The following is a 57671-nucleotide window of genomic DNA, read 5'->3' on the forward strand; positions in this document are numbered from 1 at the left end:
TCGCGGCGCCGGATCGGCTCGACATCGCCGTCTCGCTGAACCGCGCCGAACCGTTCACGGCAAGCACCGCAACCTCGGTGCGCAACGTCGCGCAATTGCTCGCCGACGTCACCGATTTCATGACGCTGAACGCGGGCGACGTGCTCACGCTCGGCGTCCGGCACGGCTCGCCGGTCGCACATGTCGGCGATACGGCCACGCTGTCGATCGGCACGCTGCCGCCCTTGACCATATCGTTCATCGGCATGGATCAACACAACGGAGAACCATCATGATGCGCGGCCGCGTCGCCTATGCGGGAGCGATTCACGAAGCGTATCCGCACGAGCAGGGTGTCCGCCTCGCCGACGGCCGCGTGCGTCGCGAGGACGAAGTGGTCTGGCTTGCGCCGATCGAAGTCGGCACGATCTTCGCGCTCGGCCTGAACTACGCCGAGCACGCGAAGGAATTGCAGTTCAGCAAACAGGAAGAACCGCTGGTGTTTCTGAAGGGGCCCGGCACGGTGCTCGGCCATCGCGGCGTCACGCGTCGCCCCGCCGACGTCACGTTCATGCACTACGAGTGCGAGCTCGCGGTCGTGATCGGGCGAACCGCGCAAAACGTCGCGCGTGAAGACGCCATGCAGCACGTGGCGGGCTACATGATCGCGAACGACTACGCGATTCGCGACTACCTCGAAAACTACTATCGCCCGAATCTGCGCGTGAAGAATCGCGACGGCGGCACGGTGCTCGGCCCCTGGTTCGTCGACGCCGCCGACATCGCCGACGTCACGCAGCTCGAGCTGCGCACGTTCGTCAACGGCACGCGTCAGCAATGCGGCAATACGCGCGATCTCGTCACGGACATCCGCGCACTGATCGAATACTTGAGCGGCTTCATGACGCTCGCGCCCGGCGACGTGATCCTGACCGGCACGCCCGAAGGCATCGTCAACGTCAACACGGGCGACGAAGTCGTCTGCGAAATCGACGGCCTCGGCCGTCTCGTCAACACGATCGCCTCGGACGCGGACTTCGGCCGCACCTGATCGACAGCAAAAACCCACCGAACAGCGAAAGGACAAGGCAATGCCGATCGACCATCTGATCAACGGCGAGGCGTGCACCTCGAGCGACTATTTCGAAACCGTCAATCCGGCCACCCAGGAAGTGCTCGCCGAGGTCGCACGCGGCGGCGCGAAGGAGATCGATGCGGCCGTGCAAGCGGCCAAAGGCGCCTTCCCCGCCTGGGCCGCGAAACCCGCCGCGGAACGCGCGAAGCTGATTCGCAAACTCGGCGAGCTGATCACGAAGCACGTGCCGGAAATCTCGGAGACCGAAACGAAGGACACCGGCCAGACGATCTCGCAGACGCGCAAGCAACTGGTGCCGCGCGCGGCCGACAACTTCAGCTATTTCGCCGAGATGTGCACGCGCGTAGACGGCCACACGTACCCGACCGACTCGCATCTGAACTACACGCTGTTTCATCCGGTCGGCGTGTGCGCGCTAATCTCGCCGTGGAACGTGCCGTTCATGACGGCCACCTGGAAGGTGGCGCCCTGCCTCGCGTTCGGCAACACCGCTGTGCTGAAGATGAGCGAGCTGTCGCCGCTGAGCGCCTCGATGCTCGGCAAGCTCGCGCTCGAAGCGGGCATCCCGGCGGGCGTGCTGAACGTCGTGCACGGCTATGGCAAGGAAGCGGGCGAGCCACTCGTTGCGCATCGCGACGTGCGCGCGGTGTCGTTCACCGGGTCGACCGCGACCGGCAATCGCATCGTGCAGACCGCGGGCCTGAAGAAGTTCTCGATGGAGCTTGGCGGCAAGTCGCCGTTCGTGATCTTCGACGACGCCGACTTCGAACGCGCGCTCGATGCCGCTGTGTTCATGATCTTCTCGAACAATGGCGAGCGCTGCACCGCGGGCTCGCGCATTCTCGTGCAGCGCTCCATTTACGCGCGGTTTGCCGAGCGCTTCGTCGAGCGCGCGAAGCGTCTGACGGTTGGCGATCCGCTCGCGGACAGTACGATCGTCGGCCCGATGATCAGCCAGGGGCATCTCGCCAAAGTGCGCAGCTATATCGAGCTCGGCCCGAAGGAAGGTGCCACGCTTGCGTGCGGCGGGCTCGATACGCCCGAGTTGCCCGACGCCTTGCGTCACGGCAATTTCGTCGCGCCGACCGTGTTCCTCGACGTCGACAACCGTATGCGCATCGCGCAGGAAGAGATCTTCGGACCGGTCGCGTGCCTGATTCCGTTCGACGATGAAGCCGAGGCGATCCGTCTCGCCAACGATATTTCGTATGGTCTGTCGAGCTATATCTGGACCGAGAACACGGGCCGCGCGCTGCGCGTGGCGGCCGCCGTCGAAGCCGGCATGTGCTTCGTGAACAGCCAGAACGTGCGCGATCTGCGCCAGCCGTTCGGCGGCACGAAGGCGTCGGGTGTGGGCCGTGAAGGCGGGACGTGGAGTTATGAAGTGTTCCTCGAACCGAAGAACGTCTGCGTGTCGCTCGGCTCGCATCATATTCCGCGCTGGGGCATTTGATCGCGACGTCAAACGAAATTGCTAAAGCATGGGACCGGAGTAAGAGCTGACGCTCTAACTCCGCTCGACACTGGAGACCGCGATGGGCAAACTCGCGTTGGCAGCAAAAGTTACACATGTGCCGTCGTTGTATTTATCCGAGCTCGACGGTCCGCACAAGGGTTGCCGTCAGGCCGCGATCGACGGACACCATGAAATCGGCCGACGCTGCCGCGAACTTGGCGTCGATACGATCGTCGTGTTCGACGTGCACTGGCTAGTGAATAGCGAATACCACATCAATTGCGCGCCGAAGTTCGAAGGCGTGTACACGAGCAACGAGCTGCCGCATTTCATCAGGAACATGCCGTACGCGTATCCGGGCAATGTCGGGCTTGGTCAGCTGATCGCGGACATCGCCAACGAAATGGGCGTGAAAAGCCGCGCGCACAGCGAGACCACGCTCGAGCTCGAATACGGCACGCTGGTGCCGATGCGCTATATGAACGGCGATCAGCACTTCAAGGCGGTGTCGGTGGCGGGCTGGTGCATGTGGCACGACCTCGCGACCAGCGCGCGTTTCGGCCTCGCGGTACGCAAGGCCATCGAAGAACGCTACGACGGTACGGTGGCCATTCTCGCGAGCGGCTCGCTGTCGCATCACTTCGCGAACAACGGCACCGCCGAGCAGTTCATGCACAAAGTCTGGAGCCCGTTCCTCGAACAGATGGATTGCAGCGTGGTGCGCATGTGGGAAGCCGGCGACTGGAAGACCTTCTGCGACATGCTGCCGCTCTACAACGAGAAATGTTGGGGCGAAGGCGGCATGCACGATACCGCGATGCTGCTCGGTGCGCTCGGCTGGGATCGTTACGACGGCAAGGTCGAAGTCGTCACGCCTTATTTCGGCAGTTCGGGCACCGGCCAGATCAACGCGATCTTCCCGGTCACGCCGCTACCCGTCTGACACTCGCGAAGGAATCGCCATGCCTCACTTGACACTCGAATACAGCGCCAACCTCGCGGACGCGCAACGCCTCGGCGAACTATGCAAAGACCTCGCGCAGTGCCTCGACGCGCAGCGCGATAACGGCGAGCGCGTCTATCCGCTCGGCGGCATCCGCGTGCGCGCGCTGCGCTGCGACCAGTACTGCATCGCCGATGGGCGGCCCGACGCCGCGTTCCTGCACGCGAATCTGAAGATCGGCGCGGGCCGCCCGGAGGCCGTCAAGAAGGCGACCGGCGAGGCGCTGTTCGCGCTGATCAAGCAGCGCTTCGCCACTGAGTTCGAACGGCAGGGGCTCGCGTTGTCGCTCGAAATCAACGAGTTCAGCGAAGCGGGCACCTGGAAGCACAACAATCTGCACGCGCGGTTCAAGGGCTGACATCAACATGCTAGACGAACAAACCATTCGCGACCTCGCCGCGCAACTCGATCACGCGGAAAAGACCCGCACGCAGCTGCGCCATTTTTCCGCGCAGTATCCAGAGATGACCGTACAGGACGGCTACGCGATACAACGCGAGTGGGTCAAGCTGAAACTCGCCGAAGGCCACGTAATCAAGGGCAGGAAGATCGGCCTGACGTCGCGCGCGATGCAGCGCTCGTCGCAGATCGACGAACCGGACTATGCGCCCCTGCTCGACAGCATGTTCATCGAAAGTGGCCAGGACATTCGCGTGGATCGCTTCATCGCGCCGCGCGTCGAAGTGGAACTCGCGTTCGTGCTGAACAAACCGCTGAAGGGCCCCGGCGTCACACTGTTCGCTGTGCTCGACGCGACCGCGTACGTGAGCCCGGCCGTCGAAATCATCGACGCGCGCATCGAGCAGTTCGATCGCGAAACACGCGCGCCGCGCAGGGTCCATGACACGATCTCCGACTTCGCCGCGAACGCGGGCGTCGTGCTCGGCGGCCGGCCGGTGCGTCCGCTCGACGTCGACCTGCGCTGGGTCGGCGCGCTGCTGTACAAGAACGGCGCGGTCGAGGAAAGCGGGCTCGCGGCGGCGGTGCTCAACCATCCGGCCACCGGCGTCGCGTGGCTCGCCAACAAAATTGCTCCGCATGACGAATCGTTGAATGCGGGCGACGTGATCCTGAGCGGCTCGTTCACGAGCCCGGTTCCCGCCCGCGCGGGCGACACGTTCCACATCGACTATGGCCCGCTCGGCGGCATCGGTTTGAATTTCATCTGAACGCATCAATATGTCCTTGCCGAACAACCCCTTCAAGCGCGCGCTCGCCGAAGGCAGACCGCAGTTCGGCCTGTGGGCCGCGCTCGCCGACGCCTACGTGACCGAGCTGCTCGCCACCGCCGGCTTCGACTGGCTACTGATCGACAACGAGCACGCACCGAACGACGTACGCAGCACGCTGTCGCAATTGCAGGCGGTCGCCGCGTATCCGTCGCATCCGGTCGTGCGGCCGGTACGCAGCGACGCCGCGCTGATCAAGCAGTTGCTCGACATCGGCGCGCAAACGCTGCTGCTGCCAATGATCGACACGGCCGCGCAAGCGCTCGATGCGGTCGCGGCCACGCGTTATCCGCCACAAGGCATTCGCGGCGTCGGCAGCGCGCTCGCGCGTGCGTCGCGCTGGAATCGCGTGCCCGACTATCTGGACACCGCCGCCGACGAACTGTGCGTGATCGTGCAGGCGGAGACCGTGCAGAGCCTCGACAATCTCGTGGAGATCGCGCATGTGGATGGCGTCGATGGCGTGTTTTTCGGGCCGTCGGATCTGAGCGCGTCGATGGGATTGCTCGGCAAGCCGGGCGACGCGCGCGTGCGCGACGCGATTCGCCACGGCATCGACACCGTGCGCACCGCTGGCAAGGCTGCGGGCGTGCTCGCCCCTGATCCCGCGCTGGCGGCCGAATATCTGGCGGCGGGCGCGACCTTCGTCGCGGTCGGCACGGACACCGGCTTGCTGAGCCGCGCGGCCGCGGACCTCGCCGCGTCGTACAAGAACCTGGCGGCGAGCGCGCCGCAGGTCAAAGGCGGGTATTGAAGCGAAAGCCTTTCACTTCCCCTACTCGCCCGCCGGCCAAGGCAAGCCTCGCGCCGACCAATCCAGCTCGACCCCCATCACACAGCGCCCGCTCGCCAGCTGCACGGCAAGTGTCACTGCGATGCACGGCCGCCCGCTCGCGAGCGACAGATAAGGATTACTGGTGACCGCCTCGCCGGGCAGCAGCACCGCATTGCGGAAGTACGGCCGATGATCCCAGCGCGCATCGCGCGGATTCGCGACCGGCTGCAGCGACGCCGCGTCCTCGCACCACGCCGGCCCGCGCACCTCGTGACCGATCTGGCGGCCGGTGTCGTCGAGGATGAAACAGCTGATGCAACGCTTGAAGGTGGCGAGCAGCGCGAACGCGTCGTCCATCATGGCGCCGGCGCGCAAGCCGTCGGCCGCGCGCCGCAGTTCGAGCCGGTACGGCTCCATTTCGGATTCGAACAACGCATGCTGATGCGCACGGCCCTGCGCGATCACGTCGAACGCATCGTCGATCTGGCGATGCACCGAGTCGGGCGGCGCGATCTCTGCCGCGGGCCGCCCTAGCAGATAGCCCTGCGCGAAATCGACATTCGACTCGACCGCGAGAATCAGCTCGTCGGCCGTCTCGACGCCTTCGACGACCACCAGCATCCCCGCCTGGTGCAGCAGCGACACGAGTTTCGGCAGGATCGGCTGCTGCGTGCCGTACGTGGTCGCGCGGATCAGCTCGCCGTCGAGCTTGACGAGGTCCGGCCGGATCCGCAGCAGCCGGTCGAGATTCGACTGGCCCGCGCCGAAGTCGTCGACTGCGATCAGGAAGCCGTGCTGGCGATAGCGCGCCGCCGCGCGCGACATCTCATCGACGCTGCCGCCATGCGATTCGAGAATCTCCAGAATCACGCGCTCGGGTTCGAGCCCTGCGGCGCGCACGATCTTCGTCAACTGGTCGGCGTAGCCTTCGGCGACGAAGGTGGACGGCAGGATGTTCAGGAACAGCCACGCGTCGCCGGGCAGCGCGCGACGCGCGTTGCCGAGATGCACCGCGTGGCTCGCGCGGTCGAGCGCGCCTTCGTCGCTCGACGGCTTCGGCGCGAACATCACGACCGGCGGCACCAGCGTGCCGTCGTCATGCTCTCCGCGCAGCAGCGCCTCGAAGCCGACCTGCTTCTGATGCGATAGGCTGTAGAGCGGCTGAAAGTGCGAGATCAGATAGAAGTCTTCCCAGCGGTAGCGCGCCGGGTCGGCGCTCGGATCGCCGAACGATGACTGCAGCGCGTCGAACGGCAGCGCGCGCTCCGCGCAGACACGGTTGCGCCCCGTCTGCTTCGCGCGCAATAACGCTTCGTCCGCGCGATCGAGCAGCATCATGAAGCTTTCGCCGCGCCGATGCTCGGCGACGCCGAAGCTCGCGGTCAGATGGCCGTCCGGCCGTTCGATCGCGGCGATGTCGAGACGCAGCCGCTCGGCGATCTGCAGCGCGCCGGTGAGATCATCGTCGAGCAGCAGCGCGAATTCCTCGCCGCCGACGCGGCTCACGCTTGGGTAGAGCGCAACCGCGTCCTTCAGCACCTGCGCGACCTGGAACAGCGCATGGTCGCCGACCGCATGACCGAAGCGGTCGTTGAGCGACTTGAAGCTGTCGATGTCGAGAAAGATCGCGCAGATCTGCGCCCCTGGCGCCAGCGTCTCGAGGCGTCCCTCCGCGTGCTTGACGAACGAGCGACGATTTTGCAGGCCGGTCAGCGGATCGGTCGCCGCGAGTTGCGCGAGCTGGCTCTCGAGCAGAAAGTGATTGCGCCGGAAACGGTAGAAGCCGAAATGGAATACCACCGCCGTCGGCGCACCGATCGCGATGACCCACGTCCACACGGCCGCGTCGACCTCGGGCGCATGAGCTTTGCCGCGCAGCAGCGCGATGGCCGCCGCGTAGAAGACCACGCTGCCGGTGACGAAATGCGCGGGCGTAAGCCATAGCGGCGCCGCGCAGATCGGTATCACCACGAATGCGGGCAATAGCCACGGCAACGGATGCGCGAGGCCCTTCGCATTCAGCACGAGCCCGGCGATCAGCACCAGTTCGTACGCGACGCCGATCGCGCCGAACAGCGCCGTCGACTTCGCGCGCGGGATCGCCAGCACCAGCAGCGCGAGCAGGAGCGCGCATAGCAGCCGGTACGCGAGCGGCCCGGCCGGTGCGCCGACCAGTTCGCGCGCCGTTACCATGCACAGGAACGCAACCACCGTGAAGCCCATCGTCACGAGGGAAAGCGGCCGCTGATGGTCGAGCGAGCGCCGGTGAAAGCGCTCACGCATGCTTGGCTCGGGCAGGTGCTGCGTCGGGATGGCAGACATAGATGGTTGATCAGGGTTTCCGGTCACTCCGCCAATAGTTATCGGCAAACGTTCGATAAACATTTATGGCTAACGTAACACGACGTATAAATTCGGCGCCTGCGTGCCGAACGACGCCGCGCCGATCTTTCGCGCGACTCACCATCCGCCGAATGCATGATTAAAAGACTAAAGCTCAAAGCAGGCCGGATTGCCGGCTAATACACCTATGGTTCCGCAAGCCTTTTCGCACGCCAGGCGAAGATTAACCTTTCAATTTCTTTTAAGCAGCAAAAATTACGCAATTCATGTGGCTCGATTGCGCGCTTATTACCGTATAAGCCGAGCAATGGAAAGTGGCTAAAAGCCTGTGTCTTAAGTAGACTGCTTGCAATGTGTGCCGGGCACCCTAGACAACCCGGTAGAAATGACGTAATCGGCGCCCGATTGCCGACGACTCCGATGCTCAATGGCTGTCACGTCCGCAATGTGCAACGGGCCGCGACCACTTCCGGAAAACATGGTCCCAATCCTCAACTATCTGCTCGAACGCCAAATCTCGCCGCAATGGCGCGGCATGCTGAGCGCGCTGGCGAGCGAGTTCGAAGCGCAAATCGGACACGACGAGCTGCGCCAGCTGATGCATCGCGTCGGCAGCCGTTTCGCGCTCGCGTATCCGCTGCCCGCCTGCGCATCGACGGCCGAGCTCGAGCAGGTGTTGAATTCTTACTGGCATCAGATGGATTGGGGTTACGTCGCGCTCGCCGATGAGGCGGAGTCGCTGCGCATCATTCACTATTGCGCGCCGCTGCCCGCCTTCGGCGAATCGGCGCTCGCCTGGACGCCGGCATTTCTCGAAGGCGCCTATCAGACGTGGTTGAGCGCGTTGGGCGCGCAGGGTTTGTCGGTCGTGCAGACGAGCGCGTTCGGCGAGGACAGCTCGCTCGAATTCCGCCTCGGCCGTCACCCCGCCTGAGCACCAGCGGGTGCTGCACGCGTACGTGCGAACGAGCGTGCGACGGCGATACAGCCGCCACGCAGGATCAGGGAAGGCAGTTCAAATAAACAGCACCCCGAGCAGTCGGTTTGGGGCCATGCACGGTATGTAACAGACGACGGCATCATGAGTTCATCGAGCGACATCGAAAAACTGTTCGAGCAATTTGGCGGCGACGCCAACGCGTACCAGGAGATCGGCCGCGAGAACGACGCGCGCACCGCGCGCACTCGTTGGCCGCTGCTCGTGACGCTCGATCTGACGCAACCGGCCATTCCGGCAATCGGCCAGCTGCGCGACGCGAAACCACAGCCGCCGATAACCGTGGCGCCACGGGCCGCCGTCCACGAGGACACGACACCGAAGGACATGGCATCCGTGACGCGCGCGAAGGCACCGCTGTTCACGCGCTCGCACCGGCGTGACATTCCACCGGTACCTGTGGCCGCAGCCCAGCCCGCGGCGCCCAGCGGCGCGTCACGCTTTCGCACGGCCGACGAACTCGACGAGGCGGCCGCGCAAACGATTGCGCCTGTCGCGCGAGGCAGGACAGGCCCCGCCGCGCCCGCTCATGGCAGCGCGAGCACGGCACCGGCATCGTCGATGCCACCGCCACCAGCGCCGCAACCGACCTATACGGCCCAACCCGCGCAACCGGCCCCGCCGCCGTCGATCCTCGGCAAGATGTTTGCAGCGCAAACCCCGAGCGCGCCGCCGCAAGCGACCGCGGCCGCGTCGCTGAACTCGGTGTTCGACCGTCTGCGCGGCACGTCCGCCCAAGGCACGCAAGCACCCGCCGGCACCGCGCGCGGCGGCTTCGCCTCGTGGCTCACCAACGGTCCGCGTCGCTCATGAAAGTCATTGCCGTGGTGTCCGCCAAAGGGGGGGTCGGCAAGACCACCCTCGCCGCCAATCTCGCCTCCGTGCTCGCCAACAGCGGCCGACGTGTGATTGCACTCGATCTCGATCCTCAGAACGCCCTGCGGCTGCACTTCGGCGTGCCGCTCGACAGCATCGACGGCCTGTCGCGCGCGACTCTCTCGGGCAACCCGTGGCAAACGGTGATGTTCGACGGTATCGACGGCGTGACCGTGCTGCCGTACGGCGCGCTGCTGGAGGACGACCGCCGCCGCCTCGAGGCGCAGATCGACCAGCATCCGCAATGGCTCGCGCAGTCGCTGCAGCACCTGCGGCTCGATGCGTCCGACATCGTGATCGTCGATACGCCGCCCGGCTCGTCGACCTACGTGCGAACCGCGCTGAGCGCGGCCACCTTCGCGTTGAACATCGTGCTCGCCGACGCCGCGTCGTACGCGGCGATCCCGCAGATGGAGCGGCTGATCGAAACCTACGCGGCGCCGCGCGCGGACTTCGGCGGCGTCGGCTACGTGATCAACCAGATCGACCAATCCCGCCAGTTGACCAAGGACGTGCTGAAGGTGCTGCGTCAGATGCTCGCCGGCAAGGTGTTCCCCGGCGTGATCCATCTCGACGAAGGCGTCAGCGAAGCGCTCGCCTGCGACACCACGCTGATCCATTACGATCCGCTGAGCCAGGCCGCCGCCGATTTCCGCGCATGCGCCGCCTGGCTCATGGCGGCGCTCGACGCGATCGCCGCCCGGCCAAGGAACGTCGCATGAGCAGTCCGGCCTCCTCGCGCGAGCCCGAGGGCGGCGAGCCGTCGCGCTTCCAACGCTTCATCGACGCAAGCTTCTGGAACAGCCGCATCGTCACCGGGCTCGTCACGATGCTCGCGCTGTACATGCTGTACTTCGTGTTCACGGTGCCGCTCGAGTTCTATCAGCAGCTGACCTTCGCGACCCTGTGCTTCGTGCTCGCGCTGCTGTTTCGCCGTCGTCCCGGCCGCTACGCGACGATGGTGATGATCATGCTGTCGATCGTCGCGTCGGGCCGCTACATGTACTGGCGGCTGACCGAAACGACCTACTGGGAGCATCCGCTCGACGCCGCCTGGGGTCTGCTGCTCGTGTCCGCCGAACTCTACGCGACGATCGTGCTGATGCTCGGCTACTTCCAGACCGCGTGGCCGCTCAAGCGCAAACCAATGCCGCTGCCCGCCAATCGCGACGAATGGCCGACCGTCGACGTGTTCATTCCGACCTACAACGAGCCGCTCGCCGTCGTGAAGCCGACCATCTACGCGGCGCTCGCGCTCGACTACCCGGCCGACAAGATGTCGATCCACGTGCTCGACGACGGCCGCCGCGCCGAGTTCAAGGCGTTCTGCGAGGAAGTCGGCGTGAACTGGACGATCCGCACGCACAATCGCCACGCGAAGGCCGGCAACATCAACGAGGCGCTGAAGATCACGAGCGGCGAGTACCTCGCGATCTTCGACTGCGATCACATCCCGACCCGCTCGTTCCTGCAGATCGGCCTCGGCTGGTTCCTGCGCGACAAGCTGCTGTCGATGCTGCAAACGCCGCACCACTTCTTCTCCGCCGACCCGTTCGAGCGCAACCTCGGCACTTTCCGCAAGGTGCCGAACGAAGGCGAGCTGTTCTACGGCCTCGTGCAGGACGGCAACGATCTGTGGAACGCGACGTTCTTCTGCGGCTCGTGCGCGCTGCTGCGCCGGAGCATGGTCGACGAGATCGGCGGCATCGCGGTGGAGACCGTCACCGAGGACGCGCACACCGCGCTGAAGCTGCACCGCCTCGGCTACACGACCGCGTATCTGGCGATTCCGCAGGCCGCCGGCCTCGCGACCGAAAGCCTGTCGGGCCACATCGGCCAGCGCATCCGCTGGGCGCGCGGCATGACGCAGATCTTCCGCATCGACAATCCGCTCACCGGCAAGGGGCTGAAGATCGGCCAGCGGCTGTGTTACCTGAACGCGATGATGCACTTCTTCTACGGCGTGCCGCGTCTCGTGTTCCTGACCGCGCCGCTGTCGTATCTGTTCTTCGGCGCGCATGTGATCGAGGCGGCGGCCAGCACGATCGCGATCTACGCGCTGCCGCACATGATGCACGCGAGCATCACGAACTCGCGGATGCAGCGCATGTTCCGCCATTCGTTCTGGGCCGAGGTGTACGAGTCGGTGCTGGCGTCGTACATCACCGCGCCGACGCTGCTCGCGCTGATCAACCCGAAGCTCGGCAAGTTCAACGTGACGGCCAAGGGCGGCGTGATCGAGAAGAGCTACTTCGACTGGTCGATCTCGCGACCGTATCTGTTCCTGCTGCTGCTGAACCTGCTCGGTTTCCTCGCGGGTCTGGTGCACATCTACATGAACTGGCACGTGCGCAGCATCGTCGAGACCACACTGCTCAATCTCGCGTGGACCAGCTACAACATGCTGATCCTCGGCGCGAGCGTGGCCGCCGCGAGCGAGCGCCGCCAGATCCGCGCGGTGCCGCGCGTCGCGATGAAGATGCCCGTGATGCTGAAGTTCTCGACCGGCCGCACGCTCGCGTGCGAAACGATCGACTACTCGGAAGGCGGCGTCGGCGTCGCGCTGCCCAGCACCATCGAAGTGCCGACGCAGGAGCGCGTGACCGTGTCGCTGTTCCGCGGCGACGAGGAGTACGCGTTCCCCGCCACCGTCAGTTTTACCGAGCCGGGCCGCGTGGGGCTGCGCTTTTCGTCGATGTCGCGCGAACAGGAGTACGAGTTCGTCAAAACCACCTTCGCCCGCGCGGACGCGTGGACCGGCTGGGCCGAGGGACGCGAGACGGACGCACCGCTGCGCGGTCTGTCGCACGTGCTGAAGGTCGGCGTGCGCGGCATCGCGGGGCTGTTCGAACATCTGTACGACGACTTGCGCAGTTCGATCAAAAGCCGTCCCGCGGACGTCAAGAAGCTAAAAGCGAAAGACTGATCTATGGGCTACCGGATGGCCACGGACAATATCGAACGCCCGGCACACGGGCGCAACAGCATTGGACCCCAATCGCGCCTGTTTGCTTGTCACGGCTTGCGACACTCGCGGCGAATCATGCGCGGCGTCGCCTGCTGGCTCGCGCTGCAGACCGCGCTGGCGTCGTTCATGCCGCTCGCTGAAGCGGCCACTCCTGCCGCCGCCGCGGCCAAACCGGCGTCGGACACGGCGGCACCCGCCGGCGCGCCGCAAACCCCGCAAGTCGCGACCGGTGTCGGCAACGTGCCCGCGCCGAGCGCGGCGGTGCCGTTCGATCCGAACGCGATCGCCCAGGGCCAGCTCGCCACGCCGACGCCCGCGCTCGCGGCGGCGTCGGTGAAGGCGCTCGGCATGCACACGCCGACCACCGCCGAGCCCGGCACGCTGGTGCCCGGAGGCCGCCGCCAGACGCTGACGTTCGCCGACTTCGGCGCGCTCGACCCGCTGCAATTGCGCGGCGTCGACGGACAGAACGGCATCGCGTTCTCGGTGCGCGGCGACGAGGTCGTGACCGGCGCGACGCTGCATCTGATCTACAGTTATTCGCCCGCGCTGTTGGCGAACCTGTCGCAGCTGAAGGTGCTGGTCAACGGCGAAGTCGCGGCGACGCTGCCGCTGCCGCACGAGCAGGCCGGCATGCTGGTCGCGCGCGAGATCACGATCGATCCGCGCTTCATCACCGACTTCAACCACCTGAACCTGCAGCTGATCGGCCACTACACGACGGCCTGCGAAGACCCCGCCAACTCGTCGCTGTGGGCGACGATCAGCAACGCGAGCTCGCTCGACCTGACCTACTCGTCGCTCGCGACGAAGGCGGAGCTGGCCGCGCTGCCGCAGCCGTTCTTCGACCGCCGCGACGTGCGCCGCCTCGAGCTGCCGTTCGTGCTCGCGCAGAAGCCGGGCAACGGCACGCTCGAAGCCGCCGGCATCGTCGCGTCGTGGTTCGGCTCGCTCGCCGGCTACCGCGGCGCGGTGTTTCCCACCCAGCTCGACAACGCGCCGCTGTCGGGCAACGCGGTCGTGTTCGCGACCAGCGACCAGCATCCGGCCGGCGTGACGATTCCCGAGATCACCGGGCCGACCATCGCGGTGGTCGAGCGCGACGCGAACGCGCGCGGCAAGCTGCTGCTCGTGCTCGGCCGCAACGAGGCCGAGCTGAAGACCGCCGCGAAGTCGCTCGGGATCGGCCATAGCGCGCTGTCCGGCGCGAGCGCCACGATCACGTCGCTGAACGAAATTACGCCGCGCGTGCCGTACGACGCGCCGAACTGGCTGCCGACCGACCGCGCGGTGCGCTTCGGCGAGCTCGCCGATCCGAAAGACCTGACCGTGTTCGGCTACGACGCCGACGCGGTGCGCATCAACATGCGGGTGCCGCCCGATCTGTTCATGTGGCACACGCGCGGCGTGCCGATCGATCTGCGCTACCGCTACACGGTGCGGCCGGCGCGCGACCGCTCGTCGCTGAACATCAGCGTGAACAACGGCTTCGTGCAGGCGCTGCCGATTCCGGCGCGCCCTGCGTCGGTGTTCGACATGAGCCGCTACTTCAACCTCATCATGCCCGACGGCACCGCCGACGCGCGCCGCAACATCCGCATCCCGCCGCTGCTGATGACGCCGCGCATACAGCTGCGGCTGCACTTCTACTACGACATCCCGAACACCGGCGAATGCGCGGGCCGCCTGCTGCAGAACGTGGTCGGCGCGATCGATCCGAACTCGACGATCGACCTGTCGTCGTTCCCGCACTACATGGCGCTGCCCGATCTGGCCGCGTTCGCCAACAGCGGCTTTCCGTTCACGCGGATGGCGGACCTCTCCGAGACCGCCGTCGTGCTGCCGGACGACCCGGACGCGAGCGACTACAGCCTGTATCTGCTGACGATGGGCCGGATGGGCGAATCGACCGGCTATCCGGTCTCCGGCGTGACCGTCACCCATGCGGCCGACGTCGAGCGCCTCGCCGACAAGGACCTGCTGGTGTTCGGCGCGCCTGGCAAGCAGCCGCTGTTGCAGCGCTGGTCGAAGTCGATGCCGTTCTCCAGCGACGGCGCCGCGCACACGTTCCAGCTCACCGACCTGGTGTTCAAGCTGCGGGACTGGTGGCACGGCGAGCGCGGCGTCGAGCGCACGCCCGCGCGTGCCGATCTGACGATGGTCAGCTCGAACGGCGCGGCGCTGCTTACCGGCTTCGAGTCGCCGCTGCAGCGAGGCCGCAGCGCGGTTGCGCTGATCAGCGCGGCCGGCCCGTCGGATGCCGATCTGTCCGCCGCGCTGCTCGACGCCGACGTGCTGCCGAAGATTCAAGGCGCGATGGCCGTGATCCATGGCCGCGCCGTCACCATCACGTCGAACGGCACCGCATACTACGTGGGCCGTCTGTCGCCGCAGGAGTATCTGCGCTGGGCACTGTCGTCGCATCCGCTGCTGCTGTTGCTCGGCGGCGTGCTCGCCGCGCTGATCATCGCGGCCTTGTGCTACCGGACGCTTCGCGCGATCGCCGCGCGTCGACTGAAGGACTGATGGATATGACTCGAATGCGGTTTCGGATCAGCAGAAGAACCTCTTTTGCGCTCGCGCTCGGTATCGGCATGACGGCGTCGGCCAGTCTGGCGGGTTTGAGCGGCGCCGCTCAGGCCGCGCAGAACGGCGCTGCATGCGGCGACTGGGGCGCCTGGCAAAGCTTCGTGCAACGCTTCGTCCAGGCCGACGGCCGCGTGATCGATTACTCGACGCCGGCCCAGCAGACCACCTCGGAAGGCCAGTCCTACGCGCTCTTTTTCGCGCTGGTCGCCAACGACCGCGCGACCTTCGACAAGCTGCTCGGCTGGACCCGCGCGAATCTCGCGGGCAACCAGTTCGACGCCCAGAACCTGCGGCTGCCCGCATGGCAATGGGGCAAGAAGCCGGACGGCTCGTACGGCGTGCTCGATCCGAATTCGGCGTCGGATTCCGACCTCTGGATCGCCTACGATCTGCTGCAGGCCGGCCGCCTGTGGCACAACCCCGCCTACACGCAACTGGGCCAGGCACTCGCCGAGCGCATCGCGCACGACGAAGTCGCGAATCTATCTGGCCTCGGGCCGATGCTGCTGCCGGGGGCGCAGGGCTTCAGGAACGGCAACGTCACGCGTCTGAATCCGAGCTATCTGCCGCTGCCGGTGTTGCGCGCGCTCGCGCACGAGGTGCCGGACGGCCCGTGGGCCAAGCTCGCCGACAACGCTTATCAGTTCGTCAAAACCGTGTCGCCGCAAGGCTTCGCGCCTGACTGGGCGGCGTGGCAGAACGGTCGGTTCGTCGTCGATCCGAAGAACGGCGACGTCGGCAGCTACGATGCGATCCGCGTCTATCTGTGGGCCGGCCTCGCTTCGCCCGCCGATCCGCTCGCGAAGCCGTGGCTCGGCGCGCTCGGCGGCATGCGCGCGAAGGTCGCGCAGAACGGCTTCCCGCCGGAGAAGGTGTCGTCGACCACCGGCGCGGCGAGCGGCGAAGGCCCGCTCAGCTATTGGGGCGCGCTCGCGCCATACTTCAAGACACTGGGCGACGAGCACGGACTCGGCCTCGCGCGCACGCGGCTCGCCGCGCTCGACGCGAACGTTCCGGGCCGTGAACCGGTGTACTACGATCGTGTGTTGGGTCTGTTCGGCACGGGGTTCATCGATGGCCGCTATCGCTTCGATGAAGCCGGCGGTCTCGTGCCCGCCTGGAGGACCGCATGCGATTGAACGCCCTCGCCGGGTCGCTGCATATCGCGCTGTCCGTCGGCGCGCTCTTGTGCGCGGCCGCGGCCGCGCCCGATGCGCTCGCGCAGGCGAGCAAGGATCCGCTGACCGTGCTGATCGATCAGGGCAAGTACTGGCAGTCGCATCAGCGCGGCGACCTCGCCGAGCAGGCCTGGCAGAAGGTGCTCAGCATCGATCCGAAGCAGCCCGACGCCCTGTTCGGCATGGGCATGGTGCTGGCCGACCGCAAGGACGGCGCCGGCGCTCAGCAATACCTCGCGCGGCTGAAGGCGGCCGCGCCGAACTATCCGAATCTCGATGAGCTCGGCCGCCGCCTTGGCGAAACGAGCCCGCGCGACCAGACCATCAGCGAGGCGCGCCGGCTCGCGCAAGCCGGTCAGAGCGCGAGCGCGGCGCAGGAGTATCAGCGCGCGCTGGCCGGCAAGCCCGCCACGCCCCAGTTGCAGCTCGAGTATTACCAGGCGCTGTCGGCGACGCCGCAGGGCTGGGACGAAGCACGCCGCGGCCTCGAACAGCTCGCGCACGACAACCCCAACGACCCGCGTTTCGCACTCGCGTACGCGCAGCATCTGACCTATCGCGACGTCACGCGGCGCGACGGTATCGCGCGGCTGCAAAAGCTCGCGGGCGACACCTCGGTCGGCGCGGCGGCGAAAAAGAGCTGGCGCCAGGCGCTGCTGTGGCTCGACGCGCGGCCGTCGGACGCCGCGCTGTACGAATCGTACTTCCAGACCGCCGGTGAAGATGCCGCCGTGAAGGCGCGCTTCGAATCGATGGTGCAGCAGGACAGCGCGGCGCGCGCCCGCGCGCAGGAAAACGCCGCCGCCGACGCGCGCGGCCGCGTGATCGCCGACGGCTTCGCCGCGCTCGACCGCGACGACATCGTGAGCGCGCGCGCCAGGTTCTCGTCGGTACTCGCGAACAGTCCTAACGATACCGACGCGCTCGGCGGCATGGGCATCGCCGCGCTGAAGCAGGAGCGTTTCGCCGAGGCGCGCAACTACCTCGAGCGTGCCTCGCGCGGACCGAATCCGGCGCGCTGGAAAACCGCCCTCGACAGCGCGATCTACTGGACCTACACGAGCGAAGCGATCGGCGCGCGCAGCAATGGCGAGTTCGCGAAGGCGAAGGCACTGTTCGAGCGCGCGATCGCGCTGAATCCGTCCGACGTGACTGCCCAGGTGCAGCTCGGTGAAATGCTGCTCACGACCGGCGACCCGGCCGGCGCCGAGCAGGCATACCGGATGGCACTGCGCCGCCAGGCCGACAACCCGGACGCGATTCGCGGCCTCGTCGGTGCGCTCGCCGCGCAGGGCCGTGCCGACGAGGCGCTGCAGTTCGCCAATCAGCTGAACGCGCAGCAACAGGCGAAGGTCGGCGGCATCGACCGTTTGCGCGGCGACGCGCAGGCAGCGCAGGCGCGCGCGGCCGAAGCGCGCGGCGATCTCGGCAGCGCGCGCAGCCTGTTCGAAGACGCGCTGCTGAACAAGCCCGACGATCCGTGGCTGCGGCTCGACCTCGCGCGCATCTACGTGCGCCAGGGCGCGGTCGCGAATGCGCGCAGCATGATGGACGGTCTGCTCGCCGCGCATCCGGACATGACCGATGCGCTGTACGCGAGCGCGCTGCTGTCGGCGGAAACGCAGGACTGGTCGACCGGTCTCGCGCAGCTCGACCGTATTGCGCCCGCGCAGCGCACCGATGCGATGACGACGTTGCAGCATCGGCTGTGGGTGCATCGGCAGGCCGACCTCGCGACGCGCATGGCGAAGAACGGCCAGACGCAGCAGGCCATCGCGACCTTGCGCGCCGCCGAGCCGGTGGCCGGCAACAACCCCGAGCTGATCGGCGTGATCGCCGGCGCGTACCAGCAGGCCGGCGACCCGACCCGCGCGCTCGCACTCGTGCGCGGCGCGATGAGCGCGGCGCCCGGCAACACCGATCTGCTGCTGCAATACGCGAGCATTCTGTCCACGGCCAACCAGCAGGCCGAGCTCGGCGCCGTGATGCGCCAGTTGCAAGGCATGCAACTGACGCCGCAACAGCGGATTGACTTCAACAACCTGAATCTCGGCATCGTCATCCGACAAGCCGACGCGGTACGCCTGCGCGGCGATCTCGCGAGCGCCTACGAGGTGATCGCGCCGTGGCTCGCCGCGATGCCCGACAACCCCGACCTGCAGGCCGCGCTCGGCCGCATGTATGCGAGCGCGGGCGACGACCGCAACGCGCTCACGAGCTTCCGTGTCGCGCTGCAGCGCCGCCCCGACGATCTGAATCTGCTGCAGGCGGCGATCTCGGCTGCGGCCGGCGCGAAGCAGTTCAGCTACGCCGAAACGCTCGCGAACCAGGCGCTCGCCCTCGCGCCCAACGACCCGGGCGTGCTCGCGACCGTGGGGCGCATGTATCGCGCCCAGGGCAAGCTGTCGCTCGCGTCGACCTATCTGCAACGCTCGCTGGTCGCGGCCAATACGCCGCTGGCGGCGAACGCGCCCCGCAACGCAGGCACCAACGTGCCGCGCGGCTGGGAAGCGGCGATGGGCCAGATCGGCGCGACGCCGCTGCCGGGCACCAATCCATTCGAAGGCAAAACGGCGATCGTCCCTTCGGGCGACGCCGGCAATGCCGCGCGTCCCGCGCTTCCGTTCCTGAATACGCAGTCTTCCTCGCCGACGCAGACCGTGCCGAACTATCCGCCGCCCCTTCAGCCCGCGCCGTATGTCGCGCCCTATACGGCGCCCGCCGCGACGCCTTATAACGCGCCTGCCGCACAGCCCGCGCCGGTCGCCGCACCGTACGGAGCGCCCCGCTCCGCCGCCGAGGTCGGCGGCTACGGACAGGAATCCAACGGATCGAGCCAGTCGGGTGCGCAGTTGCAGCCTTATCCGGGGCAAGGTCAGGCGCCCGGGCAGCCGATGCCGCGGCAGCAGTACGACGCGGGCTATGCGCAGCAGCAAGCGTATCCGCAGCCACAGCCTTACCCGCAGCAGCAAGCGTATCCGCAGCAACCGGCATACGGGCAACCGGCGTACGGGCAACCGGCATACGGGCAACCGGCGTACGGGCAGCAGCCCTACGGCGCGCAGGACGGCTATGCGGCCACACCGTGGCCTATGTCGCCAGCCGCGCGCCAAGCGCAGGCCAACGCCGCGTCGACGACGGCGCTGCCGTACGGATCGACACGCACGAGCACGCAGAAGAGCGCCAAGAAGAGCACGGCGAAAACGAGCCAACCCGCGCCGGTCTACGCGCAGCCGCCGCCGCCGTATCCGCAGCAGCAGGGCTACGCGCAGCCGTATCAGCCGTACCCGCCGCAACAGCCCTCTCAACAGCAGCCTTACCCGAACCAGGGCTACTACGCGCAGCAGCCGTACATTCCGCAACCGCCGGCCGGCTACGCGCAGCCGTACTACCCGCCCGGCAGCAACGCGCAGAATAACCCGCAGTCGAACGTCGCGAACGCGCAGACGCTCGGCGTCGCCGAGGAGCTTGCGCAGGTCAATCGCGAGCAGTCGAGCACCGTGTCGGGCGGCCTGATCTTCCGCAATCGCGTCGGCGAGGACGGACTGTCGTCGCTCACCGACATCGAGGCGCCGATTCAGGGGCGTATCAAAGCGGGCAACGGTCACGTGGTCGTGACCGCGACCCCGGTCACGCTCGACGCAGGCACCGCGTCGAACAGCACGTCGACGCTCGCGCGCTTCGGCGCGGGGCTTTCGAGCGCGTCGTCGAAATCGGCGGCGCAGAACGGCACCAACAACTACGGCAGCCAGACCGCGAGCGGTGTGGGCCTGTCCGTCGGCTATGACAGTCGCAGCATCAGCGGCGATATCGGCGTGACGCCGATCGGCTTGCGCGAGACCAACATCGTCGGTGGCGCGCAATACAACGGCGGCATCACCGACAAGGTCTCGTACTCGATCGCGGTCGCGCGGCGCGCGGTGACGGACAGCCTGCTGTCGTACGCGGGCGCGCGCGATGCGGCCGCCGGCCTCGAATGGGGCGGCGTCACGTCGAACGGCGCGCTTGCCAGCCTCAGCTGGGACGACGGCACGAGCGGCCTGTACGTGAACGCGTCGTATCAGCACTACATGGGCACCAACGTGCCGAGCAACAACGCGATCAAGGGCGGCGGCGGCGTCTATACGCGTCTGCTGAAAGACGCCGACCAGACGCTGACGGTCGGCGTGAACACGACGATCATGGGCTACAACCGCAATCTGTCGTACTTCACTTATGGCCAGGGCGGCTACTTCAGTCCGCAGCAGTACGTGATCCTGAATCTGCCGGTCGAATGGTCGGGCCGCACGGGCCTGTTTACATATGACGTGAAGGGGTCGATCGGCGTGCAGCATTATCGCGAGGATGCGTCGAACTACTTCCCGCTGAACGACGGCTCGACGCGGCAAGGCGACGCGGCGGCCGCCGCGCAATCCCTCGGCAACGGTCTGACCGCCGTCTACCCGGGTCAGAGCAAGACCGGCGTGTCGTATTCGATCAGCGGCGTCGGTGAATATCAGCTCGCGCCGCAGCTCGCGGTCGGGGCGACCGCGTCGCTCGGCAATGCCTATGAATATCGCGAGTGGCTCGCGGCCGTGTACGTGCGCTACAGCTTCAACAAGCAGACCGGCTTGCAGCCGTTCCCGCCGGTGCCGTTGACGTCGCAGTATCTGTCGCTGTCCAACTGACGGACGCACTCGTTGGGTGAGGTCGCGGCTTGCATTCGATGAATCGCAAGCCTCGTCGCCCCCGCCCCTCACTTTCGTTCGCACTCCATTGCATAGCGCCGGCCATGCTCGAGATAGCCGGCCTCGTGGCTGCTCACGAGCTCGACGGCGGGTTTGGGGAGTGGATATCGTGTGATGTTTTCCTTCGCCATCGTACGGTGCGTTCCGTTGAAGTTCGAAGCTCGCGCAGGAATCGGGGACGGCAGCACGATTCGCACCTGACAGCGGGCACGACCACGCCCTACGCGAAGGTATCGAGCCACGCCGGAAATGCGGGCGCTTCTGCCGCTTTCGCCGCGCAGCAAACGGGCCTCGCGGTAAATGTCGCCCGCGCATCGAACGAGGTGCCAAATTGGTACGGTTTCGGACACGGGTGCTTACCCGGCAAAACCCCGAATAGCGTCTGCGATGCATCACCGATAAGGCGTTGTGCCCTACAATATTTGGGGTTCGCGAGGCTGCGCAACGCGCGCGAACCTTCGAAGCTTCGGTCAAGAGCCAATCATTTTCGACGTGATTTCACGTGGAGCGCTGCATGCCTTTTCCGGCACAAGACTGCGGCTGCGCTGGCTGGCGCGGCGAGATGGCGCGACGCATCAGCGAATTCGACTGGCGCGCCACCACCCTCGGCGCGATCGAAAACTGGCAGCGCAGTCTGACCTCGACGGTCCAGATGATGCTCGCCTCGCCGGTGCCGCTCGTGCTGTTGTGGGGCGAGCCCGGCTACATGATCTATAACGACGCCTATGCGGTCTTCGCGGGCGGGCGGCATCCGTATCTGCTCGGCCGTCCGGTCGAAGACGGCTGGCCCGAAGTCGCCGATTTCAACCATCACGTGATGGTCACCTGCCTCGCGGGCGGCTCGCTGTCGTATCGCGACAAGGCGCTCATGCTGCTGCGCGACGGCAAGCCGGAAGACGTGTGGATGGATCTGTACTACAGCCCGGTCGCGGGCGACGGCGGCGCGCCGGCCGGCGTGCTCGCGATGGTCGTCGAGACCACCGGGCGCGTGCTGACCGAGCGGATGCGCCAGCAAGCCGAAACCGAATTGCACGAGACCAACGAACGCCTGCAGCTCGCTCTGAACACCGGCGCGGTGCTCGGCACCTGGGTGCTCGACGTGCGCACCGGCGAGGTCACGGGCGACGAACGCTTCGCGCGGACCTTCCTGTTTGCGCGCGACAAAGCGTCGAAGGGCGTCGCGCGCGATGCCGTGACGCAGATGATCCACCCCGACGACCAGGCGCTCAACGACCGCCTGACCGCCGAAGCGATCCGCAGCGGCGAGCCGTTTCGCGCCGAGTACCGAATCCGGCGGCCTGACGGCGGCTATATGTGGGTACAGGCGAACGGCCGCTGCCAGTTCGATGAACACGGCGAACCGACGCGCTTTCCGGGCGTGCTGATCGACATTCACGATCGCAAGATCGCCGAACAGCAGCTTCTTCAGTTGACCGAAACGCTCGAGCAGCGCGTCGCCGATTCGATCGCGGCGCGCACGCTCGCCGAGGAACAACTGCGCCAGGCGCAGAAGATGGAAGCGATCGGCAGCCTGACGGGCGGCGTCGCGCACGACTTCAACAACGTACTGCAGGTGATCAACGGCAATCTGCAGATGCTCGCCGCCGACGCCAACGACGACCCGGTCGCGCAGCGGCGTCTATCCGCCGCGACCGATGCCGTCAAACGCGGCGCGAAGCTAGCCGCACATCTGCTCGCGTTCGCGCGGCGTCAGCCGCTGTCGCCGACCGTGCTGAATCCGCGCCGCCTGCTGACCGGCATGAGCGAGATGCTGCATCGCGCGCTCGGCGAAACGGTGCGGATCGACACGGTGCTCAGCGACGATCTGTGGAACGTGCAGGTCGACCGCAACCAACTCGAAAACGCGCTGCTCAATCTCGCGATCAATGCGCGCGACGCGATGCGCGCCGACGGCGTGCTGACCGTGCGCGCGACCAACCGCACGCTCGACGCCGCGTTCTGCCGCGGCAAGCCGGAGTTGTCGCCCGGCGAATACGTGGAGTTCTCGGTTGCCGACACCGGCTCGGGCATGCCGCCCGAAGTGCTGCAACGCGTGTTCGAGCCGTTCTTCACGACCAAACCCGACGGCCACGGCACCGGCCTTGGCCTGTCCATGGTGTTCGGCTTCGCGCGGCAAAGCGGCGGGCATGTGTCGATAGAAAGCGAAGTGGGACACGGCACCACGGTGTCGCTGTTCTTTCCGCGCTGCTGCGAGGCGGAGACGCCGGAGACCGTCGATGGCACCGCGGCACCGGTCGGCGGCGGCGAAACGATACTCGTCGTCGAGGACGATGCCGACGTGCGGCTGACCGCGGTCGAAATGCTCGCGCAGCTCGGCTACAAGGTGCTGACCGCGTCGAACGGCGACGCGGCGCTCGAATTCATCGACAGCGACATGCCGATCGATCTGCTGTTCACCGACGTCGTGATGCCCGGCAAGCTGAAGAGCGTCGAGCTCGCGCAACGCGCGGCCGCGCGCAAGCCACCGCTGCCTACGCTGTTCACGTCGGGCTATACGCGCGACGAAATCGTCCACCACGGCAAGCTCGACGCGGGTATCACGCTGCTGTCGAAGCCGTACCGGCGCGACGATCTTGCCCGTCTGGTGCGTAACGTTCTACGCGCGGGCGCCGCGCGCGCGGACCTCGCGGCCGGGATGCGCGAAGCGCGTATCGCCGCATGCGTGCCGCCCGCCGCGTACGAAAGCGCCAACACGTGCGCTACTGCGAAGGGCCCGCGGAAAGCGTCGAACAAAGAGCCGAAGAAAAAGCCGCACAAGCCGATCCAGCCGCGTGGGGCCCATGAAGCCGCGCGCGTGCTGTTCGTCGAGGACGACACCGAATCGCGCGAGGCGCTCGGCGAACTGCTCGGCGCGTTGGGCCTCGCTTGCACCGCGGTCGCGAGCGCGGAAGCAGCGTTGCCGCTCGCGAACACGCAACGCTACGACGTACTGTTGACCGACCTCACGCTGCCCGGCATGTCCGGCCACGAACTCGCGCGCGCGGTGCGGCAAGTGCAGCCGGAGATACGCGTGCTGCTGGTGTCGGGGTACGGTCGCAGCGCGGAGATCGGGGCGGCGATTCCGGGTGCACGGCTACTCGGCAAGCCGCTCGATATTGCGCAGTTGCGACACGAGTTCGCGCAATGGCTCGACCACACCGAAGCGGCGTCCTAGATGCTATGAGGGAGAGCAGCGTCAGCTCCTTCAACGTGGTCGCGGTAATCCCCGGCGCGTCGCAGATGAAGGTTTGAAAAGCAACGCTAGCATCATCGGACGCGAAGCAATCCGCGGTTCAGCGGACCAAACCCCGCGTAAATCCGGAATTAGAAGGAACCGCCCAAACCGTAAGATCGACATAAACCGGTCAGTCAGGTGTTCGCGGCATGCTAGATCTTCCTCTTTCCGATGACGCCTGGGCGCGCATCAGTCATCTGTTCAAGCAGGACCCGAAGAAACGTCTGGGCCGGCCCGCGCGTCCTCCGCGCGAGATCCTGGACGCGATTCTGTGGGTCGTCACGCGCAACGAGAAATGGCATCGGCTGCCCGGCACGTTTCCGCCGTCGCAGACGTGCTACATCAGGTGGCTGCAATGGCGCCGCACGGGCTTGATGAGCGCGATTCTCGACGAGCTCGGCCAGAGCGGTTGCGCGCTTGCATCGGCGTCTCGCGCGGATTCGGCGCCTCCGGCGGGGTCGACTGCCGACGCCTGAAATCGCGGCCTGGAATGGCATATATTGTTGGTAAGGATGAGTACCGCAACGGCGCAGCCCCGATCTGCATCAGCCGCGCGGGTGCGGGTATGATGCCGGGCGCGGTGCCCGCCGCACCCGCTTCCGATGCCGCATTTTTTGCCACGAGAACCATCATGCCTGCCCAACACGACGAAGCACCCGGCGCTCACGACACGACGGACAAGCCGAAACGCAAGACGCTGTCCATGTCCGTGCGCAATCTCCTGATGGTCGCCATTGGCGTCGTGATGTTCACGATCGTGTCGGGCGTCGTGCTGTACAACCCGATCATGTACGGCGACGAGATCCCGAACTTCGGCATCATCCTGATGCTGACGGTGCCGGTCATCGCGGGCGTCGCGTTTCGGGTCGGGCTCGACGCGTGGCTCGATCGCGAGTGAGCGGCAAGAACGCCACGTCCTCATCCCATCATGCCGCCTCGACCGGCAATACGACCCACACTTCGAGGCCGCCGCCGTCGCGCGGATGAAACTGCAGGCCGCCGCCGTGCAGCCGCGCGATCCGATCGACGATCGACAGCCCCAGTCCCGTGCCGCCGCTATGCGCACGCGCATTGCGGCCGCGCTGGAACGGCGCCTTCAGCTTCTCCAACTCCTCCGCCGTCAAACCTTTACCGCGATCGCCGACCGCAACCGTGACCGCGTCCTGCGTCGCCCACGTGCGCACCGCAAGCCCGCTGCCGCCGTAGACGATCGCGTTCTGCATCAGATTCATCAGCAGCCGCATCATGCTGATCGGCCGATATCGAACGGCCGGCAAGCTGCCCAGCGACAGGTCGAACTCGTGCCCGAGCCCCGCGAAGTCGCCCGCGAGCCGTTCGATCAGCGCATTCAGATCGCCGGGCTGCGCTTCCTCGCGCTCGCCGCTGCCCGCGTAATCCATGAACTGCTGCAGAATCGTCTCGATCTGATCGAGATACGATTCGGCGGCGATCACGAAACTGCTGTCGGCCCCCTGCGGCATCGCCATCGCCATCGACAGGCGCAGCTTCGTCAACGGCGTGCGGATGTCGTGCGAGATGCCCGCGAGCATCAACGCGCGCGTCGCTTCGGCGTCCTGTAACGCGCGCGTCATCTGATTGAAAGCGCTGCCCACGGCGGCGATTTCGGCGGGGCCGTCGGTGGGCAGCGGCGCGGGCAGGTCGCCGGCGCTGACGCGCCGCGCCGCTTGCGTGAGCTCGTGCAACGGTTCGTTCAGGTGCAGCTGGATCGCGTAGCCGGCGAGCGCGGCGAGCACGCCGAGACCCAACGACAGGAAGATCGCCGCTTCGAGGCCGCTGCCCTGCGCGTCCTCGGGAACCGGCAGCGCAATCCAGTATGGCGCGCTGGCCAACGAACCGGCCGCGTGGTCGGACCCGGCAGCCGGCGCATGCATGCGAATCCACAGCCGCTGCGCGCCCTCGGTCTGCCACCGCACGGGCATATCGGCGGGCAGATGCTTCTGCAGGCTGTCGATGAAAACGCCGCGCTGATAGGCGCTGTACACCCGCAACAGATCGTGCGGCGGTGTGTCGGTCGCTTCGGGCGGCAACTGCTCGCGCGCGTCGAGACGCGCGGTCAGCGCCGCGCGCGAGGCGGGCGGAGTGGCCGCGAGCAGGTTGTCGAGCGTCGTCACGTAGGTCGCGAACACGGCCGCCGCGCGTTCGACGCGTGGCCGCTGCACGTAATGCAGCAGCACGACGATCGAGCAGATCTGGCTCAGCATCACGAGCGCGATCAACAGCGCGATATTGCGCGCGAGCAGCGTGCGCGGCAGCAGTGCGCGCGACAGTGAGCGCATCATGATTCGACATCGGCGACGAGCATATAGCCGACGCCCCAGACGGTGCGAATGAAACGCGGCTTCGACGGATCGTCCTCGACGATCTGCCTCAGCCGCAGCACCTGTACGTCGATGCTGCGATCGAGCGCGTCATGGTCGCGCCCTCGCGCACGCGCGAGCAGGTTGTCGCGGCTCACCGCACGATTCGGCGACGATGCGAGCGCGACCAGCAGCAGCATCTGCGCGGAATGAATCTCGAGCGGCTCGCCCGCGCGCGACAGCTCCTGCTTGCCGATGTCGAGCGTGAAGTCGCCGAAACGCACGCGCTGCGACGTCAGCGTGAGGTCGCCCGCGGCCATCTTCTGGCGGCGCAGCAACGCATTGATTCGCGCCACCAGTTCGCGCGGCAGAAACGGTTTCGCGAGGTAGTCGTCGGCGCCGGTTTCGAGGCCGGTCACGCGATCGAGCGGATCGCCCTTCGCCGTCAACATCAGGATCGGCAAGGTCTGCCCTTGAGCGCGCAGCTTCGCGCAGATCTCGAGGCCGTCCTCTTCGCCGATCATCAGATCGAGTATCAGCAGGTCGAACGGCTCGCGCTCAAGGTAGCGATTCAGGCGCTTGCCGTCCTCGGCCGCGCGCACGTCGAAGCCATGACCGCGCAGAAAGCGCAGCAGCATGTTGCGCAACTCGGCTTCGTCGTCGAGCACGATGATCCTGGCGGGGCGTTCCATCCGAAAGCTCCTCGATAACCGAGCCGCTCAGTGTGCGGCCCCGCGTTCCTGCATGAATGCCTCGATCTGCGGGAGCGTGATGTAGCCGGCCTTCTGCGTGTCGATCTCGTCGAAATGACGCGCGAGCAGCGGCATGCCGGCCGCTGCCTGGTCGCGCGTCAGCTTGCCGTCGTGGGTGGTGTTCGCGCTTGAAAAACGCGTTTGCAACTGCTGCTCCATGCGCTCCATCCGCTGCTGGCTGATACCTTGCGGCGCGGCGGCCTGAGCGAACGCGACGGTGGACGCGCAGCACAGCAGCACGGTGGCGAGCAACTTCTTCATGACTGACTCCTTCGGTTCGAACATCGACCGTCGCCTGCCTGGGTGCCGCGAGCCGTTTCGATGACAGGCCGAATTGTTGGTCAGACGCCGCGCGATCGCAATTCGAGAATCATGTCGAATCATGTCACGGCACCGGGTGCCGCTGCAGCGTGACATCGAACGAAATGAGTTCGCGGTTTCGTTTTGCGGGCCTGCTGCGTATCGTTCCGTCTGCCGTTCGTCGGCATTCACGTATCAGGAGTCCCAAATGACTATCCGTCTCGCCTGCGCCTCGACTTTCACCGCCATCGGTCTCGCCTGTTCTTCCGCTGCCTACGCGAGAGTCGTGGTGTATCTGCCCGCCGCCGTGGTCTACGCGCCGCCGCCGCGGCCGGTCTACTACCCGGTGCCGGTCATTCCCGTGTACGTATCGGCACCGCCTGTCGCCGTGCCTGTGGCGGCCGCGACCATCGTCGCGGCGCCGCCCGCACTCAACTATGCGGTGGTGCCCGCGCCGACGGTCAGCTATGCGCAACCGCTCGTGATCGCGCCGCGTTGAAAGCGCGCGCCGGGCCGTCGCGCGGGCGGTTTCGATCGCCCCGACACCGGCCCACGCCGTTGACTCAGCATAGGACACGCGCCTCGCGGGCACGCCTGGTGAATTCCCGTTGTCCCGTTGAAAGGTGGAGCGCCGCGTAAAGCTTGCATGGAGTTTGCCGCTTCTTACCATCGCGCACCGCGCCAGGCGCGCGCCCGATGTGGCGCTCTGCGCCGGCACGGCTGATATTGACTACATATAGGCGGGATGGAACGGACCTTGCGATCCCTGTCGGGTACGCGCCCCTATCCCACCTTCTTTCCTGGACCTTTGTGATGAGCTACCAAGATATCGACAAAGAAATCGCCCACCTCGAAGTCGTTTTCAACGCGCTTTCTGGGCGCGACCGTTTTCCGTTGTCGTACTGGCATCGTCGGCTGCATGCGTTGAACCGTTCGTCGATGGTGCCCGCGCAACGCCAGCGCGTCGCCCACCTCGAAGCAAGGCTGCGCTCGGTCGGCGCGCGACTGGACCAACTCGCCGGCGCGACGCGCGTCGGTTCCTGCACCAGCCCGCTGATGGCGGGCGGGTCCGGCATCCGTTCAGCCAGTTAATATCCGCGCCCCAAGCGCCAGCACGAGCGCGGGCACCATCACCAGCGCGCCGACTTTCAGAAACTTCATGAAGCTGACGTCTTCGCCTTCGCGGCGAATCGCGTTGAGCCACAGGATCGTCGCGAGCGAGCCGGTGATCGACAGGTTCGGCCCGAGGTCGACGCCGATCAACAGCGCGTCGATCACGCGCTCGGGGCTATGCGCCTGCATCACGGTCGAACTCGCGATCAAGCCGGCCGGCAGGTTGTTGATCAGATTGCTGAGGAACGCGACGCTCGCGCCGGCCCACCCGGCCGCTTCCATTTCGTTGTGTTCGGTCGCGCGGCGCAACGCACCCGCGAACAGGTTGATCACACCGGTGTGATCGAGCATCTCGACCAGCACGAACAGCCCGGCGACGAGCGGCAACACGTTCCACGAAATTTCGCGCATCATCGGCAGCGGCGATCTGCGCTCCTTGATCAGCACGACGAGCGCGGTCAGCGTGCCGAGGATCGCGGTCGGCAGGCCGAGCTGGATGTCGTAGGCGGAGACCGTCAGCAGCGCGCCGGCCGTCACCGCGATGCCCGCGAGCGCGACGCGCCCGCTCGCCGAGAGCTCGACCGCGTCGAGATTTGCCTCGCAGACGCCAGCGAGCGCCTCGCGTTGCGTCCAGCGCAGCATCACGAAGGTCGCGGCGATCGACAGCACCGACGGCAGCGTGAAGCGCAGCATCCACGGTCCCAGCGGCGGCGTGTGATTGCCGTACAGCACGATGTTGGCCGGATTCGAAATCGGCAGCACGAAGCTCGCCGCATTGGCGACGAACGCGCAGACGAACAGCAGCGGCAGCGGCGGTGTCTTCGCTTTCTTCGCCGCCGCGAACACGGCGGGCGTCAGCACGACGGCGGTGGCGTCATTGGAAAGAAACGCGGTGATCACCACGCCGAACAGATACACGAGCACGAACAGCTTGCGCGGCGAACTGCGCGCATGATTGACAGCGAGCACCGCGACCCAGTCGAACAGCCCTTCGCGGCGGCCAACTTCGGATAGCAGCATCATGCCGAACAGGAACAGATAGACGTCGGTGCCCTTGCCGAGGGCTTCGACCGCGAGATGCAAGGGCAATAGGCCGAGGGCGACGAGCAGCACCGCGCCGGCGACGGCCCACACGGCTTCGGGCCATTTGAACGGCCGTGTGATCACGCCGGCGGTGGCGAGCGCGGCAATACTCCAGGAAAGAAAAACGGAATTCACGGCTTGACGCCCGGATAATGGGTTATGTCGGTGGCTGCGCAAAGCGCGCAACCTTGTTGTTCGGGGCAACAAATTACCACAGCGGTACCACGGCGAGCGCTCCATAGCAGTGAGCGTGCCTTCATGCGCGGACCTTTCAGCGCGCATACCTCTCGACACGATTAACATCACCGCAACAACGATCTGTTCCCGCCCACCCGCCTATTCAGTTTGAATGGGCATCCCTACTATCCGCATTCTCACGCGGTTGCTCGCGAGCAATGGATAGAACACGATGCAAACACACGCTTGCGCTCCCACGCGCTACCACGGCGCGGCGATCGCGCTGCACTGGCTGGTCGCCGCGCTGATGATCTGCGGCTTCTATATCGGCTGGATCATGACCGATATCCCCGGCCTCACGCCGACGAAGCTCAAGTACTTCTCGTGGCACAAATGGATTGGCGTGACCGTGTTCGCGCTGGCGCTGCTGCGGGTGCTGTGGCGCGCGACGCATCGCGCGCCCGCGCTCGATGCCGCGACGCCCGCGTGGGAGAAGGCCGCCGCGCATCTGGTGCACGGTCTGCTGTATCTGCTGATGCTCGCGATTCCGATGTCCGGCTACTTCTACAGCTCGGCGGCCGGCATTCAGGTCGTGTATCTGGGCATCGTGCCGCTGCCGACGATCATCGGTCCCGACCACGCGCTGAAGGCCGCGCTGCGCACGGTGCACGTGCTGCTCAATTACGCGCTGCTCGCGCTCGTGATCATGCACGTGCTTGCGGCGCTCAAGCATCAGTTCATCGATCGCGACGGATTGCTCGCGCGCATGGTGCCGTTTCTGAAGACCCGCGCATAACGATATGACGGCTTGAAGAAAGCCATAACTCCTGTCGATTGGTTACGACTGGTTGGCAATCAAATTCCTCGCGGTGTGCAATCAGGCCGCGAAGCTCGGATAGGATGCGTACCATCATGAAGACACCTTTTTATCTCTCCACTCGTCGCGCGACGCTCGCTTCTTTGGCGGTGCTTGCGCTGCTCGGCGCGAACCTCGCGCACGCCGACGTCGACCTCGCGAAAAGCAGCGTCATCGCCACGACCAAACAGATGAACGTGCCCGTCGACGGCAAGTTCAGGAAGTTCTCCGCGCAACTGAATTTCGATCCGGCGAAGCCGGCTGCGGGCAGCGCGAACGTGTCGATCGACACCGCGAGCTACGACCTCGGCGCCGACGACTACAACAAGCAGGCGCAAGGCAAGGAATGGTTCGACAGCGGCGCCTTCCCGAGCGCGACCTTCGTGTCGAGCTCGATCGCGCCGGCTGGCGGCAACCAGTACAAGGTGACCGGCAAGCTGACGATCAAAGGCAAATCGCAAACGGTCGTCGTGCCAGTCGTGATCGCGAGCCAGGGCGCCACGCAAACGTTCGACGGCTCGCTGCCGATCAAGCGCACGCAGTTCGACGTCGGCACCGGCGAATGGAAAGACACGTCGGTGGTCGCCGACGAAGTCGTCATCAAATTTCATCTGGTCGCGGCGAAGAAATAACCCACCACGCCGCAGCACCGCCTTACCCTTCGACCTCTGGAGTCCAACTTGAAGCAATCCTTCCTGCTCGCCGCCGGCGCGCTCGCCGCTGCATGCTCGTTCAACGCGATGGCCGCCGCCGAAACCTACCTGCTCGATCCGACGCACACGTCGCCGAGCTTCGAGACCGACCACTTCGGCGGCCTGTCGATCTGGCGCGGCAAGTTCCAGAAAAGCAGCGGCACCGTCGTGCTCGATCGCGCGGCGAAGACCGGCACGGTCGAGGCGACAATCGACTTGACCTCGGTCGGCATCGGCAACGACAAGCTCAACGAGGAACTGGTCGGCGACAAGTTCTTCGACACCGCGAAGTTCCCGACCGCGACCTACAAGGGCACGCAGATCCGCTTCGACGGCGACAAGCCGGTCGAAGTGATCGGCACGCTGACGCTGCACGGCGTCACGAAACCGGTCAACCTGAAGATCGAATCGTTCAAGTGCATCCAGCATCCGATGCTGAAGCGCGAAGTGTGCGGCACCGAATCGGTCGCGACGTTCAATCGCGACGATTTCGGCATCGATTTCGGCAAGGCGTACGGCTTCAACATGAAGACCACGCTGCATATCCAGGCCGAAGGCGTCAAGCAGTAAGCGCATCGCGCCCGGCACGGCCGGGCGCCGAACTACTGGATCGCGGGCTGCGCCGGCGCGTGCGACGCGCGGCGCGCCTCCAGCCACGCGACCAGCTCCTCGCGGCGCATGGCCTTCGCGAACAGCCAGCCCTGTCCGTACTGAACGCCTCGGCGCAGCAGATATTCGACCTGCTCGTCGCGCTCGATTCCCTCCGCCACGACTTCCACCCCCAATTCGTGCGCCATGTCGATGATATGCGGCGCAACGATGCTCGACGCTGCATCCCGGGCGATCGTGTCGACGAACGATTTGTCGATCTTCAGAGCGTCGATCATGAACGTCTGCAAATAGGCGAGGCTCGAATAGCCGGTGCCGAAATCGTCGATATAGACCGGGTGGCCGGCGCTTCGGAAGGCCGCGATCGTCTGCCGGGTCGCATCGGCGTTCAGGCAACTGCGCTCGGTCGCTTCGATCCTGATCTGCGCGGGACGCAGGCCGGTTCCGGCGAGCCTCGCGGTGATCAGGTTAAGAAAGCGCGGCGTGCGCAGATCCTCGCCGCTCACGTTGACCGACACGTAGAACCACGGCCGCGAACGCAATAGCTCTGTCAGGTCGTGGAGCGCTTTATCGAGCACGAGGTCGGTCAACGACTGGATCAGGCCATGCTGCTCGGCCAACCCAATGAAAATATGCGGCGAGATCTCGCGTCCGTTCAGATTCCATCTGGCCAGCGCTTCGACACCGACGCATTCGTTGGTCGCGAGACTCACGATCGGTTGATAGGCGACGTCGATGATTTTGCGCGAGATCGCCCATTCGAGCGATGCCCGGAACGACACCTGTCGCGAGATCCGTTTGAACGCGAACCAGCCGAACCCGGCGCCCATCGCGACGCCTATCGACAGCCACGTCGCCAGCAGGCCGGGCCAGTCTCTCAGCAGGCTGGTGCGCCGGCCCTTGACGACGACGCCAAGCGCGCGCGTCGCCGAACGTGCGACCGCGTAGTTCCATTCATCGCTATCGACGCGCCCCGCCCGCTTCCATGCATGGAGCATCTCGTCGGGGTCCGCGCCCGTCGACAGCGCGACGATCGAGTTCAGGCCGGTGTTGATCGTGGCGATGGGCCTTCCCGCCGGATCCATCACATCGACGTATGACTGCGGATCGATTGACACGTACTCGCCGTTGCGCCCGATCTGTATGTCCTCGCGCACGTCGCTGAGCGGATTCTTTTGCTGGAACCAGACCAGGTAGCCGTCGTTGCTTCGCCAGCGCGGCGGCGGCAGTTCGACATTCTGCGTCCGAACGTCGCCGAACAGCGGCGAGCAAAGATAGCGCCCGTCGCCGTACGCACCTGCGTCCCGGATGTAGCGGTAGTTGAAAATCACATGGGCGGCGCGCTCCAGGTATTGCGGCGAACACGGCGCGCCGTGCTCGGCCTGCAGGTCCGCGATCGCCGCAAAACCCTGATACGTGACGAGTTCCGTGCGCATCACGGCCTTTTCCGCGTATTGGCGCAAATCTCGCTGCTCGCGGCGTGTGACGTCTTCGTTCGCGATATAGATGCTGATCAGGACCGGCAGCACCGTTGCGGCGCAGCCGAGTGCGATATACGCCGAAATCAGCGACATGCGCTGGATCATCTGTCGAGCCCCGTGGTGAAGCGGTCGCGGCGAAACCCGCCGGGAGCGGCAGCGGCCCGGCATGGACCCCGTACGCAAGCGGCGGAGTTCAGTGTCAAGCATAGTTTCTGAACCCGCTTTTTCAACAACGCGTCGAACGACACGCGTGCGGCCGGCCGTGCCGGCCCTGACCGGCGGCGAGCGCGGCAAGGTACCATGACGGGCTGGCGGCGTCGCGACGCGCGCCGTCACCGCTTTCGTTTATTGCCATCGCCCGCTTCAACTCCCATGAATTCGCCAACCCGCCGCATCGCGCACCTCGACATGGACGCGTTTTACGCGTCCGTGGAACTGCTGCGCTATCCGGAGTTGCGCGGGCGCGCGGTGGTGATCGGCGGCGGGCGCAACAGCGCGCCGCAGGTGCTCGAAGACGGCAGCAGGCGCTTCGCGAAGCTGCGCGATTACGCGGGCCGCGGCGTCGTGACCACCTCGACCTACGAGGCGCGCGCGCTCGGCGTATTTTCGGCGATGGGCATGATGAAGGCCGCCGCGCTCGCGCCCGACGCGATCCTGCTGCCGACCGACTTCGATTCATACCGCCACTACTCGCGTCTTTTCAAGGCCGCCGTCAGGACGTTCACGGACCGCATCGAGGATCGCGGCATCGACGAGATCTATATCGACCTGACCGACCTGGCGGGCGAACCGGCCGACATCGGCCGGCGCATCAAGGACGCCGTTCATCAGGCCACCGGTCTCACGTGTTCGATCTGCGTCGCGCCGAACAAACTGCTCGCGAAGATCGGCTCCGAACTCGACAAGCCTGACGGCCTGACGATCCTCACGCCGGCCGATATACCGCTGCGCGTGTGGCCGCTGCAGGTGCGCAAGGTCAACGGCATCGGCCCGAAGGCCGCGCAGAAGCTGACCACACTCGGCCTCGCGACGGTCGGCGATCTGGCCGCCGCCGACGCCGGGTTGTTGCAGGACAACTTCGGGCGCAGCTATTCCGCCTGGCTGATGCAGGTCGCGCAGGGTCACGACGAGCGGCCCTTGGTGGTCGAATCGGAGCCGAAGTCGATCAGCCGCGAGACCACGTTCGAGCGCGATCTGCATCCGCGCCACGATCGACCGGCGTTATCGAGCGCGTTTACGGGGCTGTGCGTGCGTGTCGCCGACGATCTCGTGCGCAAGGGCTACGTGGGCCGCACGATCGGCATCAAGCTGCGCTACGACGACTTCCACACCGTCACGCGCGACCTGACGCTCGACGAACCGACCGCCGACGCGACCGAAATCCGCCGCGCGGCGACCGAATGTTTGCGACGCGTGGAGTTGAACCGCAAGCTGCGGCTATTGGGCGTGCGCATCAGCACGCTGACGTCGGCCAGCGAACAGGCGCTGAAGCCGCGCCTGCCGGTTCAGGCCGACTTGCCTTTCGCGAGCGACGAATAGGCGCTGTCGCCGGCGACGCCGGTCGCGTTCGCACGCATGGCCGGCACGTCGCCTGACGTGGACAGCGCCGACGCCGCCACCGAAAACGAGAACGTGTTGATGCCGTTGGCGCTGTGCGCGGACACGGTGCCGCGATGCATCTCCGCGATCGCCTTCACGATCGCGAGCCCGAGCCCGTGGTTTTCGCGGCTATTGGTGCGCGAGACTTCCGCGCGATAGAAACGGTCGAACAGATGTTCGAGGACGTCCGGCGCGATCGGCTCGCCAGGATTTGCCACGGCGACGCGCACCTGGTCGCGCATCGGTCCTTTCCCGCGCGCGATCGTCACGCTGATCGACGCGCCCGGCTCGCAATGCTGGATCGCGTTCATCAGCAGGTTCGTGCACGCGCGGCCGAATAGCGACCGGTTCACGCGCGCGAACGCATCGCCGTGCAACTGCGCATGCACGTGCGCCTCTTCGAGCGGAATCTCCAGAAACTCGAGCGTATGCGCGAGTTCCGCCGCGAGCGACACCTCGACGAGCCCCGTCGCGCGTTCGCCCTGATCGGCGCGCGCGAGGAACAGCATGTCGTTGATGATCGTGCGCATCCGCTCGAATTCTTCGAGATTCGATTGCAGCGTGTGGCGCAGATCGTCGACCGAGCGGTTGCGGGTCAGCGCGACCTCGGTCTGGCCGATCAGGATCGTGACCGGCGTGCGCAGTTCATGCGCGACGTCCGCGTTGAACGATTCGAGCCGGCCGTAGGCGCCGTCGAGCCGTTCGAGCGCGCCGTTGAACGAGTTCGCGAGGTCGTTCAGTTCGAGCGGCAGCGACGCCGTATTGAGCCGCTGCGAGCGGTTGTTCGGGCTGACCGCCGATGCGTCGCGCGTCAGACGCGTGAGCGGTGCGAGACCGATGCGCGTGACCGAGTAGCTGAGCAGCAGCACCGCGAGACTGCCGAGCGCGGACAGCGCCGCGAGCGCCGAGCCGAACACGCGCATCGTGCGCAGGTTCGGTGAATAGCTCGAGGCGACCTGCAACTGCACCGGCGGCCGCGCGGCGTTGGCGGGCAAGGTCACCGTCGAGGTCAGCATGTCGGGGCCGCCGCCCGCCGGCGCGATGCGCGCATAGCCGCCCGGCCAGCTCTTCGTGACAGTGCCCTGCACCGGCGTGCCGAAGTGATAGCTCGGGTCCGCGCTCGTCACCGAGTACACGGTGCTGCCGTCGTGCGGCGTCATGTCGGTGAGTTTTTCGCGGCACATCCGCCATTTTTCGGGCGTCACCGCGTGATAGACGATGATGCGCGCGATCTGCGTGCGATCGTCGAGCGACTCGCGCAGATGATGCTCGAGCTGCGTGCGCAGCACCAGAAAGAGCCCCGTGCCGACGAGCGTAAACACGAACAGCGCGACCAGCGCGAACATCGACGCGAGACGGCGGGCAATCGAACGGTTCATGATGTCTCGGCCTCTTCGCGCACTTCGAGCACGTAGCCCATGCCGCGCACCGTGTGCAGCAGCTTCGACGGGAACGGGCCGTCGAGCTTCGCGCGCAGCCGCTTGATCGCGGTTTCGACGACGTTCGTGTGGCTGTCGAAGTTGACGTCCCACACGAGTTCGGTGATCGCGGTCTTCGACAGAATGTCGCCCTGACGGCGCGCGAGCACGCTGAGCAGTTGAAACTCTTTGGCGGTCAGGTCGAGGCGTACGCCGTCGCGCGTCGCGCGGCGGCCGATCAGATCGACGAACAGATCGCCGACGGAAATCAACGTGGATTCCTGCGAACGCGTGCGGCGCGCGAGCGCATGCAGACGCTCGACCAGTTCGAGGAACGAGAACGGTTTGGTCAGGTAGTCGTCCGCGCCTTCGCGCAGGCCGCGCACGCGGTCGTTCACGTGATCGCGCGCGGTCAGCATGATGACCGGCGTCGACTTGCGCATGCGCAGCGCCTTCAGCACGCTGAAGCCGTCGCGCTTAGGCAGCATCACGTCGAGGACGATCACGTCGTAATCGAATTCGGTGGCCAGATGCATGCCTTCCTCGCCGTCGAGCGCGACATCGACGACCCAGCCCTGCTCTGTCAAACCGGAGCGCAGGTAGTCCACCACCTTGTGCTCGTCTTCAACGATCAGCAATTTCATCCGCGTCCCCATGCCACGTTTGGCGGTCAACTGTCCATTATACGAAACGCCCCTAACGCCTCGCGCCGATCCCACTCCCTCGGCATGGAAGCTCGGCCGGGGCGATTCAGTGTGCAGGAGCCGGCATCTCCTTCTGCTGCGCGCCGCCGGCTGGCGCTTGCTGCGGCGATGCCGTAGCACTGGCGACGTTCGCTGTCGCGTTAGTACGGGTAGCCTCGCTCCCGGCCATTGCGCCACCTTGCGCGCCGCCCTCCCAGCCGCCGCCGAGCGCCTTCACGAGCGCCACCGACAGCGTCAACTGCTGGCCGTGAATCTGCACGTCCGTGCGCTCGCTGGTCAGCAGCGACTCCTGCGCGTCGATCACGTTCAGATACGCGACGAGGCCGCCCGAATAGCGATCGTTCGCGAGCGACAGCAGCCGCTGCGCGTCCTCGACCGCCTCGCGCGACTGCTTCGCCGCGCCGTCGAGCACCGACAGTCCTGTGATGCCGTCCTGTACCTGCTGGAACGCGCTCAGCACGGTCTGCCGATAATTCGCCTCGGTCGCCTTGTAGCCCGCGCTCGCGTACTGGACGTTGGCCGCGCGCCGGCCGCCGTCGAAGATCACTTGACCGACCGTCGCGCCGAGCGTCCACATCAGCGTCGGCGCGCTCAGCAGATTGGCGAACTCGGTGCTCTCCCAGCCGATGCCCGGCGTCAGCGTGAGGCTCGGGAAGAACGCCGCCTTGGCCACGCCGATCTGCGCGTTGGCCGCCGCCATCGCACGTTCCGCCGAGGCGACGTCGGGACGCCTTTGCAGCACGTCGCTCGGCACGCCGAGCGGTACGGTCGGCGCCTTGATGTCGAGTACCTTCGGCTCGATCGCGAACTGCGGTGCCGGCACGCCGACCAGCGCGGCGATCGCATGCTCGAACTGCGCGCGCTGATTGAGCAGCAGTTGCGCCTGCACGCGCGTCGAATCGAGCTGCGATTTCTGCTGCAGCACGTCGAGGCCCGATACCGAACCGAGATCGTGCTCGGTGTTCACGTAGTCGAGCGCTTTCTGCTGCAGCTTCACCGACTGGTTCAGCACGTCGATCTCGCGGTCGAGCTCACGCAGCGAGAAGTAGTCGGTGGCGAGGTCGGTCGTCAGCACGAGGCGCGCGTTCGCGAGATCGTCCGCCGACTGTTCGGCCGACGCCTGCGCGCCCTCGACCTGACGACGGATGCGGCCGAACAGATCGGTGTCGTAGCTGATCGTCGGCCCGAGCTGGAGGTTGTTCTGCACCGTCGATTCGGTCGGCGTCGCGTAGTTCGTCAGCGGCCGGTCGTGCGAAATACGGAAGCGCGAGGCCTGTGCGTTGAAATCGACTTCCGGCACGCGCTGCGCGCTGGTGTTCGCGAGCGTCGCCTTCGCCTGCTCGTAGTGCGCGCTCGCCGCGGCGAGCGTCTGGTTCTGCGCGAGTGCCTGGGTTTCGAGCGTCGCGAGCGTCGGGTCGGCGAAGCCCGTCCACCAGTCCGGCGCGATCGGCGCATGCGACGGCGCGGCGACGCGCCAGAACGAATCGGTGTGCCATTCGGGCGGCACCTCGGCCTGCGGCCGCTGATAGTCCGGACCGACCGTGCACGCGGCGAGCAGCGCCGCGCCGGCGCACGCGCTCAGCGCGGTGAAGACAGTGCCACGCGTACGCGCCTGGCGTGAAGCCGCAAACGTCACGACGCCCCCTTGCCGTTCTTCTGCAGCGGCTGCACCTGCACGTGATCGCCATCGGCAATCGAATCGCTCGGGTTGACGATGATGCGATCGCTCGGCGAGATACCGCTTTCGATTTCGAGCTGCTGTCCGAGGTCCACCGCGATCACGACCTTGCGCAGGCTCACGTTGCCCTTTGCATCGACGACCGCGAGGCGCGGACCCTCCGCGCGAAACAGCAGCGCGTTGCCGGGCACCGTGAGACGCGCATGCGCGGCGGCCGGCACCGCGACCTGCACGTACGCGCCGGGGCGCAGCTTGTCGTCGGGATTCGGCAGCGTCACTTCGATCTGCAACGAGCGCGTGGGTACGTCGATCGCGCCAGATATATGCGTGATCTTGCCGTTGAACTGCTGGCCCGGCAGCTCGGCCTGCGTGACCACGACCTTCTGCCCGACCGCGACGTTCTGCGCGTAGGCCTGCGGCAACTGCACATAGACGCGCAACGGGTCCGATTGAGCAAGCGCGAACAACGCACGGCTCGTGCCGCTGCCCGCGTCGATCAGATCGCCGACGTCGACGTTGCGCTGCGTGACCACGCCGGTAAACGGCGCGACGATCCGCTTGAACGATTCGAGCTGCTGCAGACGCTTGACGTTCGCATCGGCGGCCGCGAGATTCGCGAGGTCCTGCGTGTAGGTGCTTTGCCGTTCATCGAGCTCCTGCTGCGACACCGCATCACGCTGGCGCAACTGCTGCCAACGGTCCAACGAGCTCTTCGCGAGCGCGAGGCTCGAATTGATCTGCTGACGCTGTGCCAGAGCCTGCGCGAGTTCCTGGTCGATTTCCGGCGTATCCAGCTCGGCGAGCAGTTGCCCCTGCTTCACGTGGGTGCCGATGTCGGCGTACCAGTGCAGCAGATAGCCGGTCGCGCGTGCATAGATCGGCGACTCGACATAGCCGCGCAGCGTGCCCGGCAGCAGCGTGTCGCCGCCGCCCTCGGTCTGGGTCGGCATGACGACGTTCACGTACTGCGTGGCATTCTGCTGCGCGATCGCCGCGACTTCGCGGTTTTGCAGCACGTTCGCGATCACGGTGCGAAGTGTGCCTACCACGAGCAGCACGAGCACGATCACGACGGCGATCTTCGCGCGCTTCCATTCGCGATGGCGCGGCGGCAGCCGGTGCTCTCCTTCTTCGGTTTCCCGCGCGGGGATCGCTAGCGATGCATGAGTTTTTTCGGTCATCTCAGTCAACCATCGTTTAACTTTTACGCGGGCGTCGCCGCACTGCTGGGTTCCGGTGCGGGGGTGTCACTATGGCCGCCACTGCCACTGCCACCGCCATCGTCGCCAGCGTCGCCACCGCCGTTGTCGTCGTCGCCGCCGTTCTTATGACGGCGCGCGAGCCACGAATGAATTCCCGCAAACACGAGCGGCACGAAAAACAGCGTCGATACGGTCGCGAACAGCAACCCGCCGATCACCGCGCGGCCAAGCGGCGCATTCTGCTCGGCGCCTTCGCCGAGACCGAGCGCCATCGGAATCATGCCGATGATCATCGCGAACGCGGTCATCAGCACCGGACGAATCCGGCTCGCGCCGGCTTCGAGCGCGGCCGTGAGCGGCGGTGCGCCGGCCGACAGCCGCTGGCGCGCGAACGCGACCATCAGAATACTGTTCGCGGTCGCGACGCCCATCGTCATGATCGCGCCGGTCAGCGCCGGCACGCTCAGATGGGTGCCGGTCAGGAACAGCATCCACATGATCCCCGCGAGCGCCGCCGGCAACGCGCTGACGATGATCAGCGGATCGACCCACGACTGGAAGTTCACGACGATCAGCAGATACACGAGCACGATCGCCATCGCGACGCCGATGCCGAGCCCAAAGAACGAACTGCGCATCGTCTGTACCTGGCCGCGCACGGTGATCGTGCTGCCGCGTGGCAGCGAGCCGCGCACCTCGTCGACGATCTTGTCGACCTGATTCGCCACGCTGCCGAGATCGCGCTTTTCAACGCTCACATACAGATCGATCACCGGACGGATGTTGTAATGCGTGACTTCCGCGAACTGGCTCTTCGGCGAGATCTGCACGAGGTTGCCGAGCAGTTGCGTCGGCCCGTTCATCGTGGCCGAGACCGGGGTGCGCAACAGTTCGTCGATCGAAGACACCTGGTACTGCGGCGTCTGCACCGCCACCTTGTATTCCACGCCGTTCCTGTTGTTGACCCAGAAGCCCGGCGACGTCTGCGAGCTGCCCGACAGCGAAACGAGCACGTTCTGCGCGACGTCGTTCGCGGTCAGGTTCAGTTGTTGCAGGCGGGTGCGGTCCATGTGCAGATCGATCACCGGTTCGTCGAGCTTCTGCTGGATATGCGTGTCGACGGTGCCGGGAATCAGTCGCACCTGCTTCAGCAGCTTGCGCGCGATGTCGAGGTTGCCCTGCTGATTCGCGCCCGAAATCTGCACGTCCACCGCGGCAGGCAGGCCGAAGTTCAGGATCTGCGTGACGATATCGGCCGGCTGAAAGAAGAACTCGACGCCCGGGAAACGCTGCGGCAGGATCGCGCGCAGCTTGTCCATGTAGATCTGCGACGGCTTGTGGCCTTCGTTCAACGCAATCTGGATCTCGCCGTCGAGCGTGCCCATCGTGCCCGCATTGCTATACGACAGGTTGATGCCGCTATACGGTACGCCGAGGTTGTCGAGAATCGTGCCCAACTCCCTGGGCGGCACGACTTCGCGGATCACCTTTTCGACCTCGTCGGCAAGCCGCGCGGTCTCCTCGATACGCGTGCCGGTCGGCGCGCGCATGTGCAAGCGGATATCGCCCGCGTCGACGCTCGGGAAAAAGTCTTCGCCGAGCGTGAAGAACAGGCCCATCGACAGCACGCAGAAACCGAGGAACAGCGCGCCGAACATCTTGCGACGCACGAGCAGGCTGCTCAGGATCATGATGTAAGTCGCACGCATGCGCTCGAAGCCTGCGTCGAAGCGGTGATACAGACGCATGAACAGATTCGGCTTCGTGCCCGCCTTCGGCTTGTGCGCGTGGCCCATCAGCAGCATCGCGAGCGTCGGCACGAGCGTACGCGACAGGATGTACGAAGCGAGCATCGCGAACACCACCGCTTCCGCGAGCGGCACGAATAGATAGCGCGCGACGCCGGTCAGGAAGAACATCGGCACGAACACGATACAGATACACAGTGTCGAGACGAGCGCCGGCACTGCGATTTCGCCGGCGCCTTCGAGAATCGCATCGTGCAGATTCGTGCCCAAGTGCAGGTGCCGCTCGATGTTCTCGATCGTCACGGTCGCGTCGTCCACCAATATGCCGACCGCGAGCGCGAGGCCGCCCAACGTCATGATGTTGATGGTCTGCCCGAGCGCGTGCAGCACGATCAGCGACGACAGAATGGACAGCGGAATCGAGATCGCGATGATGCAGGTGCTACGCCAGTTGCCGAGAAACAGCAGGATCATCGCGGCGGTCAGCGCGGCGGCGGCCAGCGCTTCGCGCACCACGCCCTGCACCGCCGCCTTCACGAACACCGACTGGTCGAACAGCGCGGTGATCTGCAGATCCGGCGGCAGCGCGGCGCGCGCGGCCGGCAAAATGGCTTTCAACGTATCGACGATCGACAGCGTCGACGCGTTGCCGTTCTTCAGCACCGAAATCAGCACGCCGCGATGACCGTTCTGCCGCACGATGTTGGTCTGCGGCGAGAAGCCGTCGCGCACATGCGCGACTTCACGCAGGTAGGTCGTCGCGCCGTTGACGGTGCGCACCGGAATGTCGTTGAGACCTTCCAACGTCGGCGGCGACCCGTTCATGTCGATCGTGTATTCCTTCGGCCCGATCTTGGCCGTGCCCGTGGGCAGAATCAGGTTTTGCGCGTTGAACGCGTTGACCACGTCGGCAGGTGTCAGGCCCTTGGCCAGCAGCGCGCGCGTGTCGAGGTCGACCGAGATCAGCCGCGATTTGCCGCCATACGGATACGGCACGGCCGCGCCCGGAATCGTCACCAGTTGCGGTCGCAGGAAGTTCAGCGCGGTGTCGTTGAGATCCTGCTCCGAGAGTTTCGGACTCGACAGGCCGAGCTGGATGACTGGAATGCTGGAAGCCGAGTAGCTGATGACCAACGGCGCGGTGGCGCCCGGCGGCATCTGCTTCAATTGCGCCTGCTCGATGGCGACCGTCTGCGCGATCGCCGTCTGGATGTTCGCGTTCGGCTGCAGAAACACCTTCAGGATCGCGATGCCGGGGAGCGATTGCGATTCGATATGTTCGATGTCGTTGACCGTCGTGGTCAGACTGCGCTCGTTGACCGACGTGATACGGGTGGCCATGTCTTCGGCCGACAGCCCCGTATACGTCCAGATGATGCTGACGACCGGAATGTTGATATCCGGCAGCACGTCGACGGGCATGGTGGACAGCACGAAGGGCGTCGCCAGCACGATCAGAATTGCCATCACGATGAACGTGTATGGCCGCTTAAGCGCTACGTTGACGATCCACATTGAAACGGGCCAGAGAAAATGCGGGTGGAGGGAGGGATTGAATCTGCGCCTATGCTAGATCGATGGTACCAACGCCTGCATGGCATGAAAATGGCGAAATCGTCAGGAAGCTTGTTGAAAGCAAAAGCGCCATTTTTGAAGACGAAGGGCTCTCGCCGAATTAGCTGCGAATTAGCCGCAAAGCAAACGTTTGTTGAATAAATTTACGCGCAGTTAATGAAACGTTTGCTGATACGCGGCACGTTTTTTGGCCGAAATGATATGAAACATGCTTTCAGATTGATTCGCAAGACGGGGCAAGTTTGCTCCGAGTGGCCATCCCCTTCAACGAAAATAGGCCGGTCAACCTGAATGGTCGACCGGCCCTCATTTGCAGTCATTCGTATCCTGGCGTCAACGCCCGCGACGCTTATTTGGCGAACAGCGACGACATATCGGCGAACGCCTTGAACTCGAGCGCATTACCCGACGGATCGAGGAAGAACATCGTCGCCTGCTCGCCGACCTCGCCCTTGAAGCGCACATGCGGCTCGATGATGAATTCGATGCCGGCCTTCTGCAGTTTGTCCGCGGCGGCCTGCCATTGCTCCATCGACAGCACCGCGCCGAAGTGGCGCACCGGCACCGCGTCGCCATCCACTGCGCTGGTATGACGGTGACCGACTTCGTCCGGCGCCAGATGCGCGACGATCTGATGACCGTAGAAATTGAAATCGACCCATGCGTCCGAACTGCGCCCTTCCGGGCAGCCGAGCAATTCGCCGTAGAACTCGCGCGCGGCGGCGAGGCTATGAACTGGAAACGCCAGGTGGAACGGCGGCAAAGCGGTTTCGGCAACGCTCATGATAGGAAGACTCGCTGGGGTGGGTGTGAGGATGAGTTACGACTGGCACGACTGGCAACCGGTTCAGTTGAAGCAAAGTTTAATCATGAATAAAAATGTTGAGAAACGATATATATTTGACCTGACCATCACCAAAATCGATTGATCGATCATGCTCAGCGAGTTGAAAACCTTCATCGCCGTCAGCCAGTACGGCACGTTCTCCGGCGCGGGCGCGCGCATCGGGCTCACGCAATCGGCCGTCAGCGCGCAGATGCAGCGGCTCGAACAGGAACTCGGCTTTCAGCTGTTCGACCGCACCGGCCGCTCTGCGACGCTCAACGAGGCGGGCCGCGAGACGCTCGCGCTCGCAGAGGAAATGATGACGCTCTATGCGCGGCTCTCCGAGCGCAGCGGCGGCGCCGCCGAGAGCGGCATGCTGCGGGTCGGCGCGATCGCGTCCGCGCAGGTGTCGCTGCTCGCCGACGCGCTCGCGCGCTTTCGCGACGACCGTCCCGGCTGGCGGATTCGCGTGGTGCCGGGCGTGTCGCTGGGGCTGCTCGGCCAGGTCGACTCGGGCGAGCTCGATCTGGCCGTCATCATCAAACCGCCGTTCGCGCTGCCGTCGGAACTCGAATGGCGCACGCTCGTCGCCGAACCGTTCGTGCTGCTCGCGCCGAAACAGCTTGCGCGCGGCGGCCGCTCGTGGCGCGAACTGCTGCGCAGCGAGCCGTTCATCCGCTACGACCGCGCGTCGTTCGGCGGACGGCTCGTCGACCGTTTTCTGCGGCGCGCGCGCCTTGGCGTGCGCGATGCGGTCGAGCTCGACGAATTGCAGGCGATCGTGCAACTGGTCGCGCGCGGCATGGGTGTCGCGCTGATTCCGAATACGGCCGGGCTCGGCAAATGGCCAGCGAGCGTCGTCCCACTCGAACTCGGCGATGCGAGCTTCGAGCGCGAGATCGGGCTCGTGCTGCGGCCGCGGCATAGCCGGCCGGTGGTCGCCGATGCGTTGGCGGAGTGTATTGCGAGCGCGGCGCACGGTTGAGCGCTTTGCACGCCGCATTCGATGCGAGTTCGCTTCGGGTTCGCATCGAGTGTGCTGCCATACGTACGCGCAACTGTATCTGTGAGTCGCGCGCGACGGCGCGCAGAATCGTTGCTTCATTCAACCGGCTGTGTGGCGCGTTGCATTGCATTGTCGAACACGCGCTCCGCCCTTACATTTGCCCGCCATGATCGCCAGCCCTCTGCTCACCGCCGATGTCCTGATCGCCTACAGCGCCTATTTCGTCGGCACCGCGAGCCCTGGGCCGAGCAATCTCGCGATCATGTCGCTCGCGATGAGCGCGGGCCGACGCGCGGCACTGGTGTTCGCGCTCGGCGTGGTGTCGGGCTCGTTCTCATGGGCGCTGCTCGCGTCGCTCGGCTTGTCGGCGGCGCTCGCCGCCTACTCGGAATGCCTCGTCGCGATCCGGATCGCGGGCGGCTTGTATCTGCTGTGGCTCGGCTTCAAGTCCGCACGCTCGGCGTGGAGCGCCGGCAAGCCGGCCGCGAGCGCGGCGCGCGTCGACGAACCGCTCGGGCGACTCTATCTGCGTGGCCTTTTGCTGCATCTCACGAATCCGAAAGCGGTGCTGGTGTGGCTGTCGATCGTGTCGCTCGCGATGTCGCCGGTACACGGCGCCGCGCACGTGACGCCGGTCGTGCTGGGCTGCATGGTGATCGGCGCGACGGTATTCAGCAGCTACGCGGTGCTGTTTTCGACGGCGTCCGCACGCCGCGTCTATACGGCGATCCGGCGCTGGCTCGATGGCTCGCTCGCGGTGATGTTCGGCATTGCGGGGGTCAAATTGTTGACGTCGAAGCGTTGAGGTGGGTCGGGCGCGTCTGGGTCGCCCGAGGCCGCGCTCTGCGATACTGGCGGTTCGGCTCCATCAACGACGGCACCCACCTACGCAACGATGAACGGCAACGACCACGACGCACCTTCTTCCAACCAACGCTCGCCGCTGCAAAAGCGGCTCTATCTCACCGGCGCGGCGATCCTGGTCGTCAGCCTGATCGCCGCGGTGCTCATCTACGTGAGCGTGCCGCCGCCCGATAGCGCGGTCGCGATGTACGGCATGATCGATCCGCGCTATCAGATCGAGCTACAGCAGATCGGCGGCAACGCGGCGGTACTGATGGCGCAGTTGCATCAATGGTTCGATAGCTTGTGGCATGGTGCCAGGCTCGCTTATACGGTCGCGGCGCTGGGCGCTGCGCTCGCGGCTGGCTGCATTTTCATCGGCCATTTTTTCGCGGACGATTGAGTCGCGAGGCGCTCGCATCGAGGCGCTCTAGTACCAAGACCGAGTCACCGCCTGCGTTGTTCTTCTAGATATCGAAGTACAGATAAAACTCCCATGGATGCGGACGCAATTTGATGGTGTCGATCTCGCGGCTGCGCTTGTAGTCGATCCAGGTCTGGATCACGTCGTCGGTAAAGACATCGCCTTTGCGCAGGAACGTGTTATCGGTTTCGAGCGCGGCCAGCGCCGCGTCGAGGGAGCCCGGCACCTGCCGTATATTGCGGGCTTCTTCGGGCGGCAGATCGTAGATGTTGCGGTCGAGCGGTTCGCCGGGATCGGTCTTGTTTTCAATGCCGTCGAGGCCGGCCATCAGCATCGCGGCGAAAGCAAGATATGCGTTGGCCGACGGGTCCGGACAGCGAAATTCGACGCGCCGCGCGTTCGCCGAATCCGAATACATCGGAATGCGCGCCGCGGCCGACCGGTTGCGCTGCGACATCGCCAGATTGACGGGCGCCTCATATCCGGGTACCAGGCGTTTGTATGAATTCGTCGTCGGCGCGCAGAAGGCCATCAGCGCGGGTGCGTGCTGGAGCAATCCGCCGATGTACCAGCGGCACAGGTCCGAAGTCAGCGCCCAGCCGCCCGCGTCGTAAAAGAGGTTCTGTTCGTCTTTCCACAGGCTCTGATGACAATGCATGCCGCTCGCATTGTCGGCGAACAGCGGCTTCGGCATGAAGGTTGCGACCTTGCCGTGCCGACGCGCGACGTTCTTGCAGATGTACTTGTAGATCATCACGTTGTCGGCCATCCGGGTCAGCGTCGCAAAGCGCATGTCGATCTCGTTCTGTCCCGCGGTCGCAACTTCGTGGTGATGCACTTCGATCTGTACGCCCGCCTGCTGGAGCGTCAGCGCGATTTCCGAGCGGATCTCCTGCAGCGTGTCATGAGGCGGCACCGGGAAATAGCCCTCCTTGTAGCGCTGCTTGTAGCCGAGGTTGCCACCGCCGTATGCGCCTTCGTCGCGACCGGTGGTCCAGTCGCCCTCGCCCGACTCGACGTAGTAGTAGCCGCAGTGCTGATCCTGGCCGAAGCGGATGGAGTCGAAGATGAAGAATTCGAGCTCGGGCCCGAAATAACACGTCGTCGCGATGCCCGTCTGGCGCAGATAGTTCTCCGCCTTTTTCGCCACGTAGCGCGGATCGCGCGAATACGGCTGCCGCAGCACGGGATCGACGACGTCGCAAATGATCGACAGCGTCGGTGTGCCGCAAGCCGGGTCGACGAAGGCCGTTGCCGGGTCAGGCCGCAGCAGCATGTCGGACTCGTGGATCTCCTGAAAGCCGCGGATCGATGAACCATCGAAACCGATGCCGGCGCTGAACAGGTCGTCGTGAACCTCGGGAAGCGTGATCGAAAAATGCTGCCAGAGTCCGGGCAAGTCGGTGAATTTCAGATCGACGATCTGAATATCGCGCGCTTGCAGCAGGCCGATCACATCGCTTGCGCTTTGTGGTCGCGTGACGCGATAGCTGCCCGCTTCGACGGACACCGCAAACGGCGATCCGGTTGTTCCTTGCGTACTGGCCATGAACTTTGCCCTCTTCCGCCCCATTACCACCCGTGTACTTATAGTCCAACGTTAGTACGTCCACGCGCGAAAACAAGGCGGCAGTGCGTGGACCTAGCGGTCTTGCTCCAGTGCCTTCAAATGAGCCTCGCCGGCATCTCTGGCAGCGGCGGAGGTCGCATACGTCTCGTCCGAAACGAGCGAGCGTTTGACCTCACGGGCCGCGAAGTCGACCAGCGTGATGACCCAGACATGCTCGCCACCCTGCTCGGCCGTTTGCACGAAAGCGCGCACGTCGCCCTTGTCCTCTGATTTCATCGTGACCTCCTTGTGGAAAAGTCGCGCGGAAAAAGGGGGCGCGACAATAAAGCCGTTCGCGAGCCGCGGTGCTTTCCTCACGGAGCGCGTAGCTTGATCTTAGGCAATGGAATCGATCCAATGACAGTTTTCTCGCTTCCGATGCCGAGCACAGCCGATGGGTTCGGCGGTGAAAACGGCTTGCCCGCAATCATCTAAAGCCCTCATCGAGACCTTGTCGGGAGGCGCGGTTGCGCCGGTCGAGTAACGCGGACGGGCGTTCGAATGGGGAGCAGCCGTCTCCCCCGGGGACCTCAGTCGCGGAAATCGAGCTCATTCAGCTTGCGGCGTGGAACGGCGTTGGCCAGTCCGTCTTGCGAACGAGATGAGCGCCGCCCGAGGTAACTCTTCGACTGAAAGCGCCCACAGCGAATACGCAACGCTGCGCTGGAACAACAAGCCGACAGCAGCCCGAAGCTGCCCCTTGCCCAGCGCGTACACCGAGTCGGTCACGGCGACGGCACCGTGCATCAGAATGCTGGCATGCCGGTAGCATCCCATCATGCAGTCATTGCAGGGTTGCCGTTGATCGGGCAGGCGGTCGAGGTCGAAGACGGAGCCCATCGGCTCAGGCCACGCCTCGCAACGCCAAACATCGAGGTTCCAGTCGATATAAAAGTACTTGCTGCCACCGATGCATGGAACCAGTTGCTGTTCGCCGCGCACGAAACGCGCGACCTCGGCCAGCGCAGCGCTCGGGTCCATGACACGGAAATGCTTCTTGAGGCGCGCGATTGCGCTCAACGCTTCGAGTAGTTCGTCGGTGTTCAGGTCGACGAGTTTCGATTCTTCGTCGTAAACAAGCGATGTAGATCCAAACGCCTCGCGCCGTGGATAGGAAAAAACGACGGCATCGAAGCCGAGCCGGTTGAGCGTCTCGGGAAGCAACTCGTAACGGACCAGTCGGCTCACCGTAATCGATGCGCAGACCTCGATGCCGAAGCTATGGGCCTGAGTGATGCCCTCGCGGATGCGGGCCTCGAGACCGCGCAGACCGCGATTGCGCTCATGCTCGCGCATGTCCGCGCTATCGATGGAAATCAGCAGACGCCTGAGGCCGGCCGCCGCCAGTGGCTTGATGTAGCGGGGAAGAAACCAGCCGTTCGTGATCACGCCGCACTGCATGCCGGCCTTGGTGGCCGAAGCCACGAGCGATGCGATCTCGGGATGAACCAGCGGCTCACCTCCCTGCAGCGTCATGTAACGAATCCGGCGTCTGCGCAGGATCGGCAGTGCGCGCGCGAACTCATCAGGGTCGAGATAGCGACGTGGCCCCGCCAGATCTTTCTCGCGAGAGAACCCGCAGAAGTCGCATGCGGCGTTGCAAACGTTCGTCACCGATACGTCGCACACCGCGGGCAGCGGATTGTGCGGTTCGCTGCCGACACCGTCTGCATGCCGCTGATCGCGCCACTTGATGATCCGCTCTGTCGTATCCATGGGACCCTCACGGCCTACCGACGAATTCGGCAAGAAGCTTCATAGAATACGCTCGACGCGCTGCGCGTGATCCATTCTTACGCCAGCCTACGCCCCGACCCGTGACGGTCAGCGGATGGAAACTACGCACCGTTGAAGTTAAACAACCGCATAACGGCAACCACGCGCAAATGACGTTGCCTATCATGCGTACCGCGCCGTCAATCTGGCAGCAGGCACTGCCTATTTCCAGATTTGCACGCTCCCATCGAGATACCCAATCTCCTTCGTCTTGCTGCCCGTAAGCAGGCACGAGCTTGAAACGGCCCGAGTCTGGAGCGCAAGTCGGCTCACGTCTCGCAGATGTGCATAGGATTTCAAACGAGTCGGCGTTTTTGGTGTGACATCCCGTTTCAGGCTCCTGATAAACACGCGCCGCACAGTCGGTAACCGCCTTACGCCATCCCACAAGGCGACGGGAGGATCTGCGAGCGTAGATCCGCCGGCAGGGCTGAACCGACGCACGAATGTCCGCGCGAAAGCATGGGCAACGGCTGCAAAGGCCCGGATTTTGCCGTCGCCCGGTCAGACAGGTTTCAGCTCTTTCTGGAGGTTTTCGGCACAAATGGCGTGGGTGTGTGCAGAACCTTCTCGCTTCCGCACTTTGGGCAAGCCGGATGAGCGTTTTCATGTTCAGCAAGATGCTCGGCGTGTTCGAACATCTCACCGCACTTCTCACACCTGTACCGGTAAGTCGGCATGGCATTCCTCCAACGAGAATCCCGCACGTCGGGCTGACCAGATACGTCTACGACGTCGGCAATAACCCATTCTAGTCCAGGAAAGTGCGAGAAACGCCTGCGTGCACCTCGCGCGCAGCGCTCATCGTATGGGGCGAATGTCAGTTTGCCCATCGCTTACCAGCCGAAATACCTGCACGGCATCTTCCAATGTGGACGCCTGTTCTTGCATGCTGGCTGCCGCGGCTGCCACCTGCTCCACCAGGGCAACGTTCTGCTGGGTCATCTCGTCCATCTGCCCGATCGCGCGGTTGACTTCGCCGATGCCGGTACTTTGCTCGTTGCTCGCGTGGGTAATCTCACCCATCAAAGTGACCACACTATCGACAGCCGTGACGATTTCGGTCATGTCCCGGCCAGCCTGGTCGACCAGTTCGCCGCCTGCATTGACGTTGCCGACCGAGTCGGTGATCAGCGCCTTGATTTCCTTGGCGGCCATGGCGCTGCGTTGGGCCAGGCTGCGCACCTCGGCGGCGACGACCGCAAAGCCGCGTCCCTGGTCGCCGGCGCGTGCTGCCTCGACGGCCGCGTTCAAAGCCAGGATATTGGTCTGAAAGGCAATTGAGTCGATCATGCTAATGATGTCGACGATCTTGTGGGAACTGCCGCGGATCAACGACATGGTGGTCACCACATGCCCCACCACGGTGCCGCCTTTGACCGCGAGATCGGAGGCCGAGGCGATGTGTTGGTTGGCGTGCGAAGCGCGTTCGGCATTGGCGCGGACCATCGCCGTCAACTGTTCCATCGTCGACGCGGTTTCCTCGAGCGAGCCAGCCTGCGCCTCGGTGCGGGACGAAAGCTCCGCGTTGCCGGCCGCAATTTCGCGCGCGCCCAGCGCGATCATATCGGAGGCACGTCGGACGTTGCCGACTACCGAGGCCAAACCGACACTGATGCCGTTCATTGCCTGCATCAACTGGCCCAGTTCGTCGCGCCGGCTGACATGAACTTGCGCGGTCAAATCGCCGGCCGCGAGTTTTTCGGCGGCGGCCTTCGCTTCGAGCAGTTGCATGCCGAGACCGCGCCGGGTCGTCACGAAGACCAGCGCGCTGACCAGCAGCGCGCCGAGTAGCCCGAAGCCGATCACCCCGGTTTGCAGGAAAGCGGGCAATGCCGCTCCCGGGCTCGATCGGTCGGGGGGGATCACGGCCTCCAGCAGCCGACCATAGCCCAGCAGAAGTACGGTATTGGCGGCCAGCGTAAGCAGCGCGAGTCTGGCTCCGATCGACAGGTTCCACACCTCACTGACGTCGAGGCCGACATACAGCGCGCCGATTATCTCGCCAGAACTGTCCCGGATCGGCTCGTACCGTGTCATGTATTGCTTGCCGAATAGCGTCGCGTAACCGGTGTAGGGTCGCCCGCCGCGCAGCATCCGATAGCCGGGATGCGAGCGGTCGAGTACCGTGCCCACGGCCCGCTCGCCGGTTTGCCTTTTGACCGAAGTGGCGACGCGCACGAAGTCGTCGCCAATTGCGACGAATAAGGTGCCCGTCGCGCGGGTCTTGCCGGTGAAGTGGTCCACTTCGCCGTAGTTGAGGTTCAGCAGGGTGTTCCCGTTCAGCAGCCCGGGGGTCATGACACCGAGGATGTCGACACTGCTTGATTCGTCGCGTGAAAATGGAGCTGGAAAATACCTGGCGAGCGTTCGCGCGTGACGGCGCACCTGGGCCTTGAGCGGCAGCAGAGAGTACATGAAGTGAACCCCGTCGACTAAGTCAGCGAGCCGAATAAATCGGCCGTTTTATTCTGAATTCATTAGACAGAATATTGCATGAGATGGCAATAGAGTGTGCTCGTTAATCTCAGCTCACTGAAAGGCGGCGCCAGGGCGAACCTCAAGAATATCGGCATGCGCCGTGGCGCTCCGCGCGGGTCATAGATGTTTGAACACGCCGAACGCCAGAGCACGCAGTTCTTCGAACTGCGTGACGAGTTCGACACACAAACTGAAGGCCAGCATTGCAGTCGCGAAATGACCGAAGTGTATGCTGGACAGATATGTTTCGATGGTCGAATCGAAGCCGTTCATGTTCTTGTAATCGATATCTGCCAGTCGAAGCGGAACGTCAGAATAATTGAGGCAAGCGACAACAAATGAGGCGCAGACAACGTTTGCTAGCAATTTGCCCGTCCGAGGCGGTGTTCGCGGCATGCGCCGCCTCAGTGCGAAGCCAGGGCGGCCCGTTATGGCGCCCCCTTAACCCGCTCATGCGGATTCTCCACTCCCGCCATGCTCAGCGCCTCATGCAGCGTGCCGAAAATACAGCGCTCCTCGACGATCGGCGTGATTCCATGCCGATCCATATCCGAGCGCAAATAGCGATTCACCCGCGCAAAGACCACCTCGATCCCATTGCGCTTGAGCGCCGAGCACAACTCGCCCACCGAGCGCGCCGCCGAATAATCGACATCCGTAATCGCGCTCGCATCGACGACGAACCAGCGCACGGCGTTCGGTGCGTGATCGATCAGGCGGCGCGTATCGTCGACGAAAAAATGATCGTTCGCGTAGAACAGATCGGCGCCGAAACGATAGACGATCAACCCAGGCGCGGTCTCCACGCCGGGCACCGCCGGCACCGGCACCCACATGCCGTCGCCGTTGGGCGCGAGCATCATCGTGTGGGGGCGGTAGCTGTGTCGCACGTGACGCAGCAACGACAACGCGACGGCGACCAGAATGCCGTGCTCGACGCCGATCAGCACGACCGCCGCCGCCGTGAACAAAGCCAGCGCGAATTCGCCGGGACTTTCGCGGCGAATCGAAAAGAGCGACTGCAGATTGACCAGGCCGACCGCGATCGTAAACACGATGCTCGCGAGAATGCAGTGCGGCAGATACTGCAGATAGCGGCTGAAAAACAGCAGCACGACCACCACGACCGCCGCGAACACGAACTGCGCGAACTGGCTGCGCGTGCCGGCGCGATCGGCCATCGCGGTCTGCGTCAGGCTGCCGTTGACGACGAACGCGCCGGAAAACGCCGCCGCCGCGTTGGCGGCCGCGATGCCGAGCAGGTCTGCGTTGATATCGACCGGCTCGTGATAGCGGTCGGCGAACACCCGGCTCGCCGCGGCGCTTTGCGCGACGATCATCACGAAGCACGACGCCGCGACCGGCACGAGATCGAGCATCTGCTGCCACGTCACCGACGGAATCCGCAGCGGCGGCAATCCGCCCTCCACCGGTCCGAGGATGGAGATGCCGTGCGCGGCGAATCCGAACACATCGCTCGCGGCAATGCCCGCGACGACCGCGACCAACGGCACCGGCAGGCGCGGCCAGAAACGTTTGCAGACGAGAATCGCGGTCACCACGAGCAGCGAGATCGCCAGTGTCGGCCGATTGATCTGCGCGGCGTCGCTCACGACGAGCAGCAGTTGTTTCACGCTGCTCGCCGCATGTCCGGGCACGCCGAGCATGTCGCCGAGCATCGCGATGCCGACCTGCACGCCGACGCCCGCAAGAAAGCCGACCAGCACCGTACGCGACAGGAAATCGGCGAGAAAGCCGAGCTTGAAGATGCGCGCGACGAGCAGCAACGCGGCCGTCAGCAATGCGACCATCGCCGCGAGCGCCGCATACTCGGCGCTCGACGCGGGCGCCATCGTCGAAAGACGACTCGCGAAGATCGTCGCGGTGGCCGAATCGGCGGCGACGACCAGATGCCGCGAGGCACCGAAGAACGCGAACGCGACGAGCGGCAGGAACACCGTGTAGAGCCCGGTGACGGCCGGCATGCCGGCAATGCGCGCATAGCCGAGGACCTGCGGAATATCCATCGACGCAAGCTGCACACCGGCCAGCGCATCGCGCGCCGCCGCAATCCGGCTCAAAGGAAGAACGCCCTTCAGCACGCTGGCACGCGCCGCCATTTTTTGCAGAGAATCTTGCATACGCGATGCTGACCTAAAACGAAAGTAATCGCGCATCGTGCCGCGAACCGGCGCGCCAAGGCAAGACTTATGGAAGGGAGAACGGGCTATTGACGAAAACGAGAAAGCAAACCGAAAGAACGCAAACGATTGCTCCTTTCAAGCGCACAACAAACTAACGGACGTTAATCGCAAAGCGAAAATCTCCACGGCGCAGCCGCGGAAAAAAACGCGCGAAGAAGATCTACCGTTTGAATTGCCCTGTCTGCGGGTCCACATGGCGCGCGAAACCGAACAGCGCAGCGATGCAGATCGGACAGGCGATCAGAAAGATGGCCAACATCACACTCACCCCGTAACAACTTGTTACCGGGAAGTGTAAAGAAATTTGAAGTAAGTTTAATGAGGGAAAACCGCAAAGCACTATTGCGAAGGATTACGGGAGCCTTAAAGAGATCGTCGATACGCAAGTGAAAACGCGAATAGGCCGCCACGGCGCGCGTGCGCGCGCCAGGCATCACAGCGCCACGATTAGGCAAACCCTTCTACCGCTTTGCGCCGCGCGTATTTTTCTTCGGCATCGGCGCTGGCCCGACCGATTCGCGCATCGTCACGCTGAGCGGAAACTCGCGCACGATCTCCCAGGTGGTGCCGTAACACTGGTTGATGAGCCAGCGCACCGCGTTTTGCGTAAGTTCCCCGGTTGGAATATGCACCGACGTGAGCCCGGGCGCCGCGTAGGCGGCCGAGTAGTCGTCGTCGTAGCTGATCACGGAGATGTCGTGCGGCACCGAAATGCCCGCCTGGTGAAAGCGCGCGAGCACGCTGACCGCCATCGTGTCGTTCGCGCAGAACAGGCCGGTCACGCGCCGCTGCGTCTCGAGCAGCTTCTGCGCGGCCGCGTAGCCGCCTTCGGGCGAAAAGTCGGATTCGATCAGCGTGACGTCGTCGCGCGCAATGCCGGCTCGCGCGAGCTCGGCGAAAAAGCCGTCGATCCGCATCACGTTGTCCGACGCGGTAGCGGGCCCGGAAATCACCGCGATGTCGCGATGCCCGTGATCGAGCAGCGTGCGCGCCGCGAGTTCGCCGCCGCGCCGATGATCCGCGCTGAACGACGCCTCGGGCAACTGCTCGAACGCGCGATTCAGGAACACCATCTTCGGATGCATGCCATGCAGCATGATCAGGTCTTCGTCGTGCAGATCGTGGCTGATCACGACCACGCCATCGCAATCGCGGCCGATCAAAAAGCGCACTGCCTCGATCGCCTGCTCGCGCGGCGACACCTCGCCGCAACCGGTCGCGACCACGACATGGCGCCCCACCGCGCGCAGCTCGGTGTCGGTCTGCTTCAGGATCGTGCCGTAGTAGGAACCAAAGAAGGTCGGCACGAAGATGCCGATGATGCCGAGCTGCTGCGTCGCCATCGCCCGGCCGATCGACGACGGGCGGAAATTCAGCGCCTCGATCGCCGCCTTCACGCGCGCCGCGGCATCGGCGGAAATCGGTCCCTTGCCGGAAATGGCTCGTGAGGCGGTCGACATGCCCACGCCGGCCAGTTCCGCGACGTCCTTGAGTGTTGCCACGCGGTTCTCCATCAAGCCTGTCTCGACGAGCCGCTTCGCGCGTGACGCGCCGCGGCGTTATAAGCGCGCGCCGCTCGCTTCGTCGAATAGCGAGACATGCGCGGCGTCGAACGAGAACGCCACGGTGTCATCCTCCGCAATCGGCGCTTTGGTCTGATCGATCGACGCGATCTGTTCGCCATGATAGTCGAGCCAGATCACGCGGTGGTTGCCCATCGGCTCCATTAGCGAAACTTTCGCGCGCTCGCTGGCGCCTTCCGTGATATGCACGTCTTCGGCACGCACGCCGAGCACGCAGCGCACGCCCTGCGCGGGCGCCCCCTTGAACGCGTACGCCGACACGTCGATCCGCACCTGCCCAGTGCAAAAGTGAAGCGCGCCGTCGCGCGTCTCGAGCGTGCCCCTCAGCAGATTCATCGCCGGCGAGCCGAGGAAGGTCGCCACGAACAGATTGTTCGGCCGCGCATAGACCTCGGCCGGCGTGCCGAACTGCTGGATCACGCCGCCGCGCATCACGGCCATGCGCGTCGCGAGCGTCATCGCCTCGACCTGGTCGTGCGTCACGTAGATCATCGTCGCGCCCAGGCTGTGATGCAGCTGCTTCAGTTCGCGGCGCAGTTCGGTGCGCAGCTTCGCGTCGAGGTTCGACAGCGGCTCGTCGAACAGGAACACGTCGGCCTCTCGCACGATCGCGCGGCCGATCGCGACGCGCTGCCGCTGTCCGCCCGACAACTGCGACGGCTTGCGCTTGAGCAGCGGCCCCAGTTGCAGCATCTCCGACGCGCGGGCGACACGCCGCGCGATTTCCGCCTTCGGCGTGCCGTTGATGCGCAGCGCGAACGACAGGTTGCGCTCGACGCTCATGGTCGGATACAACGCGTACGACTGGAACACCAGCGCGATGCGGCGATCCTTCGGATCGGCCCACGTCATGTCTTCGCCGGCGATCTCGATGCTGCCGTCGCTGACGTCGATCAATCCCGCGATGCTGTGCAACAGCGTGGACTTGCCGCAACCCGACGGTCCCAGCAGCACGACGAACTCACCGGCGAGCACGTCGAGATCGAGGTTCTCGATCACCGTGTTCGAACCGAGGCGAATCGTCAGATTGCGGACCGCCACATTGGCGGGATGCGTGAGCGCCGCGGCGTCGGAGTCAACGTCAGCGCTTGCACCCCGCACGCCGGCCGCATCGATCGTATTAGCCATGTTTGCCATGCCCTACCCCTTGACGGCGCCCGACG

48 protein-coding genes (2 of these 48 cut by a window edge) are annotated in these 57671 nt (G+C 65.1%); 26 read left to right on the forward strand and 22 right to left on the reverse strand.

Features of this window, described 5'->3' with window-relative positions:
* From HDG34_RS29840 to hpaI, 7 genes are all read left to right on the forward strand, one after another.
* Positions 1-275, forward strand: the 3' end of a protein-coding gene (locus tag HDG34_RS29840; protein ID WP_184065209.1) for a fumarylacetoacetate hydrolase family protein. 499 nt of this gene lie to the left of the window's left edge; only the last 275 of its 774 coding nucleotides appear in the window; the start codon falls outside the window, past its left edge; it ends in the stop codon at positions 273-275.
* On the forward strand, positions 272-1030 hold the full coding sequence (locus tag HDG34_RS29845) for a fumarylacetoacetate hydrolase family protein (protein ID WP_184065227.1): 759 nt from the start codon (positions 272-274) through the stop codon (positions 1028-1030). The genes HDG34_RS29840 and HDG34_RS29845 overlap by 4 nt, the downstream gene beginning before the upstream one ends.
* Before the next feature lie 40 nt (positions 1031-1070).
* Positions 1071-2528, forward strand: a complete 1458-nt coding sequence (gene hpaE, locus HDG34_RS29850) for a 5-carboxymethyl-2-hydroxymuconate semialdehyde dehydrogenase (protein ID WP_184065230.1) — start codon at positions 1071-1073, stop codon at positions 2526-2528.
* An 82-nt stretch (positions 2529-2610) separates the two neighbouring features.
* Positions 2611-3474: a 3,4-dihydroxyphenylacetate 2,3-dioxygenase gene (gene hpaD, locus HDG34_RS29855; RefSeq protein WP_184065233.1), complete on the forward strand. Its 864-nt coding sequence runs from the start codon at positions 2611-2613 to the stop codon at positions 3472-3474.
* Positions 3475-3493: 19 nt separating this feature from the next.
* Positions 3494-3892: a 5-carboxymethyl-2-hydroxymuconate Delta-isomerase gene (locus HDG34_RS29860; protein ID WP_184065236.1), complete on the forward strand. Its 399-nt coding sequence runs from the start codon at positions 3494-3496 to the stop codon at positions 3890-3892.
* Between the two features lie 7 nt (positions 3893-3899).
* The gene (gene hpaH / locus HDG34_RS29865) at positions 3900-4703 is read left to right on the forward strand and encodes a 2-oxo-hept-4-ene-1,7-dioate hydratase (RefSeq protein WP_184065239.1); all 804 of its coding nucleotides are present in this window, start codon (positions 3900-3902) and stop codon (positions 4701-4703) included.
* A 10-nt stretch (positions 4704-4713) separates the two neighbouring features.
* Positions 4714-5517 (forward strand): 4-hydroxy-2-oxoheptanedioate aldolase, encoded by an 804-nt coding sequence (hpaI, locus tag HDG34_RS29870; RefSeq protein ID WP_184065242.1) that lies wholly within the window; start codon positions 4714-4716, stop codon positions 5515-5517.
* 21 nt (positions 5518-5538) lie between these two features.
* Here the strand turns inward: hpaI and HDG34_RS29875 are convergent, their stop codons facing one another.
* Positions 5539-7860 (reverse strand): bifunctional diguanylate cyclase/phosphodiesterase, encoded by a 2322-nt coding sequence (locus tag HDG34_RS29875; RefSeq protein ID WP_184065245.1) that lies wholly within the window; start codon positions 7858-7860, stop codon positions 5539-5541.
* A gap of 499 nt (positions 7861-8359) precedes the next feature.
* Here HDG34_RS29875 and bcsD point away from each other — a divergent pair, with 499 nt between their 5' ends.
* The 10 genes from bcsD (at position 8360) to HDG34_RS29925 (ending at position 25349) form a co-directional block, all read left to right on the forward strand.
* Complete coding sequence (gene bcsD / locus HDG34_RS29880) at positions 8360-8815, forward strand: cellulose biosynthesis protein BcsD (RefSeq protein WP_090806351.1); 456 nt, start codon at positions 8360-8362, stop codon at positions 8813-8815.
* A 147-nt stretch (positions 8816-8962) separates the two neighbouring features.
* Positions 8963-9691, forward strand: coding sequence for a cellulose biosynthesis protein BcsP (bcsP, locus tag HDG34_RS29885; protein WP_184065248.1), 729 nt, complete (start codon positions 8963-8965; stop codon positions 9689-9691).
* The gene (bcsQ, locus tag HDG34_RS29890; RefSeq protein WP_090806355.1) at positions 9688-10476 is read left to right on the forward strand and encodes a cellulose biosynthesis protein BcsQ; all 789 of its coding nucleotides are present in this window, start codon (positions 9688-9690) and stop codon (positions 10474-10476) included. Before bcsP ends, bcsQ begins: the two co-directional genes overlap by 4 nt.
* On the forward strand, positions 10473-12680 hold the full coding sequence (gene bcsA, locus HDG34_RS29895) for a UDP-forming cellulose synthase catalytic subunit (protein WP_184065251.1): 2208 nt from the start codon (positions 10473-10475) through the stop codon (positions 12678-12680). The genes bcsQ and bcsA overlap by 4 nt, the downstream gene beginning before the upstream one ends.
* A gap of 3 nt (positions 12681-12683) precedes the next feature.
* The gene (gene bcsB / locus HDG34_RS29900) at positions 12684-15248 is read left to right on the forward strand and encodes a cellulose biosynthesis cyclic di-GMP-binding regulatory protein BcsB (protein WP_184065254.1); all 2565 of its coding nucleotides are present in this window, start codon (positions 12684-12686) and stop codon (positions 15246-15248) included.
* Between the two features lie 14 nt (positions 15249-15262).
* On the forward strand, positions 15263-16450 hold the full coding sequence (gene bcsZ / locus HDG34_RS29905; RefSeq protein ID WP_184065256.1) for a cellulose synthase complex periplasmic endoglucanase BcsZ: 1188 nt from the start codon (positions 15263-15265) through the stop codon (positions 16448-16450).
* Positions 16441-21156, forward strand: coding sequence for a cellulose synthase subunit BcsC-related outer membrane protein (locus HDG34_RS29910; RefSeq protein ID WP_184065259.1), 4716 nt, complete (start codon positions 16441-16443; stop codon positions 21154-21156). Before bcsZ ends, HDG34_RS29910 begins: the two co-directional genes overlap by 10 nt.
* Before the next feature lie 574 nt (positions 21157-21730).
* A complete protein-coding gene (locus tag HDG34_RS29915; protein WP_184065262.1) occupies positions 21731-24391 on the forward strand; it encodes a response regulator in 2661 nt (886 codons plus the stop codon).
* 209 nt (positions 24392-24600) lie between these two features.
* Positions 24601-24927, forward strand: a complete 327-nt coding sequence (locus tag HDG34_RS29920) for a transposase (protein WP_184065265.1) — start codon at positions 24601-24603, stop codon at positions 24925-24927.
* 155 nt (positions 24928-25082) lie between these two features.
* Positions 25083-25349, forward strand: a complete 267-nt coding sequence (locus HDG34_RS29925) for a hypothetical protein (protein WP_184036397.1) — start codon at positions 25083-25085, stop codon at positions 25347-25349.
* 28 nt (positions 25350-25377) lie between these two features.
* On the opposite strand, the gene HDG34_RS29930 is transcribed toward HDG34_RS29925, so the two are convergent.
* The 3 genes from HDG34_RS29930 to HDG34_RS29940 are packed head-to-tail and all read right to left on the reverse strand — an operon-like array spanning position 25378 to position 27782.
* Positions 25378-26751 carry an ATP-binding protein gene (locus tag HDG34_RS29930; RefSeq protein WP_184065268.1) on the reverse strand — a complete coding sequence of 458 codons (1374 nt, stop codon included), beginning with the start codon at positions 26749-26751 and terminating at the stop codon, positions 25378-25380.
* A complete protein-coding gene (locus tag HDG34_RS29935; protein WP_090806371.1) occupies positions 26748-27461 on the reverse strand; it encodes a response regulator in 714 nt (237 codons plus the stop codon). The genes HDG34_RS29930 and HDG34_RS29935 overlap by 4 nt, the downstream gene beginning before the upstream one ends.
* A gap of 27 nt (positions 27462-27488) precedes the next feature.
* Positions 27489-27782 (reverse strand): EF-hand domain-containing protein, encoded by a 294-nt coding sequence (locus HDG34_RS29940; protein WP_184065271.1) that lies wholly within the window; start codon positions 27780-27782, stop codon positions 27489-27491.
* Positions 27783-28029: 247 nt separating this feature from the next.
* On the opposite strand from HDG34_RS29940, the gene HDG34_RS29945 reads away from it, so the two are divergent.
* Both HDG34_RS29945 and HDG34_RS29950 read left to right on the forward strand, forming a co-directional pair.
* A complete protein-coding gene (locus tag HDG34_RS29945; protein WP_184065274.1) occupies positions 28030-28320 on the forward strand; it encodes a hypothetical protein in 291 nt (96 codons plus the stop codon).
* Positions 28321-28634: 314 nt separating this feature from the next.
* Complete coding sequence (locus tag HDG34_RS29950) at positions 28635-28913, forward strand: hypothetical protein (protein ID WP_184065276.1); 279 nt, start codon at positions 28635-28637, stop codon at positions 28911-28913.
* Here HDG34_RS29950 and HDG34_RS29955 read toward each other — a convergent pair.
* Entirely contained in the window at positions 28902-30152 is a 1251-nt protein-coding gene (locus tag HDG34_RS29955; RefSeq protein ID WP_184065279.1) for an arsenic transporter, read from the reverse strand. The genes HDG34_RS29950 and HDG34_RS29955 overlap by 12 nt on opposite strands.
* A gap of 274 nt (positions 30153-30426) precedes the next feature.
* Here HDG34_RS29955 and HDG34_RS29960 point away from each other — a divergent pair, with 274 nt between their 5' ends.
* The 3 genes from HDG34_RS29960 to HDG34_RS29970 all read left to right on the forward strand — a co-directional run bounded on the left by HDG34_RS29960 (position 30427) and on the right by HDG34_RS29970 (position 32312).
* A complete protein-coding gene (locus HDG34_RS29960; RefSeq protein WP_184065282.1) occupies positions 30427-30990 on the forward strand; it encodes a cytochrome b in 564 nt (187 codons plus the stop codon).
* Positions 30991-31106: 116 nt separating this feature from the next.
* Positions 31107-31682: a YceI family protein gene (locus HDG34_RS29965; protein WP_090810112.1), complete on the forward strand. Its 576-nt coding sequence runs from the start codon at positions 31107-31109 to the stop codon at positions 31680-31682.
* Between the two features lie 48 nt (positions 31683-31730).
* Positions 31731-32312, forward strand: a complete 582-nt coding sequence (locus tag HDG34_RS29970; protein ID WP_184065285.1) for a YceI family protein — start codon at positions 31731-31733, stop codon at positions 32310-32312.
* A gap of 32 nt (positions 32313-32344) precedes the next feature.
* On the opposite strand, the gene HDG34_RS29975 is transcribed toward HDG34_RS29970, so the two are convergent.
* On the reverse strand, positions 32345-33925 hold the full coding sequence (locus HDG34_RS29975; protein WP_260321387.1) for an EAL domain-containing protein: 1581 nt from the start codon (positions 33923-33925) through the stop codon (positions 32345-32347).
* A gap of 279 nt (positions 33926-34204) precedes the next feature.
* On the opposite strand from HDG34_RS29975, the gene dinB reads away from it, so the two are divergent.
* Positions 34205-35371, forward strand: coding sequence for a DNA polymerase IV (gene dinB / locus HDG34_RS29980; RefSeq protein WP_184065303.1), 1167 nt, complete (start codon positions 34205-34207; stop codon positions 35369-35371).
* On the opposite strand, the gene HDG34_RS29985 is transcribed toward dinB, so the two are convergent.
* The 6 genes from HDG34_RS29985 to HDG34_RS30010 all read right to left on the reverse strand — a co-directional run bounded on the left by HDG34_RS29985 (position 35338) and on the right by HDG34_RS30010 (position 44540).
* Positions 35338-36810 (reverse strand): heavy metal sensor histidine kinase, encoded by a 1473-nt coding sequence (locus tag HDG34_RS29985; RefSeq protein ID WP_184065306.1) that lies wholly within the window; start codon positions 36808-36810, stop codon positions 35338-35340. The genes dinB and HDG34_RS29985 overlap by 34 nt on opposite strands.
* On the reverse strand, positions 36807-37493 hold the full coding sequence (locus HDG34_RS29990; RefSeq protein ID WP_018424874.1) for a heavy metal response regulator transcription factor: 687 nt from the start codon (positions 37491-37493) through the stop codon (positions 36807-36809). Before HDG34_RS29990 ends, HDG34_RS29985 begins: the two co-directional genes overlap by 4 nt.
* Before the next feature lie 106 nt (positions 37494-37599).
* Positions 37600-39135 (reverse strand): efflux transporter outer membrane subunit, encoded by a 1536-nt coding sequence (locus HDG34_RS29995; protein ID WP_184065442.1) that lies wholly within the window; start codon positions 39133-39135, stop codon positions 37600-37602.
* A 50-nt stretch (positions 39136-39185) separates the two neighbouring features.
* The gene (locus tag HDG34_RS30000; RefSeq protein WP_184065308.1) at positions 39186-40412 is read right to left on the reverse strand and encodes an efflux RND transporter periplasmic adaptor subunit; all 1227 of its coding nucleotides are present in this window, start codon (positions 40410-40412) and stop codon (positions 39186-39188) included.
* Between the two features lie 23 nt (positions 40413-40435).
* The gene (locus HDG34_RS30005; protein ID WP_184065311.1) at positions 40436-43696 is read right to left on the reverse strand and encodes an efflux RND transporter permease subunit; all 3261 of its coding nucleotides are present in this window, start codon (positions 43694-43696) and stop codon (positions 40436-40438) included.
* 409 nt (positions 43697-44105) lie between these two features.
* Positions 44106-44540 carry a VOC family protein gene (locus tag HDG34_RS30010; protein ID WP_008918388.1) on the reverse strand — a complete coding sequence of 145 codons (435 nt, stop codon included), beginning with the start codon at positions 44538-44540 and terminating at the stop codon, positions 44106-44108.
* Between the two features lie 151 nt (positions 44541-44691).
* On the opposite strand from HDG34_RS30010, the gene HDG34_RS30015 reads away from it, so the two are divergent.
* The 3 genes from HDG34_RS30015 (at position 44692) to HDG34_RS30025 (ending at position 46834) form a co-directional block, all read left to right on the forward strand.
* Positions 44692-45567 carry a LysR family transcriptional regulator gene (locus HDG34_RS30015; RefSeq protein WP_184065314.1) on the forward strand — a complete coding sequence of 292 codons (876 nt, stop codon included), beginning with the start codon at positions 44692-44694 and terminating at the stop codon, positions 45565-45567.
* A 187-nt stretch (positions 45568-45754) separates the two neighbouring features.
* A complete protein-coding gene (locus HDG34_RS30020; RefSeq protein ID WP_184065318.1) occupies positions 45755-46393 on the forward strand; it encodes a LysE family translocator in 639 nt (212 codons plus the stop codon).
* 90 nt (positions 46394-46483) lie between these two features.
* Positions 46484-46834, forward strand: coding sequence for a hypothetical protein (locus HDG34_RS30025; protein ID WP_184065320.1), 351 nt, complete (start codon positions 46484-46486; stop codon positions 46832-46834).
* Positions 46835-46898: 64 nt separating this feature from the next.
* Here HDG34_RS30025 and glnA read toward each other — a convergent pair whose 3' ends face one another.
* From glnA to HDG34_RS30075, 10 genes are all read right to left on the reverse strand, one after another.
* Positions 46899-48404 carry a type I glutamate--ammonia ligase gene (glnA, locus tag HDG34_RS30030; protein WP_184065323.1) on the reverse strand — a complete coding sequence of 502 codons (1506 nt, stop codon included), beginning with the start codon at positions 48402-48404 and terminating at the stop codon, positions 46899-46901.
* Positions 48405-48497: 93 nt separating this feature from the next.
* Complete coding sequence (locus tag HDG34_RS30035) at positions 48498-48701, reverse strand: hypothetical protein (protein ID WP_018424860.1); 204 nt, start codon at positions 48699-48701, stop codon at positions 48498-48500.
* Positions 48702-49013: 312 nt separating this feature from the next.
* On the reverse strand, positions 49014-50180 hold the full coding sequence (locus HDG34_RS30040) for a radical SAM protein (protein WP_184065326.1): 1167 nt from the start codon (positions 50178-50180) through the stop codon (positions 49014-49016).
* Positions 50181-50755: 575 nt separating this feature from the next.
* Positions 50756-51073: an FmdB family zinc ribbon protein gene (locus HDG34_RS40260; protein WP_409259621.1), complete on the reverse strand. Its 318-nt coding sequence runs from the start codon at positions 51071-51073 to the stop codon at positions 50756-50758.
* Positions 51042-52658: a methyl-accepting chemotaxis protein gene (locus tag HDG34_RS30050; RefSeq protein WP_184065328.1), complete on the reverse strand. Its 1617-nt coding sequence runs from the start codon at positions 52656-52658 to the stop codon at positions 51042-51044. Before HDG34_RS30050 ends, HDG34_RS40260 begins: the two co-directional genes overlap by 32 nt.
* A 180-nt stretch (positions 52659-52838) precedes the next feature.
* Entirely contained in the window at positions 52839-53117 is a 279-nt protein-coding gene (locus HDG34_RS40265) for a hypothetical protein (RefSeq protein ID WP_409259622.1), read from the reverse strand.
* A 32-nt stretch (positions 53118-53149) separates the two neighbouring features.
* Entirely contained in the window at positions 53150-54862 is a 1713-nt protein-coding gene (locus HDG34_RS30060) for a SulP family inorganic anion transporter (RefSeq protein ID WP_184065331.1), read from the reverse strand.
* Positions 54863-55386: 524 nt separating this feature from the next.
* The gene (locus HDG34_RS30065) at positions 55387-56439 is read right to left on the reverse strand and encodes a substrate-binding domain-containing protein (RefSeq protein WP_184065334.1); all 1053 of its coding nucleotides are present in this window, start codon (positions 56437-56439) and stop codon (positions 55387-55389) included.
* 45 nt (positions 56440-56484) lie between these two features.
* Positions 56485-57645, reverse strand: a complete 1161-nt coding sequence (locus HDG34_RS30070; RefSeq protein ID WP_184065337.1) for an ABC transporter ATP-binding protein — start codon at positions 57643-57645, stop codon at positions 56485-56487.
* A 3-nt stretch (positions 57646-57648) separates the two neighbouring features.
* Positions 57649-57671, reverse strand: the end of a protein-coding gene (locus tag HDG34_RS30075; RefSeq protein ID WP_090806412.1) for a carbohydrate ABC transporter permease. 895 nt of this gene lie beyond the right edge of the window; only the last 23 of its 918 coding nucleotides appear in the window; the start codon falls outside the window, past its right edge; it ends in the stop codon at positions 57649-57651.

Origin of the sequence: Paraburkholderia sp. HC6.4b (genome assembly GCF_014200875.1) — a bacterium.
GTDB lineage: Bacteria > Pseudomonadota > Gammaproteobacteria > Burkholderiales > Burkholderiaceae > Paraburkholderia > Paraburkholderia tuberum.

Bases quoted from the DNA above. Each gene is read 5' to 3' on its own strand.
- HDG34_RS29925 (WP_184036397.1), top strand. From the start codon at position 25,083: ATGCCTGCCCAACACGACGAAGCACCCGGCGCTCACGACACGACGGAC.
- HDG34_RS29990 (WP_018424874.1), bottom strand. From the start codon at position 37,493: ATGAAATTGCTGATCGTTGAAGACGAGCACAAGGTGGTGGACTACCTG.
- HDG34_RS30025 (WP_184065320.1), top strand. From the start codon at position 46,484: ATGAACGGCAACGACCACGACGCACCTTCTTCCAACCAACGCTCGCCG.
- HDG34_RS30035 (WP_018424860.1), bottom strand. From the start codon at position 48,701: ATGAAATCAGAGGACAAGGGCGACGTGCGCGCTTTCGTGCAAACGGCC.
- HDG34_RS29845 (WP_184065227.1), top strand. From the start codon at position 272: ATGATGCGCGGCCGCGTCGCCTATGCGGGAGCGATTCACGAAGCGTAT.
- HDG34_RS40265 (WP_409259622.1), bottom strand. From the start codon at position 53,117: ATGCCGCGAACACCGCCTCGGACGGGCAAATTGCTAGCAAACGTTGTC.
- HDG34_RS29920 (WP_184065265.1), top strand. From the start codon at position 24,601: ATGCTAGATCTTCCTCTTTCCGATGACGCCTGGGCGCGCATCAGTCAT.
- HDG34_RS30065 (WP_184065334.1), bottom strand. From the start codon at position 56,439: ATGGAGAACCGCGTGGCAACACTCAAGGACGTCGCGGAACTGGCCGGC.
- hpaH (WP_184065239.1), top strand. From the start codon at position 3,900: ATGCTAGACGAACAAACCATTCGCGACCTCGCCGCGCAACTCGATCAC.
- glnA (WP_184065323.1), bottom strand. From the start codon at position 48,404: ATGGCCAGTACGCAAGGAACAACCGGATCGCCGTTTGCGGTGTCCGTC.
- HDG34_RS29875 (WP_184065245.1), bottom strand. From the start codon at position 7,860: ATGTCTGCCATCCCGACGCAGCACCTGCCCGAGCCAAGCATGCGTGAG.
- bcsQ (WP_090806355.1), top strand. From the start codon at position 9,688: ATGAAAGTCATTGCCGTGGTGTCCGCCAAAGGGGGGGTCGGCAAGACC.
- HDG34_RS30010 (WP_008918388.1), bottom strand. From the start codon at position 44,540: ATGAGCGTTGCCGAAACCGCTTTGCCGCCGTTCCACCTGGCGTTTCCA.
- bcsZ (WP_184065256.1), top strand. From the start codon at position 15,263: ATGCGGTTTCGGATCAGCAGAAGAACCTCTTTTGCGCTCGCGCTCGGT.
- HDG34_RS30060 (WP_184065331.1), bottom strand. From the start codon at position 54,862: ATGCAAGATTCTCTGCAAAAAATGGCGGCGCGTGCCAGCGTGCTGAAG.
- HDG34_RS29940 (WP_184065271.1), bottom strand. From the start codon at position 27,782: ATGAAGAAGTTGCTCGCCACCGTGCTGCTGTGCTGCGCGTCCACCGTC.
- HDG34_RS29935 (WP_090806371.1), bottom strand. From the start codon at position 27,461: ATGGAACGCCCCGCCAGGATCATCGTGCTCGACGACGAAGCCGAGTTG.
- HDG34_RS30040 (WP_184065326.1), bottom strand. From the start codon at position 50,180: ATGGATACGACAGAGCGGATCATCAAGTGGCGCGATCAGCGGCATGCA.
- hpaD (WP_184065233.1), top strand. From the start codon at position 2,611: ATGGGCAAACTCGCGTTGGCAGCAAAAGTTACACATGTGCCGTCGTTG.
- HDG34_RS29945 (WP_184065274.1), top strand. From the start codon at position 28,030: ATGACTATCCGTCTCGCCTGCGCCTCGACTTTCACCGCCATCGGTCTC.
- HDG34_RS29915 (WP_184065262.1), top strand. From the start codon at position 21,731: ATGCCTTTTCCGGCACAAGACTGCGGCTGCGCTGGCTGGCGCGGCGAG.
- bcsA (WP_184065251.1), top strand. From the start codon at position 10,473: ATGAGCAGTCCGGCCTCCTCGCGCGAGCCCGAGGGCGGCGAGCCGTCG.
- HDG34_RS29930 (WP_184065268.1), bottom strand. From the start codon at position 26,751: ATGATGCGCTCACTGTCGCGCGCACTGCTGCCGCGCACGCTGCTCGCG.
- HDG34_RS40260 (WP_409259621.1), bottom strand. From the start codon at position 51,073: ATGGGCAAACTGACATTCGCCCCATACGATGAGCGCTGCGCGCGAGGT.
- HDG34_RS29975 (WP_260321387.1), bottom strand. From the start codon at position 33,925: ATGTCGCTGATTTCGGCGTATATCGCACTCGGCTGCGCCGCAACGGTG.
- bcsP (WP_184065248.1), top strand. From the start codon at position 8,963: ATGAGTTCATCGAGCGACATCGAAAAACTGTTCGAGCAATTTGGCGGC.
- bcsD (WP_090806351.1), top strand. From the start codon at position 8,360: ATGGTCCCAATCCTCAACTATCTGCTCGAACGCCAAATCTCGCCGCAA.
- HDG34_RS29960 (WP_184065282.1), top strand. From the start codon at position 30,427: ATGCAAACACACGCTTGCGCTCCCACGCGCTACCACGGCGCGGCGATC.
- HDG34_RS30015 (WP_184065314.1), top strand. From the start codon at position 44,692: ATGCTCAGCGAGTTGAAAACCTTCATCGCCGTCAGCCAGTACGGCACG.
- HDG34_RS29965 (WP_090810112.1), top strand. From the start codon at position 31,107: ATGAAGACACCTTTTTATCTCTCCACTCGTCGCGCGACGCTCGCTTCT.
- HDG34_RS30000 (WP_184065308.1), bottom strand. From the start codon at position 40,412: ATGACCGAAAAAACTCATGCATCGCTAGCGATCCCCGCGCGGGAAACC.
- HDG34_RS30070 (WP_184065337.1), bottom strand. From the start codon at position 57,645: ATGGCAAACATGGCTAATACGATCGATGCGGCCGGCGTGCGGGGTGCA.
- HDG34_RS29910 (WP_184065259.1), top strand. From the start codon at position 16,441: ATGCGATTGAACGCCCTCGCCGGGTCGCTGCATATCGCGCTGTCCGTC.
- HDG34_RS30020 (WP_184065318.1), top strand. From the start codon at position 45,755: ATGATCGCCAGCCCTCTGCTCACCGCCGATGTCCTGATCGCCTACAGC.
- HDG34_RS30005 (WP_184065311.1), bottom strand. From the start codon at position 43,696: ATGTGGATCGTCAACGTAGCGCTTAAGCGGCCATACACGTTCATCGTG.
- HDG34_RS30050 (WP_184065328.1), bottom strand. From the start codon at position 52,658: ATGTACTCTCTGCTGCCGCTCAAGGCCCAGGTGCGCCGTCACGCGCGA.
- HDG34_RS29985 (WP_184065306.1), bottom strand. From the start codon at position 36,810: ATGAACCGTTCGATTGCCCGCCGTCTCGCGTCGATGTTCGCGCTGGTC.
- hpaI (WP_184065242.1), top strand. From the start codon at position 4,714: ATGTCCTTGCCGAACAACCCCTTCAAGCGCGCGCTCGCCGAAGGCAGA.
- bcsB (WP_184065254.1), top strand. From the start codon at position 12,684: ATGGGCTACCGGATGGCCACGGACAATATCGAACGCCCGGCACACGGG.
- HDG34_RS29860 (WP_184065236.1), top strand. From the start codon at position 3,494: ATGCCTCACTTGACACTCGAATACAGCGCCAACCTCGCGGACGCGCAA.
- dinB (WP_184065303.1), top strand. From the start codon at position 34,205: ATGAATTCGCCAACCCGCCGCATCGCGCACCTCGACATGGACGCGTTT.
- hpaE (WP_184065230.1), top strand. From the start codon at position 1,071: ATGCCGATCGACCATCTGATCAACGGCGAGGCGTGCACCTCGAGCGAC.
- HDG34_RS29950 (WP_184065276.1), top strand. From the start codon at position 28,635: ATGAGCTACCAAGATATCGACAAAGAAATCGCCCACCTCGAAGTCGTT.